At 64.5% G+C, this 56,605-nt stretch carries 51 protein-coding genes (1 of these 51 running past the window's edge); 18 read left to right on the top strand and 33 right to left on the bottom strand.

Annotated elements, in window-relative coordinates; all coding sequences use genetic code 11:
• On the top strand, positions 1 to 3,416 hold the 3' portion of the coding sequence (gene rpoB / locus ACK4R0_RS04850; protein ID WP_409671082.1) for a DNA-directed RNA polymerase subunit beta. 751 nt of this gene lie to the left of the window's left edge; only the last 3,416 of its 4,167 coding nucleotides appear in the window; its start codon lies off the left edge, out of view; it ends in the stop codon at positions 3,414 to 3,416.
• Between the two features lie 117 nt (positions 3,417 to 3,533).
• Positions 3,534 to 7,745, top strand: a complete 4,212-nt coding sequence (gene rpoC / locus ACK4R0_RS04845) for a DNA-directed RNA polymerase subunit beta' (RefSeq protein WP_409671079.1) — start codon at positions 3,534 to 3,536, stop codon at positions 7,743 to 7,745.
• A 444-nt stretch (positions 7,746 to 8,189) separates the two neighbouring features.
• Here rpoC and ACK4R0_RS04840 read toward each other — a convergent pair whose 3' ends face one another.
• The 4 genes from ACK4R0_RS04840 to ACK4R0_RS04825 form a co-directional block, all read right to left on the bottom strand.
• Positions 8,190 to 8,756 (bottom strand): DsrE family protein, encoded by a 567-nt coding sequence (locus ACK4R0_RS04840; RefSeq protein ID WP_409671076.1) that lies wholly within the window; start codon positions 8,754 to 8,756, stop codon positions 8,190 to 8,192.
• A 30-nt stretch (positions 8,757 to 8,786) separates the two neighbouring features.
• Positions 8,787 to 10,334 (bottom strand): hypothetical protein, encoded by a 1,548-nt coding sequence (locus ACK4R0_RS04835; protein WP_409671073.1) that lies wholly within the window; start codon positions 10,332 to 10,334, stop codon positions 8,787 to 8,789.
• 110 nt (positions 10,335 to 10,444) lie between these two features.
• Positions 10,445 to 11,044, bottom strand: a complete 600-nt coding sequence (gene wrbA, locus ACK4R0_RS04830; RefSeq protein ID WP_409671070.1) for an NAD(P)H:quinone oxidoreductase — start codon at positions 11,042 to 11,044, stop codon at positions 10,445 to 10,447.
• 80 nt (positions 11,045 to 11,124) lie between these two features.
• Positions 11,125 to 11,835, bottom strand: coding sequence for a pirin family protein (locus tag ACK4R0_RS04825; protein WP_409671067.1), 711 nt, complete (start codon positions 11,833 to 11,835; stop codon positions 11,125 to 11,127).
• Between the two features lie 119 nt (positions 11,836 to 11,954).
• Between ACK4R0_RS04825 and ACK4R0_RS04820 the strand changes: the two genes are divergently transcribed.
• From ACK4R0_RS04820 to ACK4R0_RS04810, 3 genes are all read left to right on the top strand, one after another.
• Complete coding sequence (locus ACK4R0_RS04820) at positions 11,955 to 12,857, top strand: LysR substrate-binding domain-containing protein (RefSeq protein WP_409671064.1); 903 nt, start codon at positions 11,955 to 11,957, stop codon at positions 12,855 to 12,857.
• Between the two features lie 272 nt (positions 12,858 to 13,129).
• On the top strand, positions 13,130 to 13,831 hold the full coding sequence (ctrA, locus tag ACK4R0_RS04815) for a response regulator transcription factor CtrA (protein WP_409671061.1): 702 nt from the start codon (positions 13,130 to 13,132) through the stop codon (positions 13,829 to 13,831).
• Between the two features lie 124 nt (positions 13,832 to 13,955).
• Positions 13,956 to 15,236, top strand: a complete 1,281-nt coding sequence (locus ACK4R0_RS04810) for an MFS transporter (RefSeq protein ID WP_409671058.1) — start codon at positions 13,956 to 13,958, stop codon at positions 15,234 to 15,236.
• A 3-nt stretch (positions 15,237 to 15,239) separates the two neighbouring features.
• Here ACK4R0_RS04810 and ACK4R0_RS04805 read toward each other — a convergent pair whose 3' ends face one another.
• From ACK4R0_RS04805 to ACK4R0_RS04790, 4 genes are all read right to left on the bottom strand, one after another.
• Complete coding sequence (locus ACK4R0_RS04805; protein WP_409671055.1) at positions 15,240 to 15,512, bottom strand: type II toxin-antitoxin system RelE/ParE family toxin; 273 nt, start codon at positions 15,510 to 15,512, stop codon at positions 15,240 to 15,242.
• Entirely contained in the window at positions 15,490 to 15,684 is a 195-nt protein-coding gene (locus ACK4R0_RS04800) for a stability determinant (protein WP_409671052.1), read from the bottom strand. The genes ACK4R0_RS04805 and ACK4R0_RS04800 overlap by 23 nt, the downstream gene beginning before the upstream one ends.
• Before the next feature lie 4 nt (positions 15,685 to 15,688).
• On the bottom strand, positions 15,689 to 16,249 hold the full coding sequence (gene rsmD, locus ACK4R0_RS04795) for a 16S rRNA (guanine(966)-N(2))-methyltransferase RsmD (RefSeq protein ID WP_409671049.1): 561 nt from the start codon (positions 16,247 to 16,249) through the stop codon (positions 15,689 to 15,691).
• A 198-nt stretch (positions 16,250 to 16,447) separates the two neighbouring features.
• Complete coding sequence (locus ACK4R0_RS04790; protein WP_409671046.1) at positions 16,448 to 17,260, bottom strand: pseudouridine synthase; 813 nt, start codon at positions 17,258 to 17,260, stop codon at positions 16,448 to 16,450.
• 99 nt (positions 17,261 to 17,359) lie between these two features.
• Between ACK4R0_RS04790 and ACK4R0_RS04785 the strand changes: the two genes are divergently transcribed.
• Positions 17,360 to 17,791, top strand: a complete 432-nt coding sequence (locus ACK4R0_RS04785) for a response regulator (protein WP_409671043.1) — start codon at positions 17,360 to 17,362, stop codon at positions 17,789 to 17,791.
• A 79-nt stretch (positions 17,792 to 17,870) separates the two neighbouring features.
• Positions 17,871 to 19,256 (top strand): AmpG family muropeptide MFS transporter, encoded by a 1,386-nt coding sequence (locus ACK4R0_RS04780; protein WP_409671040.1) that lies wholly within the window; start codon positions 17,871 to 17,873, stop codon positions 19,254 to 19,256.
• A 307-nt stretch (positions 19,257 to 19,563) separates the two neighbouring features.
• Here ACK4R0_RS04780 and ACK4R0_RS04775 read toward each other — a convergent pair whose 3' ends face one another.
• The 12 genes from ACK4R0_RS04775 to ACK4R0_RS04720 form a co-directional block, all read right to left on the bottom strand.
• Positions 19,564 to 20,892, bottom strand: coding sequence for a bifunctional folylpolyglutamate synthase/dihydrofolate synthase (locus ACK4R0_RS04775; protein ID WP_409671037.1), 1,329 nt, complete (start codon positions 20,890 to 20,892; stop codon positions 19,564 to 19,566).
• 124 nt (positions 20,893 to 21,016) lie between these two features.
• Positions 21,017 to 21,874, bottom strand: a complete 858-nt coding sequence (gene accD / locus ACK4R0_RS04770; protein WP_409671033.1) for an acetyl-CoA carboxylase, carboxyltransferase subunit beta — start codon at positions 21,872 to 21,874, stop codon at positions 21,017 to 21,019.
• Between the two features lie 11 nt (positions 21,875 to 21,885).
• Entirely contained in the window at positions 21,886 to 22,692 is an 807-nt protein-coding gene (gene trpA / locus ACK4R0_RS04765) for a tryptophan synthase subunit alpha (protein WP_409671030.1), read from the bottom strand.
• Positions 22,689 to 23,033, bottom strand: a complete 345-nt coding sequence (locus ACK4R0_RS04760) for an endonuclease domain-containing protein (RefSeq protein ID WP_409671027.1) — start codon at positions 23,031 to 23,033, stop codon at positions 22,689 to 22,691. Before ACK4R0_RS04760 ends, trpA begins: the two co-directional genes overlap by 4 nt.
• Positions 23,034 to 23,119: 86 nt before the next feature.
• Complete coding sequence (gene trpB / locus ACK4R0_RS04755; RefSeq protein ID WP_409671024.1) at positions 23,120 to 24,361, bottom strand: tryptophan synthase subunit beta; 1,242 nt, start codon at positions 24,359 to 24,361, stop codon at positions 23,120 to 23,122.
• Entirely contained in the window at positions 24,336 to 24,989 is a 654-nt protein-coding gene (locus ACK4R0_RS04750; protein WP_409671021.1) for a phosphoribosylanthranilate isomerase, read from the bottom strand. Before ACK4R0_RS04750 ends, trpB begins: the two co-directional genes overlap by 26 nt.
• Positions 24,990 to 25,157: 168 nt before the next feature.
• Entirely contained in the window at positions 25,158 to 25,832 is a 675-nt protein-coding gene (gene pyrF, locus ACK4R0_RS04745; protein ID WP_409671018.1) for an orotidine-5'-phosphate decarboxylase, read from the bottom strand.
• Positions 25,833 to 25,861: 29 nt separating this feature from the next.
• Positions 25,862 to 26,218: a hypothetical protein gene (locus ACK4R0_RS04740; protein ID WP_409671016.1), complete on the bottom strand. Its 357-nt coding sequence runs from the start codon at positions 26,216 to 26,218 to the stop codon at positions 25,862 to 25,864.
• Between the two features lie 101 nt (positions 26,219 to 26,319).
• A complete protein-coding gene (purB, locus tag ACK4R0_RS04735) occupies positions 26,320 to 27,630 on the bottom strand; it encodes an adenylosuccinate lyase (RefSeq protein ID WP_409671013.1) in 1,311 nt (436 codons plus the stop codon).
• A 118-nt stretch (positions 27,631 to 27,748) separates the two neighbouring features.
• The gene (locus ACK4R0_RS04730) at positions 27,749 to 29,302 is read right to left on the bottom strand and encodes a family 43 glycosylhydrolase (RefSeq protein WP_409671010.1); all 1,554 of its coding nucleotides are present in this window, start codon (positions 29,300 to 29,302) and stop codon (positions 27,749 to 27,751) included.
• Positions 29,303 to 29,379: 77 nt separating this feature from the next.
• Positions 29,380 to 30,381, bottom strand: coding sequence for an alpha/beta hydrolase (locus ACK4R0_RS04725; protein ID WP_409671007.1), 1,002 nt, complete (start codon positions 30,379 to 30,381; stop codon positions 29,380 to 29,382).
• Positions 30,382 to 30,437: 56 nt separating this feature from the next.
• Positions 30,438 to 33,332 carry a TonB-dependent receptor gene (locus ACK4R0_RS04720; RefSeq protein WP_409671004.1) on the bottom strand — a complete coding sequence of 965 codons (2,895 nt, stop codon included), beginning with the start codon at positions 33,330 to 33,332 and terminating at the stop codon, positions 30,438 to 30,440.
• A 240-nt stretch (positions 33,333 to 33,572) separates the two neighbouring features.
• Between ACK4R0_RS04720 and ACK4R0_RS04715 the strand changes: the two genes are divergently transcribed.
• The gene (locus tag ACK4R0_RS04715; protein WP_409671001.1) at positions 33,573 to 34,919 is read left to right on the top strand and encodes a polysaccharide lyase family 1 protein; all 1,347 of its coding nucleotides are present in this window, start codon (positions 33,573 to 33,575) and stop codon (positions 34,917 to 34,919) included.
• Entirely contained in the window at positions 34,916 to 35,347 is a 432-nt protein-coding gene (locus tag ACK4R0_RS04710; protein WP_409670998.1) for a cupin domain-containing protein, read from the top strand. Before ACK4R0_RS04715 ends, ACK4R0_RS04710 begins: the two co-directional genes overlap by 4 nt.
• Here ACK4R0_RS04710 and ACK4R0_RS04705 read toward each other — a convergent pair.
• The 5 genes from ACK4R0_RS04705 to ACK4R0_RS04685 form a co-directional block, all read right to left on the bottom strand.
• Positions 35,316 to 36,857, bottom strand: coding sequence for a carboxylesterase/lipase family protein (locus ACK4R0_RS04705; protein ID WP_409671618.1), 1,542 nt, complete (start codon positions 36,855 to 36,857; stop codon positions 35,316 to 35,318). The two genes, ACK4R0_RS04710 and ACK4R0_RS04705, sit on opposite strands and share 32 nt — an antisense overlap.
• Positions 36,844 to 37,854 carry a sugar kinase gene (locus ACK4R0_RS04700; RefSeq protein ID WP_409671615.1) on the bottom strand — a complete coding sequence of 337 codons (1,011 nt, stop codon included), beginning with the start codon at positions 37,852 to 37,854 and terminating at the stop codon, positions 36,844 to 36,846. The genes ACK4R0_RS04705 and ACK4R0_RS04700 overlap by 14 nt, the downstream gene beginning before the upstream one ends.
• 2 nt (positions 37,855 to 37,856) lie before the next feature.
• Positions 37,857 to 38,615: a 2-dehydro-3-deoxy-D-gluconate 5-dehydrogenase KduD gene (kduD, locus tag ACK4R0_RS04695; protein WP_409670995.1), complete on the bottom strand. Its 759-nt coding sequence runs from the start codon at positions 38,613 to 38,615 to the stop codon at positions 37,857 to 37,859.
• Between the two features lie 21 nt (positions 38,616 to 38,636).
• Positions 38,637 to 39,275 (bottom strand): RpiB/LacA/LacB family sugar-phosphate isomerase, encoded by a 639-nt coding sequence (locus ACK4R0_RS04690; RefSeq protein ID WP_409670992.1) that lies wholly within the window; start codon positions 39,273 to 39,275, stop codon positions 38,637 to 38,639.
• 122 nt (positions 39,276 to 39,397) lie between these two features.
• The gene (locus ACK4R0_RS04685) at positions 39,398 to 40,408 is read right to left on the bottom strand and encodes a LacI family DNA-binding transcriptional regulator (RefSeq protein ID WP_409670990.1); all 1,011 of its coding nucleotides are present in this window, start codon (positions 40,406 to 40,408) and stop codon (positions 39,398 to 39,400) included.
• A gap of 165 nt (positions 40,409 to 40,573) precedes the next feature.
• On the opposite strand from ACK4R0_RS04685, the gene ACK4R0_RS04680 reads away from it, so the two are divergent.
• From ACK4R0_RS04680 to ACK4R0_RS04665, 4 genes are all read left to right on the top strand, one after another.
• Entirely contained in the window at positions 40,574 to 42,073 is a 1,500-nt protein-coding gene (locus ACK4R0_RS04680) for a UxaA family hydrolase (protein WP_409671613.1), read from the top strand.
• Between the two features lie 85 nt (positions 42,074 to 42,158).
• Complete coding sequence (locus tag ACK4R0_RS04675) at positions 42,159 to 42,974, top strand: 2-keto-4-pentenoate hydratase (RefSeq protein ID WP_409670987.1); 816 nt, start codon at positions 42,159 to 42,161, stop codon at positions 42,972 to 42,974.
• Positions 42,975 to 43,046: 72 nt separating this feature from the next.
• The gene (locus ACK4R0_RS04670; RefSeq protein ID WP_409670984.1) at positions 43,047 to 44,357 is read left to right on the top strand and encodes an MFS transporter; all 1,311 of its coding nucleotides are present in this window, start codon (positions 43,047 to 43,049) and stop codon (positions 44,355 to 44,357) included.
• An 81-nt stretch (positions 44,358 to 44,438) separates the two neighbouring features.
• Entirely contained in the window at positions 44,439 to 44,825 is a 387-nt protein-coding gene (locus ACK4R0_RS04665; RefSeq protein ID WP_409670981.1) for a hypothetical protein, read from the top strand.
• Between the two features lie 247 nt (positions 44,826 to 45,072).
• Here ACK4R0_RS04665 and ACK4R0_RS04660 read toward each other — a convergent pair whose 3' ends face one another.
• From ACK4R0_RS04660 to ACK4R0_RS04635, 6 genes are all read right to left on the bottom strand, one after another.
• Positions 45,073 to 45,495: a hypothetical protein gene (locus ACK4R0_RS04660; RefSeq protein ID WP_409670978.1), complete on the bottom strand. Its 423-nt coding sequence runs from the start codon at positions 45,493 to 45,495 to the stop codon at positions 45,073 to 45,075.
• A 93-nt stretch (positions 45,496 to 45,588) separates the two neighbouring features.
• The gene (locus ACK4R0_RS04655) at positions 45,589 to 46,275 is read right to left on the bottom strand and encodes a Crp/Fnr family transcriptional regulator (protein ID WP_409670975.1); all 687 of its coding nucleotides are present in this window, start codon (positions 46,273 to 46,275) and stop codon (positions 45,589 to 45,591) included.
• Positions 46,276 to 46,396: 121 nt separating this feature from the next.
• Complete coding sequence (locus ACK4R0_RS04650) at positions 46,397 to 47,452, bottom strand: mechanosensitive ion channel family protein (protein WP_409670972.1); 1,056 nt, start codon at positions 47,450 to 47,452, stop codon at positions 46,397 to 46,399.
• Between the two features lie 71 nt (positions 47,453 to 47,523).
• Positions 47,524 to 48,318, bottom strand: coding sequence for a ZIP family metal transporter (locus ACK4R0_RS04645; RefSeq protein ID WP_409670969.1), 795 nt, complete (start codon positions 48,316 to 48,318; stop codon positions 47,524 to 47,526).
• 44 nt (positions 48,319 to 48,362) lie between these two features.
• The gene (locus ACK4R0_RS04640; protein ID WP_409670967.1) at positions 48,363 to 49,235 is read right to left on the bottom strand and encodes a manganese catalase family protein; all 873 of its coding nucleotides are present in this window, start codon (positions 49,233 to 49,235) and stop codon (positions 48,363 to 48,365) included.
• Between the two features lie 34 nt (positions 49,236 to 49,269).
• Complete coding sequence (locus ACK4R0_RS04635) at positions 49,270 to 49,491, bottom strand: hypothetical protein (RefSeq protein ID WP_409670964.1); 222 nt, start codon at positions 49,489 to 49,491, stop codon at positions 49,270 to 49,272.
• Between the two features lie 250 nt (positions 49,492 to 49,741).
• Between ACK4R0_RS04635 and ACK4R0_RS04630 the strand changes: the two genes are divergently transcribed.
• The 5 genes from ACK4R0_RS04630 to ACK4R0_RS04610 all read left to right on the top strand — a co-directional run bounded on the left by ACK4R0_RS04630 (position 49,742) and on the right by ACK4R0_RS04610 (position 53,824).
• Positions 49,742 to 50,377: a hypothetical protein gene (locus ACK4R0_RS04630; RefSeq protein ID WP_409670961.1), complete on the top strand. Its 636-nt coding sequence runs from the start codon at positions 49,742 to 49,744 to the stop codon at positions 50,375 to 50,377.
• An 80-nt stretch (positions 50,378 to 50,457) separates the two neighbouring features.
• Positions 50,458 to 50,601 carry a hypothetical protein gene (locus tag ACK4R0_RS04625; protein WP_409670959.1) on the top strand — a complete coding sequence of 48 codons (144 nt, stop codon included), beginning with the start codon at positions 50,458 to 50,460 and terminating at the stop codon, positions 50,599 to 50,601.
• Positions 50,591 to 51,076 carry a hypothetical protein gene (locus ACK4R0_RS04620; RefSeq protein ID WP_409670957.1) on the top strand — a complete coding sequence of 162 codons (486 nt, stop codon included), beginning with the start codon at positions 50,591 to 50,593 and terminating at the stop codon, positions 51,074 to 51,076. Before ACK4R0_RS04625 ends, ACK4R0_RS04620 begins: the two co-directional genes overlap by 11 nt.
• Positions 51,077 to 51,171: 95 nt before the next feature.
• Positions 51,172 to 53,430 (top strand): PAS domain S-box protein, encoded by a 2,259-nt coding sequence (locus ACK4R0_RS04615; protein WP_409670954.1) that lies wholly within the window; start codon positions 51,172 to 51,174, stop codon positions 53,428 to 53,430.
• 19 nt (positions 53,431 to 53,449) lie between these two features.
• Positions 53,450 to 53,824, top strand: a complete 375-nt coding sequence (locus tag ACK4R0_RS04610; RefSeq protein ID WP_409670952.1) for a response regulator — start codon at positions 53,450 to 53,452, stop codon at positions 53,822 to 53,824.
• Between the two features lie 15 nt (positions 53,825 to 53,839).
• On the opposite strand, the gene ACK4R0_RS04605 is transcribed toward ACK4R0_RS04610, so the two are convergent.
• Positions 53,840 to 54,574, bottom strand: a complete 735-nt coding sequence (locus ACK4R0_RS04605; RefSeq protein ID WP_409670949.1) for a 3'(2'),5'-bisphosphate nucleotidase CysQ — start codon at positions 54,572 to 54,574, stop codon at positions 53,840 to 53,842.
• On the bottom strand, positions 54,571 to 56,460 hold the full coding sequence (gene cysN, locus ACK4R0_RS04600; RefSeq protein WP_409671610.1) for a sulfate adenylyltransferase subunit CysN: 1,890 nt from the start codon (positions 56,458 to 56,460) through the stop codon (positions 54,571 to 54,573). Before cysN ends, ACK4R0_RS04605 begins: the two co-directional genes overlap by 4 nt.
• Between the last annotated feature and the right edge of the window lie 145 nt (positions 56,461 to 56,605).

The raw sequence follows: 56,605 nt of genomic DNA, 5'->3' as shown, positions 1-56,605 counted from the left end.
TTCCGTTCGTGCCCGAACAGTGGCGCGGTCTGAAGCCTGCTTTCGATATCGTCGATGCGTCGACGGGCGAAGTCGCGTTCAAGGCAGGCGACAAGATCACGCCCCGCGCCGCGACCAAGGCAGGCAAGGATGGCCTTGAAACACTGCTGATCCCGACCGAAGAAATCTTCGGCCGCTACAGCGCCTATGACCTGATCAACGAGAAGACCGGCGAAATCTATATCGAGGCAGGCGACGAAGTCACCGCCGAGAACCTGGAAAAGCTCGACAAGGCCGGGATCGATCAGCTGGTGCTGCTCGACATCGACCATGTCACGACCGGTCCGTGGATCCGCAACACGATGAAGGCCGACAAGGCCGACAACCGCGACATGGGTCTCGATGCGATCTATCGCGTCATGCGCCCCGGCGAGCCGCCGACGCGCGAAACCGCCGATGCGCTGTTCGAGGGGCTGTTCTTCGATCCCGAGCGTTATGACCTGTCGGCCGTGGGCCGCGTCAAGCTCAACATGCGTCTCGAGCTCGATTGCGAGGACACCGTCACCACGCTGCGCCGCGAGGACATCCTGGCGGTCGTCAAGACTTTGGTCGATCTCAAGGACGGCAAGGGCGATGTCGACGATATCGACAACCTTGGCAACCGCCGTGTGCGTTCGGTGGGCGAGCTGCTGGAAAACCAGTACCGCGTCGGCCTGCTGCGCATGGAGCGTGCGGTCAAGGAGCGGATGAGCTCGGTCGATGTCTCGACCGTGATGCCCAACGATCTGATCAACGCCAAGCCTGCGGTTGCCGCGGTGCGCGAATTCTTCGGCTCGTCGCAGCTGTCGCAGTTCATGGACCAGACCAACCCGCTGGCCGAAGTCACCCACAAGCGCCGCGTTTCGGCGTTGGGCCCAGGCGGTCTGACCCGCGAGCGCGCAGGCTTCGAAGTCCGCGACGTTCACCCGACCCATTATGGCCGTATCTGCCCGATTGAAACGCCCGAAGGCCCGAACATCGGTCTGATCAACTCGCTGGCATCGTTCAGCCGGGTCAACAAGTACGGCTTCATCGAAACCCCGTACCGCAAGGTGATCGATCACAAGGTGACCGATGACGTTGTGTACCTGTCGGCGATGGAAGAGGCCAAGCACACGATTGCGCAGGCCAATGCCGAGCTCGACGAGAACATGGGCTTTGTCGAGGACATCGTCTCGTCGCGTCAGGCAGGCGAATTCCTGATGGCGCCGCGCGACATCATCACGCTGATGGACGTCAGCCCCAAGCAGCTGGTCTCGGTCGCAGCATCGCTCATTCCGTTCCTGGAAAACGATGACGCCAACCGCGCGCTGATGGGATCGAACATGCAGCGTCAGGCCGTGCCCCTGGTACAGGCCGAAGCGCCGTTCGTCGGCACCGGCATGGAAGAGACCGTGGCGCGCGATTCGGGCGCTGCGATCGCTGCCAAGCGTGCTGGCATCGTCGATCAGGTCGATGCCACCCGCATCGTGATCCGTGCCACCGGCTCGGTGGATTCGGGCCGTTCGGGCGTCGACATCTACACGCTGCAGAAGTTCCAGCGTTCGAACCAGAACACCTGCATCAACCAGCGTCCGCTGGTGAAGGTGGGCGAGGTGATTTCCGAAGGCGACATCATCGCCGATGGTCCCTCGACCGATCTGGGCGAACTCGCGCTGGGCCGCAACGCGCTGGTCGCGTTCATGCCCTGGAACGGCTACAACTACGAAGATTCGATCCTGATCTCGGAGCGCATCGTCAAGGACGACGTGTTCACCTCGATCCATATCGAAGAGTTCGAAGTGATGGCCCGCGACACCAAGCTGGGTCCTGAAGACATCACCCGCGATATCCCGAACGTCGGCGAGGAAGCCCTGCGCAACCTCGACGAAGCGGGCATCGTCTATATCGGTGCGGAAGTGCATCCTGGCGACATCCTGGTCGGCAAGATCACGCCCAAGGGCGAAAGCCCGATGACCCCGGAAGAAAAGCTGCTGCGCGCGATCTTCGGCGAAAAGGCAAGCGATGTGCGTGACACCTCGCTGCGTCTGTCGCCGGGCGTATCGGGCACGGTGGTCGAGGTCCGCGTGTTCAACCGTCACGGTATCGACAAGGACGAGCGTGCCCTGGCAATCGAACGCGAGGAAATCGAGCGTCTGACCAAGGACCGCGAAGACGAGCGCGCCATTCTCAACCGCGCCACCTACAACCGCCTGCGCGAAATGCTGGTCGGCCAGGTTGCGGCGGCCGCGCCCAAGGGCGCCAAGAAGGGCGATGCGATCACCGAAGAGCTGCTCGAGGACGTCGAGAAGCATCTGTGGTGGAAGTTCGCGGTCGAGGACGATGCGGTCCAGTCCGATCTGGAAGCGGTCAAGGTCCAGTATGACGAAGCCGTCACGCGGATCACCGAGAAGTTCGACGATCGCCGCGAGAAGCTCGAGCGTGGCGACGAGCTGGCGCCTGGCGTGCTCAAGATGGTCAAGGTGTTCGTCGCGGTGAAGCGCAAGCTGCAGCCGGGCGACAAGATGGCCGGACGTCACGGCAACAAGGGCATCATCAGCCGCATCCTGCCGATCGAGGACATGCCCTTCCTCGAAGACGGCACGCATGTCGACTTCGTGCTCAACCCGCTGGGTGTGCCGAGCCGCATGAACGTCGGGCAGATCTTCGAAACCCATCTGGGCTGGGCCGCGCGCGGTCTGGGCCAGCAGGTGGCCAAGGCGCTCGACGACTGGCGCGAGGCCAATCCCGACCCCGAAGCGGGCAGCCCGCCCGATGCGGTGCGTGCCCAGCTGCATTATGCTTATGGTGACGAATATCACGACGAGATCGCCGGACGCAGCGATGAGGCCGTGGTCGAGCTGGCAGGACTGCTGCGCAACGGCGTGCCGATGGGCACCCCGGTGTTCGACGGTGCGCGCGAGGCGGACGTTTCGCGGATGCTGGAGCGGGCGGGTCTCGACCCCTCGGGCCAGGTCGATCTGTACGATGGCCGTACCGGCGACAAGTTTGACCGCAAGGTGACCGTGGGCTATATCTACATGCTCAAGCTGCACCACTTGGTCGACGACAAGATCCACGCGCGTTCGATCGGCCCCTACAGCCTCGTCACCCAGCAGCCGCTGGGCGGTAAGGCGCAGTTCGGCGGACAGCGCTTCGGGGAAATGGAGGTCTGGGCACTCCAGGCCTATGGCGCCGCCTATACGCTGCAGGAAATGCTGACGGTGAAGTCCGATGACGTGGTCGGCCGCACCAAGGTCTATGAGGCAATCGTCAAGGGTGACGACACGTTCGAGGCCGGTATCCCTGAAAGCTTCAACGTTCTGGTCAAGGAAATGCGCTCGCTGGGTCTCAACGTCGAGTTGAACTCGATCGACGCCCTGCCCGATCCGGACGAGATTGCGGAAGCCGCGGAGTAAGAACTACTCCCCTCCCCTTCAGGGGAGGGGCCGGGGGTGGGGCCGTAATTGGCTCCACCCGATCATTCCCCACCCCAACCCCTCCCCTAAAGGTGAGGGGCTCGGAAGGCGAAAAAAATGAACGAACTGACCAAATTCAACAATCCCGCCGTCAAGCCGGAAACCTTTGACGAGATCCAGATCGGCCTCGCTTCGCCCGAGCGCATCCGTTCGTGGTCGTTCGGCGAGATCAAGAAGCCCGAAACCATCAACTATCGCACGTTCAAGCCCGAGCGTGACGGCCTGTTCTGCGCGCGCATCTTCGGTCCGGTAAAGGATTACGAATGCCTGTGCGGCAAGTACAAGCGGATGAAGTACAAGGGCATCGTCTGCGAAAAGTGCGGCGTTGAAGTGACCGTGACCAAGGTGCGCCGCGAGCGCATGGGTCATATCGAGCTCGCCGCTCCGGTCGCGCACATCTGGTTCTTGAAGTCGCTGCCGTCGCGCATCGGCCTGCTGCTCGACATGCAGCTCAAGCAGCTCGAGCGCGTGCTGTATTTCGAAAGCTATGTCGTCATCGAGCCGGGCCTCACCAGCCTTGAGAAGTACCAGCTGCTGACCGAAGACGAGCTGCTCGACGCGCAGGACGAGTTCGGCGAAGACGCGTTCTCGGCCGGCATCGGTGCAGAAGCCGTGCGCCAGATGCTGATGGACCTCGACCTCGAAAGCGAGCGTGCCGATCTGCTGCAGGAGCTCGAGACCACCAAGTCCGAGCTCAAGCCCAAGAAGATCATCAAGCGGCTCAAGGTCGTGGAATCGTTCATCGATTCAGGCAACCGCCCCGAATGGATGATCCTCGAAGTCATCCCCGTGATCCCGCCCGAGCTGCGTCCTTTGGTGCCGCTCGACGGTGGCCGCTTTGCGACCTCCGACTTGAACGACCTGTATCGCCGCGTGATCAACCGCAACAACCGTCTCAAGCGGCTGATGGAACTGCGCGCGCCGGACATCATCGTGCGCAACGAAAAGCGCATGCTGCAGGAAGCCGTTGACGCACTGTTCGACAACGGCCGTCGCGGCCGGATCATCACCGGTGCCAACAAGCGTCCTTTGAAGTCGCTGTCCGACATGCTCAAGGGCAAGCAGGGCCGCTTCCGTCAGAACCTGCTCGGCAAGCGCGTCGACTATTCGGGCCGTTCGGTCATCGTGACCGGTCCCGAACTCAAGCTGCACCAGTGCGGCCTGCCCAAGAAGATGGCGCTCGAGCTGTTCAAGCCGTTCATCTACGCGCGTCTCGATGCCAAGGGTCTGTCGATGACCTTGAAGCAGGCCAAGAAGTGGGTCGAAAAGGAACGCAAGGAAGTCTGGGACATTCTCGACGAAGTCATTCGCGAGCACCCGGTCATGCTCAACCGCGCGCCGACGCTTCACCGTCTGGGCATCCAGGCGTTCGAACCCGTGCTGATCGAGGGCAAGGCGATCCAGCTGCACCCGCTCGTCTGCTCGGCGTTCAACGCCGACTTCGATGGTGACCAGATGGCCGTCCACGTGCCGCTTTCGCTGGAAGCCCAGCTCGAAGCGCGCGTGCTGATGATGTCGACCAACAACATCCTCTCGCCCGCCAACGGCAAGCCGATCATCGTTCCCTCGCAGGACATGGTGCTGGGTCTGTATTACCTCTCGATGGACCGCGAAGGCGAGCCCGGCGAGGGCATGCTGATGGCCGACATCGCCGAAGTGCATCAGGCGCTGGAAATCGGTGCGGTGACCTTGCACTCCAAGGTGATCGCGCGCGTTCCGCAGACCGACGAGCAGGGCAACCAGTATCTCAAGCGGTACAACACCACGCCTGGGCGCATGCTCATCGGCGAGTGCCTGCCCAAGAGCCACAAGGTGCCGTTCGATGTCGTCAACCGCCTTCTCACCAAGAAGGAAATCGGCGACGTCATCGATCAGGTCTATCGTCACACCGGCCAGAAGGACACCGTCCTGTTCGCCGATGCGATCATGGGCCTGGGCTTCCGTCACGCCTGCCGCGCCGGCATCTCGTTCGGCAAGGACGACATGATCATCCCTGATTCCAAGGTGCGTCTGGTCGATGAGACCCGCGCTCTGGTGGCTGACTATGAGCAGCAGTATCAGGATGGTCTGATCACCCAGCAGGAAAAGTACAACAAGGTGATCGACGCCTGGAGCCGTTGCGGCGATCAGGTGGCAAACGCCATGATGGAAGAGATCAAGGCGACGCCGAAGGACGAGAACGGCCGCGAAGCGCCGGTCAACTCGATCTACATGATGAGCCACTCGGGCGCGCGTGGTTCGCCAGCGCAGATGAAGCAGCTCGCCGGTATGCGCGGCCTGATGGCCAAGCCTTCTGGTGAGATCATCGAAACGCCGATCATCTCGAACTTCAAGGAAGGTCTGACCGTTCTTGAATACTTCAACTCGACCCACGGTGCTCGTAAGGGCCTGGCGGATACGGCGCTCAAGACGGCAAACTCGGGTTATCTGACCCGCCGTCTGGTCGACGTGTCGCAGGATTGCGTCATCGTGCAGGAAGATTGCGGTACCGAGCATGCGCTGGAAATGCGTGCGATCGTGCAGGGCGGTAGCGTCATCGCGTCGCTTGGCGAGCGTATCCTGGGCCGGACCCTGGCCGAGGATATCGTCGATACCAAGACCGGCGAGCTGGTGATTGCCAAGGATACCCTGCTCGACGAGGCCAACATCACCACGATCGAGGGCCTGGGTCTGCAGGCAGCGCGCATCCGTTCGCCGCTGATTTGCGAAGCGACCATGGGTGTTTGCGGCAAGTGCTATGGCCGTGACCTCGCCCGCGGTACCCCGGTCAACATCGGTGAAGCTGTCGGCGTTATCGCCGCGCAGTCGATCGGTGAGCCTGGCACCCAGCTGACGATGCGGACCTTCCACATCGGCGGTGCGGCGCAGCTCAACGAAACCTCGAACCTCGAAGCGGTGGCCGATGGCACGCTGCAGTACCGGGATATCCCGACGATCGTGAACAAGCGCGGACAGCGTCTGTCGCTCGCCCGCAACGGCGAAATCGCGATCGTCGACAAGGAAGGCCGCGAACGTGCGGTCCACCGTATCCCGTACGGCACCGTGCTGCTGGTCGACGACAATGGCGTCGTCAACCTGGGCGATCGTATCGCCGAGTGGGATCCGTTCACCATGCCGGTGATCACCGAAAAGGGCGGTATCGTGAAGTATCAGGATCTGATCGACGGCAAGACGCTGATCGAGCAGACCGATGATGCCACCGGTATCGCACAGCGCGTGGTCGTGGAATTCCGTGGATCGCTGAAAGCGAAGTCCAAGGAAGATCTGCGTCCCCGCCTGACCCTGCTCGACGACGATTCGGGTGAGGCTGCACGCTATATGCTGGCAGTCGGCGCGATGCTCTCGGTCGAGGAAGGCCAGAAGGTCGAAGCAGGCGATGTCCTCGCCCGTGTCAGCCGTGAAGCTGCCAAGACGCGTGACATCACCGGTGGTCTGCCGCGCGTTGCCGAGCTGTTCGAAGCACGCAAGCCCAAGGACAACGCGATCATCGCCAAGGTCTCAGGCCGCATCGAGTTCGTTCGTGACTACAAGGCCAAGCGCAAGATCGCGATCCACCCTGAAGAGGGTGAATCGGTCGAGTATCTGGTGCCCAAGTCCAAGGTCATCGACGTGCAGGAAGGCGATTTCGTCAAGAAGGGCGACAACCTGATCTCGGGCTCGCCCGACCCGCATGACATCCTTGAAGTGCTCGGCGTGGAGGCGCTGGCCGAATATCTGGTCAGCGAAATCCAGGAGGTCTATCGTCTGCAGGGCGTGAAGATCAACGACAAGCACATCGAGGTGATCGTCCGTCAGATGCTGCAGAAGGTGGAAATCACCGATGGCGGCGACACCACCCTGCTGCCGGGCGAACAGCTCGACCGCGAGGAAATGGACGAATACAACGCGCGTCTCGACTCGGGCAAGAAGTTCGCAGAAGGCAAGCCCGTGCTGCTCGGCATCACCAAGGCTTCGCTGCAGACGCGTTCGTTCATCTCGGCGGCGTCGTTCCAGGAAACCACCCGGGTGCTCACCCAGGCGGCGGTCGAAGGCAAGCGTGACTCGCTGATCGGCCTCAAGGAAAACGTCATCGTGGGTCGTCTGATCCCGGCAGGTACCGGTGCCGGCATGGCCCGCATGCGCATCGCCGCCAACAGCCGCGATGCAGCGCTCCGCGCCCAGCAGCGCGCGCTGCAGCGGGCGATGGCAGCTGCGAACGAGGTCGAGGCGGCACCCGCCCCGGCTCCGGTTGCAGCCGAGCCTGAAGCGGTGGATACCGACGCGGAATAAGGCCTGTCTCATCAAGCGCTCGCTCCCAGGCCCAGGCCGGGGAGCGAGCGCTCTGAAACACAAGAAACCCCGCCGGAAACGATTCCGGCGGGGTTTCTTGTGCTGGATTCAGCCGGTCAGTCGAACACCAAGGCCGAACACCGAGGCGCTCGCCTGCCGAAACCTGTCGGTCAGAGAATGCCGAAGACGAGCAGGGCGATGACCAGCAGTCCGGGGACGCCCAACAGCCAGAGAATGATGCCTTTTCCCATGATGATTCCTTCTTTGCATTGCGTCAGCGATCGGCAGGATCGCATGCCAGCTGGCATGAACGCGGTTAAGCCTGTCTCGGCAAGAACAGCGCGGGTGCCTGCGATTTGGGTGCTGCGGCGCGCTTGATCACTTACCCTTTGCGGCAGGGATTGGTTCCCTGATGATGCCGCAAGGCCGAAGGCGTAGGCTCAGTCAGAACGGGTTCAGCGTATAGCCCTGTTGCTGGAGCAGCGCGTGCGCGGTCATCGCCGACAGCGACATTTTCACCCCCGGTGCCAGATCGGCGCGGGTGATGCCCTGGCCTGCCGCGCTCTGACCGCACAGATGGATTTCCACCCCGTTCTCGATCAGCGCGGCGATGGCGGCAAGGTTGGCATTGGCCGCACCGTCATGCTTCTTGCCATAGGTCGCTGCATCGGTGAGATCAAACGACGCGGGGCCATGGACCACCACCGCCACGCGCACCGCGTCGCGCGGCACCCCGGCTTCGGCGTGCATGTTGATGAACCGCGCAGCGCTTTCGAGCGTGCGGTTGATGCTGCCGGGCTTGGCGGCATCGGCAACGTCGAAGGCGACGCTGAATGTCGCCGCTGCAGGCAGCGGCTCATGGCCCTCCACCGTCGCGACCGGACCGAACTGCTTGATCACCGTCCCGGCATGAAAGCCCGGGCGCGGCGCCTCCTGCGCATGCGCGATGCCGATGCTCATCGCCGCGGCAATTGCGGACGAGGCAAACCCAAATGATTTCAGACGCGACATGCAACACTCCTTCTGTTCGGGCGGAGGGTATCAGTTTGCAGCGTCGGTTGCATCCTCGGGCGGGGCGGACGACGCATCGCCTTCGAGCATCTTGCGGGCGAACTCGGCAAGGCCGGTGTCGTGCGGATGGTTGAGCAACGGCCCCAGCGTCTGGCGCGCCATTTCGCTGTCGCCGTTGCGGATATGGTGCCCGGCCAGCGTCACCCGCAGTCCGGTGTCATAAGGTGCCAGCATCAGCGCCTTCTGCAATCCCTGCACCGCGATTTCGGGCGGCTTCTTGTTCTCTGCGGCATAGGTCCGGTAGAAGAAGCTCAAGGGGATAGGGTTGTCGTTCTCGACCCGGTTGGCAGCGGCGACCGCAGCGCGCACCGCGGGCCACTGGCTGTCGCTGCTGTCATCCTCGGCCTGGCGGGCCAGCGCATACATCCTTTGGATCAGCGCATTGATCGCCTGGGGATCGCGGGCCAGCGCGCGGTCCGCCGCTGCCAGCGCCTCGGCATCGTTCCCGGCGTCGAACTCGGCTTCGGCCAGCGCGGTCTGGACAAACGGATCGTCGGGATAGTTCGCCGCAATCTTGCGCGCGTCTTCGGCCACGATGGCAGCCTGCTCCTCGTTGACCCCGCGTTTCGATCGCATCATCACGGGCATCACCGCAGCTTCGGCAGCACGCAGCGGCCGCACGCGGATCTCGGCGGTCCTGATGCGGCTGGCGCCCAGGTTGATATAGCTCATCTTGCGCGACATCATGTAGCGCTCAAGCTCCTTGTCGAGCACCGCCAGATCGCCGAACGCGGCGGCTGCAGCGGCATCCTCGCCTTCGCCGCCGTTGAGCCTGCCGAGATAGTCGTTGAGCTGGCCCGGGCGTTTGCCCGACAGCATCAGATAGTGGAACAGCAGCCAGCTGCGGCCGTAAAACGCGTCATAGCGCTTCGATGCATTCTCGCGATACTTGCGGGTGCTGAGCAGCGTTGCGAGCGGCACGTCCTGGGCATAGACCAGTTCGGCTGCGCGGTGGTTGGCGGGAAGTCCCAGCCCCACCGACCCGTCCTTCTCGAACTTGGCGGTGGAATAGAACTCGGCAAACCCTTCGGTAAACCACAGCGGCGCCGATCCGGAAAACACGCTGTACATGAAGTGGTGGGCGTATTCGTGGAGCAGCACCTGCTCGCCCTGGGTCACGCGTTCGCTCTGGCTGGAACCATCGACCCGCGGGATGAAGGCAACCGAACCACCGGCGCGCGACTGATAGAAACCCTGGATGAAGCGGTTGCCATCGCCCAGCAGCTTGCGCACCTGCCCGGCATCGCGCACCACGAACACGGTCAAGCGGTTGGAGGGCGAAGTCTCCTCTTCGGGCATCTTGTAAAGCGCCAGCATCGCCGAGCGATACCGCTCGAGCATGTCGGTGAAGGTGCGGACCTGCTTTTCGTTCTGGTCGGCATAGACCAGGAAATTGGGACTCGAGGCCTCGTGCCATTCGGCGAGCGCGGCGGTCGGCATCGCCAGGACCGCGACCAACGCTGCGATCGGCCCGGACGCCAGCCACGGTTTGCGCCATCGCCGGATAATCCACCCCATGGTCGTTGCTCCCCTAAATATCTGGCAACGCTATCTTTCATGCATTCCGCCCGCAACCCCCTTGAAATGGGGGTGCGGGCGGTGGTCGCTGAGCGGGGAGGAGAGGCGGGTTACGCGATCAGCTTGGCGGCGGTCTTTGCCACCTTGGCACCAAGGTAACGCGCGCCGTCGAGATCGATCGTGTGCGGCTGGCGCGATCCGTCGCCACCGGCGATCGTGCTGGCGCCATAAGGCGATCCGCCGATGATCTCTTCGTTGTTGAGCTGGCCCTGGAAGCCGTAATCCAGCCCGACGATGGTCAGGCCATGGTGCAGCAGGTTGGTGAGGATCGAGAAATGCGTCGTTTCCTGACCGCCGTGCTGGCTGGCGGTGGCAGTGAACGATGCGCCGACCTTGCCGACCAGCGCGCCCGATGCCCACAGACCGCCGGTGCGGTCCCAGAACGCGGCCATCTGGCTCGACATGCGGCCAAAGCGGGTGCCGGTGCCGACGATGATCGCGTCATAGTCGGCCAGTTCGTTGGGCTCGGCGACTTCGGCGGGCTGGTCGAGCTTGAAGCCGTTGGCCTCGGCGATCTCTTCAGGAACGGTTTCGGCGACGCGCTTGATGGTGACATCGGCACCTTCGCCGCGCGCGCCTTCGGCAACGGCCTGAGCCATCGCTTCGATGTGACCATAAGTGGAATAATAGAGCACCAAAACTTTTGCCATGGGATGTCTCCTTCGAGGGAATGCTAAAAAAAGGGTGTCCCGCCGCCGGGAGGGGGAAAGCGGCGGGACGGGGGAGGGGGTTAGTGGGCCCGGGTTTCCGCGATCAGAAACTCGGAAGGCTCGTTGGCCAAGACCGTGATCTCGGCTTCGCGGGTAATCGCGGCGGCATCGCGCGGCCCGATTTCGACCCCGTTCACCGTCACGCTGCCTGCCGACACTACCAAATACGCAGACACGCCGTCTGCGATCCGGTGGGTGATGCTGTCACCTGCTGCCAGCGTCGCGCCCGACAGCCGGGCATCGGCGCGGATCATCAGGGCTCCCGCTGCGATATCCTCGTCACGGCCGCTGGCCAGCACTTCGAGCTTGCCCGAACGGTCACCTCTGGGAAACTGCTTGGCGTCCCAACGCGGCTCGCCGCCCGGTGCATCGGGGACGATCCAGATCTGGAACAGCCGGGTTTCCTCGTTTTCCAGGTTGAACTCGCTGTGCGCCACGCCGGTGCCGGCGCTCATCACCTGGACATCGCCCGCTTCGGTGCGGCCTTTGTTGCCCAGGCTGTCGCGGTGGGTGATCGCGCCCGAGCGGACATAGGTGATGATTTCCATGTCGCGGTGCGGGTGGGTGGGAAAGCCGCTCTTGGGAGCGATCTCGTCATCGTTCCACACGCGCAGCGCGCCCCAGCCCATGCGGGCGGGATCATGATAGCCGCCGAACGAAAAATGGTGGCGGGCATTGAGCCAGCCGTGGTTGGCATGGCCCAGCGAAGTAAAGTCGCGTTTCTCGATCATGTTACTTGCTCCTTACAGGGGAGGCACCACAATCTTCGCCGGTGCCTTGGCTTGAGCTACAGATAGGCCGATGCTATCGTTTCCAAAATAGCCAGTTTGGAAAAGGATTGTTTCTAAAAATGCGACTTCCCGATTTCGAAGCCTGGGCCGTGTTCGCCGCTGTTGCCGACACCGGCAGCTTCACCGCAGCGGCAGAGGCGCTCAGCCTGTCCAAGGCCAAGGTCTCCAAGGCGGTATCGCGGCTGGAGGTCGAACTGGGGACGGTGCTGTTCCACCGAACCTCGCGCCGGCTTTCGCTTTCCGCCGCAGGGCGATCTTTGGTCGATCACGCGCGCCGCATCCGGCTGGACGGCGAGGCGGCGGTCGAGGCCGCGCGGGACGAGGCCTCGCTGCTCACCGGAACGGTGCGCATCGCGGTGCCGATGAGCTTTGGCCTGCGCGAGGTCGCGCCGCTGGTCGCCCGCTTCATGGCGCTGTATCCGGGGATCATCATCGACATGCACCTGTCCGACGCGCGGGTCGATCTGGTCGATGAGGGGTTCGACCTGGCGCTGCGCATCGCCACCCTGCCCGACAGCAGTCTGCGCGCTATCCGGCTGCGCCCGGTGCAACTCTACATGATCGCCTCGCCCGACTATTGCGCGCGCAACGGAACGCCGCTGACGCCCGCCGATCTGGAGCAGCACCGCGTGGTCTATTACGCCAATTCCGCGCAGCCGGGCTTGTGGTCGATGACCGGGCGCGATGGCAGCAGGGTGCAATGTCCGGTCAAGCCTGCGCTGATCGTCAACAACGCCGATGCCGCGATGCCCGCCGTGATTGGCGGGCTTTGCATTGCAGCGCTGCCCGATTTCTTCTGCGACGAGGAGGTCGCGGGCGGTCGGCTGGTCCGCCTGCTGCCCCACTGGCAGTTCGACGAGACCACGCTGAGCATCGTCACGCCGCCATCACCGCATCGACCCGCGCGCGTCGAGGCGCTGATCGCGTTTCTCCGCGACGCTCTGCAGCACAAGCAAAATTAACATTGGCTAATTTTCGTTACCAATTGGAAACCTTAACTGTTTAACCCTGTAAAAAGCGACGAACCGTTAAGGCTCCAAATCACGCCGAAATCCCGAGTCTTTCCCGTGCGTTCCGACGTGGCGGCAGTAATCCGCCGCGCGAACCTGGCCCGGTTTACCCAAAATTAACCTTTTGCCCCCAAACCTTTTATGGTTAATGTTTTCCATGTCGATCCGTTCTTGGGTCTAGATGACTGAACGGTGCCGATGGCACGGGCGAAAAGGGGCTGCACATGCGGGTGCTTTTGATCGAAGATGAACCGACCACGGCCAGGGCAATCGAGCTTATGCTCACCACCGAAGGTTTCAATGTCTACACCACCGATCTGGGCGAAGAGGGTCTGGATCTGGGCAAGCTGTATGATTACGACATCATCCTGCTCGACCTGAACCTTCCCGATATGCACGGCTATGACGTGCTGAAAAAGCTGCGCGTCGCCAAGGTGCAGACGCCGGTGCTGATCCTGTCGGGCATTTCGGAGATGGACAGCAAGGTCCGCTCGTTCGGCTTCGGTGCCGACGACTATGTCACCAAGCCGTTCCACCGCGAGGAATTGGTCGCGCGCATCCACGCCGTCGTGCGTCGTTCCAAGGGTCATTCGCAAAGTGTGATCCGCACCGGCAAGCTGGCGGTCAATCTCGATGCCAAGACCGTCGAAGTCGACAGCGCCCGCGTCCACCTGACCGGCAAGGAATATGCGATGCTCGAGCTATTGAGCCTGCGCAAGGGCACCACGCTGACCAAGGAAATGTTCCTCAACCACCTGTATGGCGGCATGGACGAACCCGAACTCAAGATCATCGACGTGTTCATCTGCAAGCTGCGCAAGAAGCTGGCGCTGGCCTGCGGCGGTGAAAACTATATCGAGACCGTCTGGGGCCGCGGCTATGTGTTGCGCGATCCGGAAGCCGATGGCGAAGTCATCGCTGCCTGAGGCGCGTTCACACCGACATTTGAAAAAGGGCGGCGGGCAACCAGCCGCCCTTTTTGTATCCGCTGTGCGCGCACGGCGGCGGCGGGTCTTGCCATCGGCGCGCGGCGCGCTAACGCTCCGATCGATGGCAACCACGACACCGCAGCATCCCTATCGCACCCATGCGCGGGTGCTCACTGCGTCGCTGGTCGGCACCGCGGTCGAGTTCTATGATTTCTATATCTACGCAACCGCCGCTGCGCTTGTCTTCGGCCCATTGTTCTTCCCGTCGGAAAGCGCCTCGGCGCAATTGCTGCTGAGCTATATGAGCTTCGGCCTCGCGTTCTTCGCACGGCCGGTCGGCGCGGTTGTCTTCGGGCATTTCGGCGATCGGATCGGACGCAAGTCGACGCTGGTCGCCTCGCTGATGCTGATGGGCGGCTCGACCCTGCTGATCGCCTTCCTGCCGACCTATCAGATGGTCGGATGGGTCGCGCCGTTGCTGCTGTGTATCCTTCGGTTCGGCCAGGGTTTCGGGCTTGGCGGCGAATGGGGCGGGGCGGCGCTGCTGGCGGTCGAGAACGCGCCGCCGGGCTGGGCCGCGCGGTTCGGCATGGCGCCGCAGCTCGGCGCACCGGTGGGTTTCATCGCCGCCAACGGGCTGTTCCTCATTCTGGGCCTGTCGCTGACCGATGCGCAGTTCGTCGCCTGGGGCTGGCGCGTGCCGTTTCTGGCGAGCGGCATATTGGTGGGGCTGGGGCTGTGGGTGCGGCTGAAGATCAGCGAGACCCCCGACTTTGCCGAGGTGCTGGCGCGCGACAAGCCCGCGCCGGTGCCGGTCGCCGAACTCTTCCGCAACCACCTGCGCGCGACCTTTGCCAGCACCTTCGCGGTCGTCGCGTGCTTTGCGATCTTCTATCTCTCGACCGCGTTTGCTTTGGGCTATGCCACCACCGCCCTGGGTCACAACCGCGTCGACTTCCTGCTGGTGCAACTGGGCGCGATCCTGTTCCTGGCGCTGGGGATCGTGCTGTCGGGCTATCGCTCGGATGCCACCAGCAGCGGGCGCGTGCTGATGATCGGCTGCGCGGCAACGGTGGGCGTCGGCCTGCTGTTCGGGCCATTGCTGGGATCGGGCTCGCTCTGGCTGGCCTGGATCGCGCTGTCGATCGCGCTGCTGGTGATGGGCTTCGTCTACGGCCCGCTGGGCGCGTGGCTGCCGAAGCAGTTTCCGGCACGCGTGCGCTATACCGGTGCATCGGTGGCGTTCAATGGCGGCGGCATCATCGGCGGCGCACTCGCCCCGATCGCGGCGCAGGCGCTGGCGGACCGGAGCGGCGCGGATGCGGTGGGGCTGTATCTGGCGGCGGCAGGCTTGCTGAGCTTTGCGGGGCTGTGGGCGCAGCGGGGACGGGCTGCGGGTTAGGCGTCAGGGATATTGCTGGCGGGCGTGCAGCACAGCAGTGATGACAATCGCGTCCTGCTCAATACTGTAAATCAGCAGATAGTTGGGATGGACGATCGCCTCCCGTGTGCCTGGGACACGACCTAGGCGATGCATCAGGGGAAATTCCAGTAACTGCTTCGCGCAACGATCAAACAGATTCTTAAGCCGTTCTGCCGCATCCGGATTTCTGTCGGCTATGTAGCCGATAATGTCGTCATGGTCGGCCAGGGCATCAATTGTCCAGATCAGCCGCACGCTGCCGGGCCTTTGATATGATATCTGCAGCGCGAGCCATCACCTCTTCATGCGGGATCCGGGGTGCGGTCGATCGCAGCGAGCGCTCCACTTTGGCGCGAAACCACGCGTCATAGGCTGCCTCTTCCTCGGACGAGGCGAATTCGGATTCGATCGGCGAGTATTTGACCATGGCTTCAGTCTATCACATCGCCCGTCCGCCGCAATAACGTCAGCTTGGCCTTGCCGACCACGCGTTCGGCATCGATCTCGAAGCCCGATACCTCGAGCTTTTCCGACTTTCCGGTTTCCACGCTGATCCAGGTCGAAGGCGCAAACCAGCCCAGCCGTGCCAGCTTGTCGAGCGCCACCGCGCCCGCGCCGGTCGCATAAGGCGGGTCGATCAGCACGACGTCGAAGGGCTTGAGCGCCGGGCCCAATGTCAGCGCCGAGCTAGGGCGGACTTCGGCGCGGTCTTCGGCCTCAAGCGCCCGGATGTTGGCGCGCAATACCTCGATCGCGGCGCGGTCCTGCTCGACGAACACGCATTTGGCAGCGCCGCGCGACAGCGCCTCGATCCCTAGCGCGCCCGAACCTGCAAACAGGTCGAGCACGCTCAGCTCCTCGAACGACCCCAATCGGCTGGTCAGCATCGAGAACAGGGTCTCGCGGGTGCGGTCTGCGGTGGGGCGGGTGGTGTCGCCTGCCGGGGTCTTCAGCTTGCGGCCCCGCCATTCGCCCGCGATGATGCGCAGCATCTTAAACCTTCTCCCCTGTGGGGGAGAAGGATACGCAGCCTTGCCAAGCGTTAGCGCGGCTAGGCGAAGTTGGATGAGGGGCAGGGGCGGTGGCGTGGCTCTGAAACCGCTGCCCCCTCTCCCAGCTTCGACTAGGTAGCAAGCTGCCAAGTCTGCGCAACCCTCTCCCTCGGAGGGGAGAGGGGAAGTTGTCTTCCATCATTTCAACGTGTTCCTGAAGGTGATCAGATCGTGGCGGCGGACCTCGTCGAGCGCGCCGGGCTCGAGCCCTTCGAGCAGGAACGGGCCGTATCGGGTGCGGATCAGGCGCGAGACCTTGAGGCCGAGATGCTCGAGCACGCGGCGCACCTCGCGGTTCTTGCCCTCGGTCAGCGTCATCTCGATCCAGCCGTTGCGCCCGGTGCGGCGCTCCAGATTGGCGTCGATCTTGCCATAGCGGATGCCCTCGATGGTGATCCCGTGGATCAGGTCCTCAAGCTGGCTCTGGCTGACCTCGCCAAAGGCGCGCGCGCGATACGTGCGCTCGACCCCGGTGGCGGGCAGCTCCATCTGGCGCTTGAGTTCGCCGTCGTTGGTCATCAGCAGCAGGCCCTCGGTGTTGAGGTCGAGCCGCCCGACAGGCATCATCCGCGGCGCATTGGGGGCGACGCGGGCGAGGTGATCGTAGATCGTCTCGCGCCCGGTGAAATCGCGCGCTGCGGTCAACAGGCCGGCGGGCTTGTGGAAGCGCCAGAGCTTGGCAGGTGCCGGTTCGCTCACCGCCTTGCCGTCCACCGTGATCCCGTGCAGGCTGGTCAATACCGTCGCAGGCGTGGTGATCGGCACGCCATCGCGCGCCACCCGGCCGCCCTCGATCATCCGCTCGATCTCGCGCCGGCTGGCGATTCCGGCGCGTGCCAGCAGCTTGGCGATACGCTGGCCCTCGCCCAGCGCGGACGTCTTGCGCGCCGCGGGTTCGGGCGGGGTTTCGCTCTGTTCAAGCGGGTCGAATTTCGGTTTCCTGGGGGGCATGGCCGCTGCTATAACGAGGAAGGCGCCGCGCGGGAACGCAAGAATTGATTGCTGCGTATTTCCTCCTGACGCTTATCTCCGTACCGGGAAAGTCCTTGCATGCTGTTTTCGCGCTTTACCCGATCGATCCAGACCATATTGATCGTCGAGGACGAACCTCTCGTGGCTTTCGACAACGAGCTGCGCGTGGTCGATGCAGGCTACCGCGTGGCCGCCACGGTGGACACCGAGGCCGAAGCGATCGCGGTGCTCGAGCGCGAGGCGATCGATCTGGTGCTGGCCGATATCAACCTGTCGCGCGGCGGCAGCGGGATCGAGGTGGCAAGGGTTGCCAGCGGGCGCAACATCCCGGTGCTGTACGCGACCGGCGCCTGCCCCAACCAGGCCCAGCAATACGCCATCGGATGCCTGATCAAGCCGTATAGCGCGGTCGAGCTGGTCAAGGCGATCGAAGCCGTCGATCGTCTGATCCGCGGCAAGACCCCCAAGACGATGCCCAAGGCGCTCAACCTCTATTCGCCTGCGGGCTGACACGCCTTCGCAATATCCCTCTGGCGTAAACCGGCGATGTCGCTAGGTTCCGGGCCTGGGACACGGGAAGGGATGATTTGTGGAACAGACGTTGATTTTTATCGCCATCATCGCTGCGGTGGTGGCCACAGGTTTCGTCGTTCCTGCGTTTCGCCCCTACGTCAGGCCCATGCCATTCGTTGCATTTCTGCTCGGCATTTCGAGCGGTTTTCCATTGACGCTGTTGCTGGCGACAATGACGTTCTGGCTGTCGCGCGTCGGCATCGACAAATCGACGATCGGCTTCGCGATCGGGCTGACCACGCCGTACACGCTCAAATTCCTCTGGGCGCCGCTGGTAGACAAATTGCCGCTGCCATTTCTGACACGGTGGTTTGGACAGCGCAGGGCGTGGCTTTTCCTGATCCAGGCACTGCTGTTTGCCGCCCTTTGGCAATTGGGCGCGAGCGATCCTGCCAATGGGCTCGGCTGGTTTGCGGTCTGTGCGATCATGGTCGCATTCCTTTCGGCAACTCAGGACATTGTCATCGACGCCTACCGCATCGAAATCCTCTCCGACGAGGAATTGCCGCATGGCACCGCGATGAACCAGTTCGGCTATCGCACGGGTAACCTTCTGGCAGGCGCCGGAACGATCTATCTCGCATCGGCCGAAGGCGCGGGTCTCGGCTGGGCTGCGGCATATGGCTTTACCGCTTTTTGCGTCGTGCCTGCGGCCATCGCCGCGCTGTTTGCGGGACCGGGCCAATACGTCGAAAGGCATGCCATCGCAGCGGGTCAGTCGTTCGGCAACTGGCTGGGCGAGACGGTGCTCAATCCGTTTCGCGAGTTCCTCACGCGGAACGGAGCGGTGCTGATCCTTGCCTTCGTGCTCATATACAAGGTCGGCGACGCGATGGGGCAGATCATGCTGGCCCCGATGATTGTCGAGTTGGGATTCAGCGACACCGAATATGTCACGGTAAACAAATTCGTCGGCTTTGCAGCGCTTATCGCCGGTTCTGCTGTCGGAGCCCCCTTTATCGCCTGGCTGGGAATGGGGCGCGCGCTGTTCGTTTCGGGATTGCTGATGATGTTCTCGAATGTCCTGTTTGCAGTTCTGGCCGCAACAGGTCATTCCAATGTCATGCTGGCCATCGCGGTCGGGACCGAGAATTTCACCAGCGGGATCGGCCTGACGGTCTTCGTGACCTATCTGTCAGGCCTGTCCAACCTTGCCTACACCGCAACGCAGTTTGCACTGCTGTCGTCCTTCGCCGCCGTCGGACGGACGTGGCTGTCGGCTCCTTCGGGCTATCTTGCTGAAAATGTCGGATGGGTAAATTTCTGGCTATGCACCGTCGTGATCGCAGTCCCGGGCATGGTGCTGTTGTGGATCCTCTGGAAAAGAGGGTTCGTGGTGGAATCGGTGCGGCAGACGCCGGTCACGGAGCCAGCAGCTGCACCTGCACCTGCCGGGCCGTAACGTTACGGCTGTAAGGGCAATCCGGGCGCGTACAAGGTAGCTGAGGTCTCGCTCCCATCCCGTCTGTCCCGAGCGAAGTCGAGGGACGTACGCGCAACCGTGTGCGAATGCGTCCCTCGACTTCCCGGCCATGCCGGGAAGTTTATCCTGAGCGGCTGGCTCGCCAGCCAGCCGAAGGGCTCGGGAACGCGGAGAGGTGGGGCTATCGGAACGATGAGCCCGTTCTCCGGCGAACGCCGGAGCCCAGGGGGCAGATGGCACTGCAGTCGCCCTGGATTCCGGCTTTCGCCGGAAAACGGGTGCGGAGTTAATCCGGCGCCTGCCCGTTGGCCTTGAGCACCTCGCCCGCCAGATAGAGCGAGCCTGCGATCAGCACCGGCATCGGCTCGCGCTCCGATAGCCCGGCCACCGCAGCCTCCACATCCGCCATCGCCTCGACCTCGATCCCCGACGTCAGGCACGCCTGGAACGCATCGGCATCATGCCATTCATGCCCCGGTACCGGCAGCGCGGTGACGCTGGCCAGATAGGGTTCAAGCGGGCCGAGCAAGGCGCCGGGCTGCTTGTTCGACAGCATGCCGATGATCAGGTGCACCTTGCCGCCCATGGCTGCGACATGCCGTGCGAGCGCTGCGCCTGCATCGGGATTGTGCCCGCCATCGAGCCACACCGCCTCGCCCGTGCCCAGCAGGGCGGTCAGCGGGCCATCGCCCAGCCGCTGCAGCCGCGCGGGCCAGTCGGCCCAGCCCATCGCGGCGGACAGCGCGCTGTCCGGGATGGCGACCGCGCTCTGGTGGCGGATCATCGCGACGGCCAGCGCGGCGTTGTCGGCCTGGTGCTCGCCGGGCAGGCGCGGCACCGGCAGGATGAGCCGTCCGTCGACATCGCGATAATGCAGCCGACCCTGATACAGCGCCGCGTCCCAATCCTCGCCGCGCACTTTCACGAACGCCCCGGCGCGCATCGCCTGGCCCGCGATCGCGCCCATCATCCCGGTGGCATAGCGCTGGATCACCAGCGGCACGTCCGCCTTGGCGATGCCGGATTTCTCGAAGGCGATCCGCTCCATCGGCAGGTCCGGGGTGCCCTCTTCGGGGGCGAGCAGAAAGGCTTCGTGGTCGATGCCGAGCGCGGCAATGCCGCACACCGCAGGGCGCGGCAGAACGTTGGTCGCATCGAGCCTGCCGCCGAGGCCGACCTCGATCACGCAGGCATCGGCGGGCGTCTCGGCAAAGGCGAGGAAGGCGGCGGCGGTTGTCACCTCGAAGAAACTCGCGCCGGTGCCCTCGGCAATGTCGAGCACCCGCGCCAGATAGGCGGCGAGCATATCGTCGTCGATCAGCCGCCCGGCGATGCGGATGCGTTCGTTGAAGCGCACCAGATGCGGGCTGGTATACACATGGCAAGTCTGCCCCGACGCCTCGATCGCGGCGCGCAGGAACGCGCAGGTCGATCCCTTGCCGTTGGTGCCCGCGACATGGAACACCGGCGGCAGGCGGTGATGCGGATCGCCCAGCCGCGCGAGCAGCGCGGTGATCCGCTCGAGCCCCAGCACGTCGCGCCCGGGCGACAATGCGGTGAGGCGGTCGAGCTGGGTCTGGACGCCGGGGTCGGACGAGACGGCGTGGTCTGCCATCAAGCCTTCTCCCCTTCAGGGGAGAGGGAAGAGCCGCGAAGCGGCGAAGGGAGAGGGGAACATGAATTGAGGTCGGGCGACGTCCCCTCTCCCCAGCCCTCTCCCCTGAAGGGGAGAGGGAGTTTCACGCAGCCGCCTTCGCCGCCATCAGGAAATCGATCACGCTGCCCAGCCGATCGCGCAGGTCCTTGCGCTCGACCACCATGTCGAGCATCCCGTGCTCGAGCAGATATTCGGAGCGCTGGAAGCCCTCGGGCAGTTTCTCGCGGATCGTCTGCTCGATCACCCGCTGCCCGGCAAAGCCGATCAACGCGTTGGGCTCGGCCATCTGGACATCGCCCAGCATCGCATAGCTGGCGGTCACGCCGCCGGTGGTGGGGTCGGTCAGCACGACGATGTAGGGCAGCCCCGCTGCGTGCAGCCGCGTGATCGCAACCGTGCTGCGCGGCATCTGCATCAGCGACAATATGCCTTCCTGCATCCGCGCGCCGCCGGCGGCGGTGAAGATGACATAAGGGCATTTCTCGGCAATCGCGCGTTCGGTCCCGGCGATGAACGCCGCGCCGACGGCCATGCCCATCGATCCGCCCATGAACGCGAAATCCTGCACCCCGACCACGGCCTTGCTGCCCTTGAGCCGGCCCAAAGCGTTAGTCAGCGCATCGTTGCCGACATTGGCGGCGCGCGCGGCCTTGAGCCGGTCGACGTACTTCTTGCTGTCGCGGAACTTGAGCGGGTCTTCTGTGACCGTCGGCGAGGGCAGTTCTTCCCACAATTGGTCGTCGAACAGCATGCCGAAGCGCCGCTGCGCCCCGATGCGTTCGTGATGGTTGCACTTCGGGCAGACCGATAGATTGTCCTCGAACTCCTTGGCGAACACCATTTCGCCGCAGGCCTTGCACTTGTGCCACAGATTGTCCGGGCTTTCGTCCTGGCGGGCGATGAAGGGGATGGCGTTGCGGACTCGGCTGAACCAGTTCATGGGCGTGCTCCTCAGACGGCTGCGGTGTGGCGCGCGGTGGCGATGGCATGGCTGAGCGTGCGGACGTAGTCGCGCACCGGGCCTGCGGCATCCGCGCCGTGCTGGCTGACAATCTCGACGATCGCGCTGCCCACGACAACCCCATCAGCAACGCGCCCGATCGCGGCGGCCTGCTCGGGGGTGCGCACGCCAAAGCCCACCGCGATCGGCAGGTCGGTCGAGGCCTTTAGCCGCGCGACCGCTTCCTCGATGCTCGCCTGCACCGCCTGCTGCTTGCCGGTGATCCCTGCGACCGAGACGTAGTACAGAAACCCGCCTGCGCCTTCGAGCACCGCGGGCAGCCGTGCGGCATCGGTGGTGGGCGTCGCGAGCCGGATCGGGGCGATACCCTTGGCGCGAAGAGCCGGGCCGAGCGCGGCGTCTTCCTCGACCGGAATGTCGACGCAGATCACGCCATCGACGCCAGCTTGCGCGCACGCATCGGCGAACCATTCGGGACCGCGCCGGGTCATCGGGTTGGCATAGCCCATCAGCACCAGCGGCACGTTCGGATGGCGCCTGCGGAAACCGGTGGCGATCTGCAGGATGTCTGCGGTCTTGGTGCCCGCCGCCAGCGAGCGCAGGTTCGCCGCCTGGATCGCGGGGCCATCGGCCATCGGATCGGTGAACGGCATGCCCAATTCGATCACATCCGCGCCGCCTTCGACCAAAGCGTCGAGGATGGCGGGGGTGGAGGCGGCGTCAGGATCGCCAGCGGTGACGAAGCAGACAAGCGCCGCGCGGTCAGCGGGGAAGGCGGAAGAGAGGCGCGCGCTCATTGAGCCCTCTCCCCTTCAGGGGAGAGGGTTGGGAGAGGGGCCTGCACAGCCGCTTCAATAACCATCAACACACCTTCCATACCGGTCATAACATCATAGTTCGTAAAGCGAAGCACCCGATATCCTTGGCTTTCAAGATACCGTGTCCGTTGTGCATCATAGGCATCGCGCCCGTCATGCGTATCGCCGTCCACTTCAATCACCAGCATCGGAGTTCGCGATGCGAAGTCAGCGATGTAATTGCCTATGACCTTTTGTCGTCTGAACTTCACGCCTGAAAACCGCTTTGCGCGGAGTTCCAGCCATAATCTGATTTCGGGTTCGGTGGCTTCAACGCGCATCGCCTTTGCGCGTTTGGTGAGACGTTCGGGTCGCACTTCATCCCCCTCTCCCAACCCTCTCCCCTGAAGGGGAGAGGGCTATATGCTCACATCTCCACCCCGAGCTTCTCGGCCACCGTGAAGATATCCTTGTCGCCACGTCCGCACAGGTTCGCGAGGATGATCGCATCGCGGTCCATGGTCGGCGCGACCTTCGTCACCGCTGCAATCGCATGCGCAGGCTCGAGCGCTGGGATGATGCCTTCGGTGCGGCAGAGCAGCTGGAAGCCGTCGAGCGCCTCGTCATCGGTGATCGCAGTGTATTCGACCCGGCCCATGTCCTTGAGCCAGGCGTGTTCGGGGCCGATGCCGGGATAATCCAGCCCTGCGCTGATCGAATGGCCCTCGGTGATCTGGCCGTCCTCGTCCTGCAGCAGATAGGTCTTGTTGCCGTGGAGGATACCGGGGAAGCCGCCCAGCAGGCTGGCGGCGTGCTCGTTGCCGTCGAGGCCGTATCCTGCGGCTTCGACCCCCAGCATCTTCACGTCGTCATCGAGAAAGGGATGGAACAGGCCAAGCGCGTTCGATCCGCCGCCGATCGCCGCGACCAGCAGGTCGGGCAGGCGGTTGATGCGGCTGAGCATCTGCGCGCGCGCTTCCTTGCCGATCACGCTCTGGAAATCGCGGACCAGTTCAGGATACGGGTGCGGGCCGGCGGCGGTGCCGATGATGTAGAAGGTGTCGTGGACGTTGGCGACCCAGTCGCGCAGCCCCTCGTTCATCGCGTCCTTGAGCGTCGCTGCGCCGCTGGTCACGGGGATGACCTCGGCGCCGAGCAGCTTCATCCGGAACACATTGGGCTGCTGCCGCGCGACATCGGTCGCGCCCATATAGATCACGCAGGGCAGCCCGAAGCGCGCGCAGACGGTGGCGGTGGCGACGCCGTGCTGGCCCGCGCCGGTCTCGGCGATGATCCGGGTCTTGCCCATCCGCATCGCGAGCAGGATCTGGCCGATGCAGTTGTTGATCTTGTGCGCGCCGGTATGGTTGAGCTCGTCGCGCTTGAACCAGATTTGCGCGCCTTTATCCGGAGCAGCGCCCTTGCGCAGTTCCTCGGTCAACCGCTCGGCATAATAGAGCGGGCTGGGACGCCCGACATAATGTTCGAGCAGATCATCGAACTGCGCCTTGAACGCGGGGTCGGCCTGGGCTGCGCGATAGTGTTTCTCGAGATCGAGCACCAAAGGCATCAGGGTTTCTGCAACATAGCGCCCGCCGAACTGGCCGAAATGGCCCTGTGCGTCGGGTTGATTGCGATAGCTGTTAAGCTGGGGTGCTGCGTTGGTCATGGTTGGCAACCGCTTGGCAAAAGCGGGCGATCTTGTCCATATCTTTGACTCCCGGCGCGCTCTCCACGCCCGAGGAGACATCGACCAGAGGCGCATGCGTCGCCGCCAGCGCTTCTTCGACATTGTCGGGGTCCAGACCTCCCGCCAGCCCCCAGGGCAGCAGGTGCTGGTGGCCAGTCAGCAGCGACCAATCGACGACCGTTCCGTTGCCGCCGGGGAGCGCCTGCGCGGGCGCATCGAACAGCAGGCGGTCGGCGATGCCGTCGAAGCGGCGCGCATTGTCGAGCGTTTCGGCGCTGCGCAGACCCAGTGCCTTCCACACCTCGACCGCCATGTGCTGCTTCACGATGGCCAGCCATTCAGGCTTTTCCGAGCCGTGGAACTGGATCACGTCGGGGCGTACGGCGCGGTACGCTTTCTGCGTCAGCTCGGGTGAGGCGTTGACCAGCAACAGCACGACCTTGAGGCTGGCGGGCGTACGGCGGCGCAGGTCCGCTGCCTGCTCGAGCGACACGTGGCGCGGGCTCTTCTCGAAGTGGACGAGCCCGATATGGCTCGCGCCGTTGGCGGCGGCGGCATCGATGGCGGCTTCGGTGGACAGGCCGCAGATCTTGATCAGGGTGGTCATGCTTCTTCCGTTTTTTCGTTTCTCGTCATTCCCGCGAAAGCGGGAATCCCGCTTTGATCCAACGCCGCCACAGAAGCGGGACCCCCGCGTTCGCGGGGGTGACGAATTTTCGTTTACCGCACAATATCAATTTGCCGGAGAATGGGTGAGGTCAAAAGGAACCAGCCCTCACAACGTCGCCATGATCTCTCGCGCGGCGTTGTCGGGCTCGGCCGCGCGGGCGATCGGGCGGCCGATGACCAGCACCGAGGCACCGGCATCGCGCGCCTGGCGAGGGGTCACCGCGCGCTTCTGGTCGCCTGCAGTAGCGCTGGCGGGGCGAACGCCGGGCACCACGAAGAACCCGTCGCGCCACTGGTGGCGCACCGCGCCGACCTCCTGGCCCGAACACACGATGCCGTCGAGCCCGGCCTGATGCGCCAAATCCGCCAGCCGCAGCACGCTGTCGTGCGCGCTGCCGGCCATGCCGATCTGGCCCATGTCATCATCATCCAGGCTGGTCAGCATCGTGACCGCGACCACCTTGGTGTTGGCGCCAGCGGCGGCCTTGGCGTCTTCCATCATCGCACGGCCGCCTGCGGCGTGGACGGTGACGATCGCCGGTTCGAGCACATGGATCGCCTGCATCGCGGCGGCGACGGTGTTGGGAATGTCGTGCAGCTTCAGGTCGAGGAAGATCGGCAGGCCAAACTTGGCGATCTCGTGGACGCCGTGATGGCCATGCGCGCAGAAGAATTCCAGGCCCAATTTCACCCCGCCGACATGCGCGCGGACCGATTGCACCAGCGCCCCGGCGCGTGCCAGATCGGGCAGATCGACAGCAAGATAGATGGGATTGGACATGATCTGCGCGGGACCCCCTGTTGATGGTATCATACCGAGCGCAGCGCGCTCTCGGGCTCTTGTTCGTTCGTCATTATCGCAGGCGGTGGCGGTGGCGCGGCCTGCACCGGTACCGCGGCAGGGGCTGCGGATGCCGCTGCCGCCGCTCGCATCTGGTTGGCCTCGAGCGTCGCGATCCGCCGCTTCATCCGCCAGCTCGCGGTGCGGTGATACGCCCAGAGCGGCAGGAACCCTGCAAGGAACGTCAGCGCCAGCAGCACCGGCAGCTTGGTCACCAGCTGCAGCCCGCCCCACAGGTCGACGGTGACGGCCTGCCAGTTGTTGTAGGCGAACACGACGAACACCACGGCAAGCATGATGATCACCAGCGTCTTCAGGAACTGCATGACCGCGGTGTCTCCTTAAAGTCTGCCCGCGTCCCGGCGGTCAGCCAGAGCATAGGAGCATAATCCCCGATTGGCCAGACGCTTGGGTTTTGGTGCCCGGATCAGCCGAACACCCGCGCGAAAATCGTGTCGACATGCTTGAAATGGTAATCGAGGTTGAACTTCTCCTCGATTTCCGCAGGCGAGAGCGCGGCGGTGACTTCGGCATCGGCCTTGAGCAGTTCGAGCAGCGACAGCGCGCCATCCGATTCCCACACCTGCATCGCGTTGCGCTGGACAAGGCGATAGGCGTCCTCGCGGCTGACCCCGGCCTGGGTGAGCGCCAGCAGCACCCGCTGCGAGTGGACAAGCCCGCCCATCTTGTCGAGATTCTTCTGCATCCGCGCAGGATAGACGAGCAGCTTGTCGATTACCCCGGTCAGCCGCGCGAGCGCGAAGTCGAGCGTGATCGTCGCATCGGGGCCGAAGAAGCGCTCGACCGAACTGTGCGAGATATCGCGCTCGTGCCACAGAGCGACGTTCTCCATCGCCGGGATGGCGGCGGCGCGGACGACGCGGGCAAGCCCGGTGAGGTTCTCGGTCAGCACCGGGTTGCGCTTGTGCGGCATTGCCGATGAGCCCTTCTGGCCGGGGGAGAAATACTCCTCGGCCTCAAGCACTTCGGTGCGCTGCAGATGGCGCACTTCGGTCGCCAGCCGCTCGACCGACGATGCGATGACGCCCAGCGTGGCAAAGTACATTGCATGGCGATCGCGCGGGATGACCTGGGTCGAGACCGGCTCGAGCGCGAGGCCCAGTTTCTTGGCGACATGCGCCTCGACGCGCGGATCGATGTTGGCGAAGGTGCCGATCGCGCCCGAAATCGCGCAGGTGGCGATCTCGGCGCGGGCCGCCTTGAGGCGGGCGCGGCAGCGGTCGAACTCGGCATAGGCCTGCGCGAGCTTGAGCCCGAAGGTGGTCGGCTCGCCATGGATGCCGTGGCTGCGGCCGATGGTGGGGGTGTATTTGTGTTCCATCGCGCGGCGCTCGATCGCCTCGAGCAGCGCGTCGAGATCGGCCATCAGGATGTCGCTGGCGCGCGCCAACTGCACCGCAAGGCAGGTGTCGAGCACGTCCGAGCTGGTCATGCCCTGGTGCATGAACCGCGCCTCGTCGCCGACCTGCTCGGCCACCCAGGTCAGGAAGGCGATAACATCGTGCTTGGTCACCGCCTCGATCGCGTCGATCGCCGCGACATCGATCACCGGGTTGGTTGCCCACCATGCCCACAGCGCCTTGGCGGCGGACTTGGGCACCACGCCCAGCTCGGCCAGCGCGTCGGTGGCGTGCGCCTCGATCTCGAACCAGATGCGGAACTTCGCCTCGGGCTCCCAGATGGCGGTCATGGCGGGGCGGGAATAACGGGGGACCATAAGCTGTCCTTGCAACTGGAGCGTGGGGCAATCAGGGCACCCTTGCGCCCCGGCGGTTTCGCCCGCGCAGCTAGCAGCAAGCGGGCGGCTGTTCAACCACGGGCCGCCGCGCTTACCGCTATTCGTCGGCGAGCGCGGTGAAGGTAAAGTTGCGGAACTTTGCCTCGCCCGGCCCGGCCGCGTACAGCCCGGGACGCAGCATCAGGAAGCCGCCGCGCACATTGTGGTGATAGCCTGAGACTTCCATGCCGCGATCGAACTTGACCCAGGTCTTGCCGCCATCGCCCGAGGTGTGGAAGCTGACGATATGACGGCGGTTGGTGACGCGCAGGCGCATTGCGGACCCATGCGGATTGACGGGGCGCGCCCGCTCGATGCCGTACTGGTGGGTCACGAAGCGCTCGGCATCGAAGCCCAGGCCAGCGTACAATTTGTCGTCATAGAACAATACCAGCCCGGCAGTGCCGCCCGGGGCCAGCTCGATATCGCATTCGAACCGGTAGGAGGTGTCGCCTGCGGTCAGCAGCAACGGCGATCCGGTCGAAGGCGCGAGCCCCTTGCCACGCAGGAACAAGGTGTTGTCCTGAACGCGGGCCCGCGCCGCCTCGTCGGGGGCGGGGCGGAAGAACGACCATTTGGTGCCGAGCTGCAGCATCGCGAAGTCATCGCTCAGCGCCATGCCGTGGGGCAGCGCCTTGCCCCCCTTGGGCTTGGCAAGCGGTTGCGACAGATCGCCGCCGGTCATCTTGAACCAGCCATCGGCGGTCCATTCGACAGGATCGAGCAGACATTGCCGCCCCAGCGTCCAGAAGCCGTTCTCATAGCCGTGATACAGGCTCCACCACGATCCATCGGGCGCCTCGACCAGGCTGGCATGGCCGCGCGACCACCAGGCTTCGCGGATGTCGGTGGTGCGCACGAGGGGATTGCCGGGATGCTGCTCCCACGGGCCGTGGATCGATCGCGAGCGGGCAGCGATCACCATATGCCCCGTGGGAGGGCCCGCCGTACCGCCCACGGCGGTCAGCATGTAGAAATAGTCCCCGATGCGGTGGATCTTGGGGCCTTCGGGGGCAAAGCCCTCGACATCCCATTCGGTCGGATAGCGCCAGGGGTCGTAGACATGCTCGACCTGTCCCACGACGCGCATCCCGTCGTCGGACAGCCGCACCCGGTCGCCGCCCGACAGGAACAGCCAGCGCGAGCCATCTTCGCCCACCGCATGGCATGGGTCGATATGGCTGTGCAGCCCCAGCGGCACGGGGTCACTCCACGGGCCGTCGATATCGTCTGCCCAGATCACGAAGATGTCGTTCTTGGGGCTGGCCTTGACCGGGATGTAGATAAAGTAGCGCCCTTGATGTTTCTCCAGGCTGACCGCCCAGACCGATCCGATGTTGCGTGTCAGCGCTGGCTTGCGCGGCTGCCAGTTCACCAGATCGCGCGAATGCCAGATCAGCAGGCCGGGATAGGATTCGAAGCTCGAAAAGGTGAGGTAATAATCCTCGCCATCCTTGAGGATCGCAGGGTCGGGCCGGTCGCCCGACAGCACCGGGTTGAAGAAGCGGCCATCGCCCAGATCGGCGATGCGCTGCTTGTCGAGGCCCCGGCGCCATTTCGGGGAAGGTGCCTTCGAGGAAGGCTCTGGCGCCGGGGAGGCGCTTGCAGGCACAGGATATGCAAGCCCCAAGGTGGCAAGGGAAGCAGAAGCAATCGCACTGCGGCGGCTGAGCAGGGGCTGGCGGACTTTCACAGCGCCAGCCCGGTGGTGCGTGCCCACGCGCGCCAAAGCTCGGGCCAGGCTTCGACTGGCTTGCCGATCGCCTTGCGCAAGCCAAAGCCGTGCCCGCCATGCTCGAACAGATGCGTCTCGACACGGATACCCTTCGCCCTGAGCGCAGCGCGCAGCAGCAGGGTGTTGTTGACCGGCACCGCGTCGTCATCCTCGGCATGGAGCAGGAAGAACGGCGGCGCGTCGGCGGGCACGTTGCGGTGTGGCGAATGCGCGGCCTCGATCGCGGGGCTCGCATTCTTGCCGACCAGCAGCTCGCGCGATCCGGCGTGCGCATCGGGCGCGGTCATCGCAATGACCGGATAGATCGGCGCGGCGCTGTGCGGCTTGGCCGAAAGCGCGTCGGCGGCATCGACTGGCGCGTAGACCTTGGCATCGAACCGCGTGGCAAGGTCAGCGCACAGGTGCCCGCCGGCGGAAAAGCCCATCGCCGAGACGCGCTCGGGATCGACCGCGAAATCGCCCGACCGCGCGCGGATCAGCCGCATCGCGCGCTGCGCATCGGCGAGCGCCACATCGGGCCCCGCCGCCCAGCCTTCGCCCGGCAAGCGGTAGAACAAGACGAACGCGGTAAAGCCGCGCGCTGCCAGCCAGCGGCCCATCTCATAGCCTTCCTTGTCGACCACCACCCAGCGATAGCCGCCGCCCGGGGTGATCAGCACCGCTGCGCCATTGGGGCGGTCGGGCTGGAAGACGGCCATGCGCGGCGTGGTGATGCCATAGACCGCGCGGTCGGTGACCAGCCGGTCGGTCGAGCGTTCCTGCACCCTTTCGGTCAGCGACCTGGCTGGCATTCCTGGCGCGCCGCCTGGCCACAGATCGATGGTTTCGGAAGGCTGCGGCAGGCCAGGCGGGAGCGGCCCGTCCGGAACCTGCGGCACGGCGGTCTGCGCCCATGCACTGTGCGTCAGCCCCAAAGCCAGAGGAGCCGCCATAAGGGATCGGCGATCGATCGTCATGGCGGCTCCTCCGGTCAGTTCAGCATGAACAGCGTAAATTCGCTGCCCGGTTATGATCAGTATTTGAAGCGCGCACCCAGGAAGAAGTTGCGGCCGAAATGGTTGTTCTCGTAATTCCGGTTCGCATCGAAATCGGTGAAGCGATAACGATAGGTGTCGAGCAGGTTGTTGCCTTCGAGCGAGATTTCCGCCCACTCGGTCAGCTTGTAGCGGATGGAAGCATCGACGTTCCACTGTGAACCATAGCCTTCCAGCACGTTGCCGGTGCCGCTGGCGCCCTCGTGATAGCGGCTGCGATAGGTGGCCATGACACGGGCCGAGAAATCGCCATCGTCATAATAGAAGGTGCCGTTGAATGCCCGCTTCGAAACGTTGGCCAGCGCCGCCGACCGGGTGACGTTGACCAATGCGCCGCCGGGGACGATCGCCGGACCCTGCAACGTGAAATCGGCGTTGCTGTCGATGAAGGTCGCATTGGCGAGAATGCCGAAATGCGAGATGAACCCTTCGGCAAAGATGCTGAACGGGATCTGCGCGGCCAGTTCGACGCCCTTCAGCTTGGCTCCGGTGCCGTTCACCGTGGTGGTCAGCGTCCAGATCGGCTGGGTCAGCAGCGCCGGGTTGAGCGCGGCGGGCGAGGAGGGGTTGAGCACCGAGACCGGCAGCCCGGTCTGGGCAAAGGTCGCCTCGGTGATTGCCGCCGACTGGGTGAAGCTGTCGACGTTCTTGATGAAGCCCGCGATCGACAGCAGCGCCTGCGGCGCGAAATACCATTCCACCGCCACGTCGTAATTCGTCGCCCGGAACGGTTCGAGGAACGGATTGCCGCTGTTGACGCGGAAGTTGAAGCCGTCGGCCGAACCGCCCGGGGTGAGCGAGCCCAGAGTTGGACGGGTGATCACTTCGGCCGCAGCCAGGCGCACGATCAGGTTCTGCGTGGGATACAGCGCCACATTGGCGGCGGGCAGCCAGTCGTCATAGCTGCGCTCGACGGTCGCTTCGACGCCGCTGACCAGGCCGTAAGACGATTGCTCGGTCTTCACATAGCGGATGCCGGCGTTGAGCGCGTATTCCAGGCCGAGCAGCTCGCCCTTGGCATCGAACTGCAGATAGCCGCCCTTGGTGGTTTCCTGCACGCCGCGGTTGTTGCCCGCATCAAGCGCCAGCGGTCGTTCGTAGAGCTTGGTAAACGCGGTCGCTGCATCGAGATTGGGGACCAGCCATGCGTTGGTGTTGCCAGCAGGCTGACCGGCCTTGCCCAGGTTGAACAGTTCGGACAGCTGCGGGGTCGCCTGGAAGCCGTAAACCGCGCTGGGGCCGAACACGCTCGATGCCGAGCAGGTGATGGTTCCCAGCACCCGGTCAAGCCCGCCATTGCCGCACACCGCAGTATCACGTGTAAACGCCTGGGTGTCGAAGTTGAACCGCCGCCAGACGACACCTGCCTTGATGGTGAAGTCCTCGGTGACGTCCCATTCGGTGCGAAGCTGCCCGGTCTTGAACCGGTTTTCGATCTGAGAGGGGCGGTCGCGGATTTCGGCGAGCTGGAACACCGCAGGATCGGTGACGCTGGTGCCGAAGGTCAGCTTCGGCCGCTTCATGTCGGTATAGTCGTAGCTATAGCCTTGTGCGTCGCGGTCGTCGAACACGATGGTGGTTTCAACCGGGATATCGGCATTGGACTTGGAAAGGCCGCCGACCAGTGTGAACCGGAAGTTGTCCGTCACGTCCTGATCCCAGGTGCCGCCGATCTGATAGAATTCGGTCGTGCTCTTGCGCAGATAATGCTCGGTGCGCACCCATGCGTCGTTGAGCGTCGCCGAGATCATGTTGTTGTTGGCGTCGTACACAGGATTGACGACGTCGATCGACCGCTCGTTGGAGCGCAGCAGCACTTCGCCCCAGCGTTCGCGGCGATCGCTGTTGAAATTGGAATACAGCCCGTCGATCGAGAACTTGGTGGCGTCGCTGGGCGCGAACTGAACCGATGCGGTGACCCCCAGACGTTCCCGGTCGTGCTTGACTTCGCCGTAGCGCGGAATGCGCGGATGGAAGGCCAGCGCGGCCTGATCGCAGGCCGCGTTGCGGCCATTCACATAGACGCCACCGGCATTGCGCACAGCGGTCGTATTCGTGGCGCTCTGCTGGAAGCACGGGGTGCCGTTGACCGAGTCAAACCGCGCCTGCGCCCAGCGCACAGTGTTGTTGCCCAGTTCCAGCACCTGCGTCTTCTGGTACGCGGCCGACACCGACACCCCGAAGGTGCCAGAGTCATTGCGCCAGCTCAGCAGTCCGGCGAGGCGCGGGCCGACATATTCCGACAGGTCGTTATAGCTTGCCACGGCCGATCCGACCGCCGTCAATCCGGCCTTGGCGGCCAGTGGGTTGCCGGTGTTGAGATCGACCACCGCGCCCAGCGAACCTTCGTCCAGGCTGGCCTCGGCAGTCTTGTGGACCACGATCGAGCTGAACAGCTCGGAGGCGAACACGTTGAAATCGAAGGCGCGGTCGCGGTTGGCCGAAGCGCCATCGGTGGAGGTGGCAACGGTTTCAAGGCCGTTGACGCGGACGCGGGTGAACTGGCTGGAAAGACCACGCACCGTGATCGAGCGGCCTTCGCCTGCGTCGCGGGTGATCGAGATGCCGGGGATGCGCTGCAGCGATTCCGCGAGGTTCTGGTCGGGAAACTTGGCGATGTCCTCGGCGACGATCGCATCGACTGAACCGACCGTGGTACGCTTGAGGTTGATCGCAGCTTCGAGCGACTGGCGAAAGCCGGTGACGACGATTTCATCGGCGGAGACGGATTCCGGTGTGGCGACCTGCTCGTCGGCGGTCGCGGTGGCGTCCTGTGCCTGCGCCGATCCTGCCGCGCCCAATGCGCAACCTGCCAGCAACATTCCCTTGAACAACGAAACGCGGCTGACCCGCAGCGAAACCTGATTGCGCATGATATTCCCCTCCAATTGCCCATTTCGGGCCTATTGCTACCGGTGTCAAAGGGGAAGACGCAGCCGCGTCACTCCATCTCAGGCACCACTGCTCCCAACTTCCGATGCCTTGACCGATGGGCATCGAGATTCCTTCCAGCCCAGCCGTCGTCGTTCCGACGGATCACGGTAACCGGTGTCATTATGTATTGCCCTCTCGCCGGGCCTCTGTCAATAACCATGGCAACGGGAGAGAACAACATGCTTGCAAGCCTTGGAAAAACCCTGTGCATCACTGTGTTTGCACTGACCGCACTCAGCCCCGCGCTGGCCGAGCCGCACCCCGCCGACCCCACGCAAGGGGGCGCAGGCGGGCGAATCATCAAGGTGACGACATTGGCCAAATCGGGCCCGGGATCGTTTGCCGAAGCGCTCGCCACCAAGGGTCCGCGCATCATCGTGTTCGAGGTCGGCGGGGTGATCGATCTCGATCGCAGTTCGATCGACATCACCGAGCCTTTCGTCACCATCGCGGGGCAGACCGCGCCTTCTCCCGGCATTACGCTGATCAAGGGCGGGATCGATGTGAAGACGCACGATGTCGTGGTTTCGCACCTGCGCGTGATGACCGGAGCGGACGGTCAGGCGCGGATGTCGGGCTGGGAGGCCGACGCCTTCTCGACCGTCGCGGCGCGCAACATCGTCGTCGAACATTGCAGCTTCCTGTGGGGGGTGGACGAGAACATGTCCGCGTCGGGTCCGCGTTTTGCCGGTAACACGGTCGCGGAATGGCGCGCCGGGACCAGCCACCATATCGTCTTCCGCGACAATCTGGCAGCAGAGGGTCTTGCGGTTTCGAGCCACCCCAAGGGCGAGCATTCCAAAGGATCGCTGATCCACGACAATGCCACCCACATCACCTTCTACCGCAACGTCTGGGCGCACCATGTCGAGCGCTCGCCATTGGTCAAGGGCGGCGCACAGGTCGCGATGATCAACAACCTGATCTTCAACCCCCAGCACCGCGCGGTGCACTATAATCTGATGAATCTCGAATGGCTGGGGCAGGAATACGTCACCGGTGAGATCACCGCGGTCGGCAATGTCATGCGCGGCGGCAACGACACCAAAGAGGGGCTGCCGTTCCTGATGCTGGGGGGCGACGGCGACCTTGCCTATTACGGCAAGGACAACCGCGCGGTCGACCGGCACGGCAATCCGCTGCCGCAGTTCGGGCGCTATGGCGAGACCCGCGCCAAGCTGATCACCGCCAGGGCGCCGCTCGCCGACCTGTCGCAATACCGCATCCTGCCGTCGGGCGAGGTCGAGACGTCTCTGCTGCAGACCGCAGGCGCGCGCCCCTGGGACCGGGCGCCCGATGACATCCGCGTATTGTTCTTCGTCGCCGAAGGGCGCGGCGACATCATCGACGACGAAAGCGAGGTTGGCGGTTACCCATCGCCGGTGGCGACCTTCGCGCCGTTCAACGAGGCCGACTGGGATATCGCCACGATGACGCCGAGGTCGGGCCGCTATCCGGGGCAGAAGGGCGCGCCGCAGGAAGCGCTCTCGGCCCGTGACCGCGAAATGCGGCAACCTCAGCCATGAGCCTGCTGCTCTCGCTGGTGCTGGCCGCCGCTCCGCCGATGGCGGTGATCGACGAGGCGGACACCGTGCGCCGCGAGCCGCCGCCGCATGGTGCGATTGGCATGAGCACCGCATGGCGGATCAGCGATCATGCGCCGCAGCCGCGCCGGATGGAGTTTCGCCGCCGCACGCTCGATGTCGGGTCCGCGATCGGCGAGCACTCGATTGCGCATGACGAGGTCTATTACGTGCTCGATGGCGAGGGCGAGGTGGTCTCCGACGGCCAGCGCGCGACGCTGAAGCCCGGGATGACCGCGTATCTGTATGACGGCGCGGTGGTCGGCATCTGGCAGAAAGGCGACAAGCCGCTTGCGCTGATCATCGCCTATCCGGTGTCAGAGCCTAGGCAAGCGCCGGTCAGCTCCCCGGCTGGACGTAAGGAGCCCTAGCCCACAGTTCGCGTTCCCAACGCCGGGGATCGTTTTCCACCATCGCCGTGCCGTCGCCCACGACCAGTGTCGCGCGCCCGGGCAGCGTGTAGGGCGACCAACTCGCGAGCCCCGGCGTGCCGGTCTTGGCCAGACCCGCAAACGCCTGCATCATCACGTCACGGGTCGTGCGTGCACCCGCATCGGTGCCGCTCATGCTGCCGGGGGCATCGAGCGTGCCGAAGACATAAGGGATATCGTCAGTGTGCGCCGCGCCGCGCAAGCGGTCGATCGGCGAGGGGCGGTCGAGCTGGTAGACCCAGGTCGCCTTCGCGCCTGCCTTTGCCCGTTCGTCCGCCTCGATCACCTGACCCGGCCACGACCGGCCCGCTGTGGTCGCGGAATAGAAGATCCGTTCGGGCGTCCAGTCGGGATATTGCGTGCGGTACTGCGCCACCACCCAGCTAACATCGAGGTCGATCTTGATTTCGGGCGTTATCCGCGCGGCGAGGTTGTCCCAGCTGAGGCCTTGCAGCTTTGGGCCCTTGGGGTCGATGAACGCGCGCGTCTCCTCGCGCGTGTTGCCCAGGATCATCGGGATGTGATTCGATTGCGGCGCGGCATCGGGCCAGAACGGATGGCGCGGCAGGTTGGTCATGTCGAGCACCGGGCCGAAATAGACCGGCCCGCCCATGATCGGATCGGGAGCGGTGAGCGCTTCGACGATGCGTTCGGATGGGACGGTCAGCAGACTTTCGGCATCGCCCGGCTGCAACCCCAGCGCCGCGATCAGCGCCTGCGTCCGTTTCCAGGCATTGCCCGGACCGCTAGCGGTCACCTGCTGGCCGCTCATCGTCGCCGCGCTGTGAAACAGGCCATCGGCTGCGGGCATCGCCATCAGCGTCGCGATCTTCGCGCCGCCGCCCGACTGGCCGAACACCATCACGCGTGCCGGATCACCGCCAAAGCCTGCGATATTGTCGCGCACCCATTGAAGTGCGAGGATCAGGTCGAGCTGGCCAAGGTTGCCGCTATCGGCAAAACGCTCCCCCAAGGGTTTGAGCCAGGCATAGCCGAGCGCATTGAGCCGGTGGTTGACGGTCACAACGACCATGTCGCCCGCCGCCGCGAGCCTTTGCCCGTGCGTCAGCGGATCGGTGACGGTGCCGTTGGAGTAGGCGCCGCCGTGGAAATAGACCATCACCGCGCGCTTGGCGTTCGCATTTGCCTCGGGCGTCCAGACGTTGAGGAACAGGCAATCCTCGGACTGCGGCAGGTCGGGGTTGCCCCGCTGCGGCGCGATCGGGGCGAAGTCCTGTGCCTTGATCGCGCCATCGGCCACCACCGGCAGCGCGCGCGCGAACCGCTGGGCGCGGCCATAGCGGATGCCCTTGAAGGCCAGCACACCCTGTTCGCGCAAGCCGGTAAAGCGCCCTACCCTGGGGTCGGGGGCCTTCGCCAGCGCCGGAGTGCCAATCAGCGCCGCACCAGCGCCCAGCAGCGAACGCCGGGAAAGCTCAGCGCCGGACATCGCCACCGGCGGACGAGAATGCCGCCAGCTCGGCCGCGCCGATCAGGCACATGTCGCCGGGCAGCGAATGCTTGAGCGCGGCGAGCGCCAGCCCGGTTTCGGCCATCGCCTGGGCATCGCCGCCTTGCAGATACTGGTGCAGCACGCCTGTGGCAAAGGCATCGCCGGTGCCGATCCGGTCGATGATGCCGGTGACGTCGATTTCGGCGGTCTGGTGCTTGGACTCACGGGTATCGACCCGCGCCGCGATGCGATGGTGATCGCTGCTGACCACATGGCGCGCGGTCGAGGCGACCAGTTCGAGATTGGGGAAGGCCGCGAACGCCGCATCCACCGCCTCGCGCCGCCGCTCGGCGCCATCGCCCGAAAAGGTCTTGCCCAGCAGCAGCGAGATATCGCGGTGGTTGCCGATCAGCACGCTTGCAGCGCCGACCAGATCGGTGAGGATGGCGCGCGGGTCGCTGTCCCAGGCGTCCCACAAAAGCGCGCGGTAATTGCCGTCGAAGCAGATCGGCACGCCCGCCGCCTGCGCCGCAGCAACCGCAGCGCGGGCGAGCGCGACACCGTTCGGCCCCAATGCCGGGGTGATCCCCGACATATGCAGCAAGGCCGCGCCTTCGAGCGCGCCATCGAAATCGAAGGCATCCGCGTCGCACTGCGCAAATGCCGACCCTGCGCGATCATAAGTGATCGAGGAAGGACGCAGCCCGGCGCCCGGCTCGAGGAAATACAGCCCCATCCGCCCCGCACCGCGCGCGACGAAGCGCGTATCGACACCCGCCGCGCCAAGCTCGGCGCGCGCCTTGTCGCCCAGCGGGCTGTCCGGCAGCAGTGTCACCATCCGCGTTGCCTGGCCCAGCGAGGCGAGCCCGGCGGCGACATTGGCCTCCGCACCGCCGACCGCCATCTCGAGCGCCTGCGCCTGCACGATCATCCGCACGCCGGGTGGCGAGAGACGCAGCAGCATCTCGCCAAAGCAGACGATCGGTCCGGTCATGCTCATCGCGCGAGCCAGCCGCCATCGACCGCGAGCACATGGCCGGTCACGTAATCGGATGCGGGCGATGCCAGGAACAAGGCCGCGCCCGCAATATCCTGCGGTCGGCCCCAGCGGCCTGCGGGGATGCGCTCCATGATCTGGCGGTTGCGGGTCTCGTCCGCCTGCAGCGCGGCGGTGTTGTTGGTGGCGATATAGCCCGGCGCGATCGCGTTGACCTGCACGCCCCTGGGCGCGAGTTCGTTGGCCATCGCCTTGGTCACCCCGCCGACGCCCGATTTGGCCGCAGCATAGCTCGGCACCCGCACCCCGCCCTGGAAGGTCAGCAGCGAGGCGATGTTGATGATCTTGCCCGATCCGCGTTTCGCCATGTGCCGGGCCGCAGCCTGGCTGAGGAAGAACAGGGTCTTGAGGTTGGTGTCGATCACCGCATCCCAGTCCTCCTCGCCGAACTCGAGCAGATCGGCGCGGCGGATGATGCCGGCGTTGTTGACCAGGATATCGATGCTGCCGAGCCCGGCCAGTGCCTCATCGATGACCCGGCCCACCGGCTCGATCGAGCCGAAGTCGGCGGTGATGTTGACCGCCTTGCGTCCGGCCGCGTGAATCGCCGCCAGCGTTTCGGTCGGCTCGGAACGGCCCGCCACCGCGACATCGACGCCAGCTTCAGCGAGCGCGACCGCGATCGCCTGGCCGATTCCGGTGTTCGCGCCGGTGACGAGCGCGGTCCTGCCCGCAAGATCGAAGGGGCTGGTAGTCATGGTCCGTGTCCCCCTCAGGCCTCAGCCCGTGATGCCCTTCAGATACGCCGCCATCTCCTGGTCGGTCGCGTTGGCGTAGAAGTACTCGGCAAAGCGCTCGCCTGCAATCGCTGCCTTGAGCAAACCCTGATCGACGGTCTTGAGCACGGTCAGCATGTCATGGCAGGTCGCAGCCTTGAGGTCTTTCAGGATCCCGCGGTTGGTGCGCATGATCTCGGCGCGCTCCTTGGGATAGCCCAGCCCGCGCTCGCCATCGAACAATTTGCCGTAGACATCGCGCAGGTTGAGCTCTGCCGCCCAGCCGAAACCCTTGGCATAGGGCATCGAGATGGCGTTGCCATCGTTGATCTGGCCGAACAGGAACGCGTCGGTCGGATCGATGACCAGGCCGCAGAAAACGCCAGGCATGGCGTTGCAGGCGAGCATCGATCCCATTCCGGTGCCGCAGCCGGTGACGACGAAATCGGCGGCACCCGAGTTGAGCAGGATGCCGGTGAGCAGGCCGTTCATGACATAGGTCAGCGACGCCTTGTCCTCGGCGGTGTACATTCCGTAGTTGAACACCTGGTGGCCCAGCGGCTCGGCGACTTCGGTCAGCGCTTCGTGGATGATGGCGTTCTTGGCAGCCTGGCTGTTCTCGGTGATCAGGGCGATCTTCATATCAATCCTCTCGTTCATGGCGCGGGTTCGCGCCGGGGCTGGAGCCCGTTGCTGAATTCACGGTAACCGGTGTCATACTGACGCGCAACCCCATAAACAGGTTCGGCGGCGGTGGGTGGCTCTCATGCGACCGAGGCGCGCTCGATCAGGTCGGAGAGGAAATGCGAGGGGTGCTTGCGCGCCTCGGCCGGGTCGATCAGCTTGATCGCCGCTGCCTTGGCCATCGCCTGGATCGGCCAGCGCACGGTGGTCAGCGGCGGCCAGATGTGCGCGGCGATCGCGGTGTCATCGAAGCCGATGATCGACAGATCCTCGGGCACCGACAGCCCTTGGCTGCGCGCCGCGTGCAGCACGCCTGCGGCCATCTCGTCGTTGCTGGCGAAGATCGCGGTCGGGCGCGGCGAGGCGGCGAGCAATTTTTCGCCCGCGGCAATTCCGGTTTCGAAGGTATAGCTGCCCTCGGCCATAATCGCGGGGTCGAGCGCGAGTCCGGCGGTTGCCAACGCATCGCTATAGCCCAGCGCGCGCTCGGCGGCGGAGCGGAAGCCCTCGGGGCCAGCGACGAAGCCGATGCGGCTATGTCCGCGCCCGACCAGATAGGCGACCGCCTTGGCCACCGCCTCGCGGTCGTTCGAGGCGACCATGTGCGCGTCGTCGTCGAGCCGGACAGAACCCATGCGGACATAGGTCACGCCCAGTTGCTCGCACAAGGCGGCGAGCGCGTCATTCTCGGAAATCGGTGGCAGCAGCATCACGCCGAACAGGCGTTGCTGCTCCAGAAAGTTGCGCACATCCTCCAGCATCGTCGGCGAGCGGCGGTTGACCGGGCGGACGACCAAGGCGAACTCGGTGTCGCGGATCGCCGACAATATGCCTTCCTGCACCCCCAGCACCATCTGCGCGTTGGGGTTGTCGTGGATCAGCCCGATCAGGAAGTTGCGCCGCAGTGCCAGTGCGCGCGCCTGCGGGTTGGGGACATAGCCAAGCTCGGCGATCACCGCCTCGACCTTTTCGCGCGTCGCGTCGTTGAGCAAAAGCGAACGGTTGATCACCCGGCTGACGGTCTTTTTGGAAACGCCGGCGATGCGGGCGACGTCATTGATGGTGGGCTTGCCCTCCTTCGCCTTGATCACGCCTGTTCCGCCTCATCTTTTACTACACCGGTGTCAGTGCGGCTTTCTCCTAGCCGCAGCGGGCCGGTCATGGCAATGCCGCGCGCATTGACACCGGTTACCATGGCGCTATCCATAGGCGAAACCATAATGGGGAGAATCGCGCTGCAAGGTCCAACCGCCCGGATGCCCGATGCGCTGCAGGTGCACGCCGCCGACAGCGTCGCGGTGGCATTGCGCCCGCTTGATGCTGGCGAAACTGTCGTCCTGAGCGGGGAACACATCACCTTGGGCCAGTCGGTGGAGCAAGGGCACAAGCTGGCAATCCGCGCGCATGGCCAAGGCGATGCGATCGTGAAATACGGCCTGCCGATCGGCCGGGCGACCCAAAAGATCGCCCCCGGCGATCATGTCCACAGCCACAATCTGGTCACCGCTCTGGCGGGCGAACTGGCCTATGGCGCGCATCGCAGCGATGGTCCGGCGACCATGGTGAATTCTGGCGGTCCGCTGTGGCAAGGCTATCGGCGCAGCGACGGCCGCGCCGCGACGCGCAACGACATCTGGATCTTGCCCACCGTCGGCTGTGTCGGCCTGACCGCCGAGCAGGTCGCGCGCGCCGCCGAGACGCGCCACGCAGAAGCGATCGCCCAGGGCCGGATCGATGGCGTGTTCGCTTTCTCTCACCCGCATGGCTGTTCGCAACTGGGCGATGACCTGGGCGGGACGCGGGCGTTGCTGGCGGGTCTTGCCGCCAACCCCAATGCGGCAGGCGTGCTGCTGATCGGGCTGGGGTGCGAATCGAACCAGCTTGATGCCCTGCTCGCCGCGATCCCGGAATCTGCGCGCACCAAGGTGCGCACGCTGTCGTCGCAGGGCGTGGGTGACGAGATGGCTGCCGCAGCGGCTTTGGTCGACGAACTCGTCGCAGACGCATCGACCGCCCGGCGCGAGCCGCTGCCGCTGTCCGCGCTGGTCGTGGGCCTCAAATGCGGCGGATCGGACGGATTTTCCGGCCTCACCGCCAACCCGCTGCTGGGCCGGTTCAGCGAGACGCTGGCCGCGTGTGGCGGCACCCCGGTGCTGACCGAAATCCCCGAGATCTTCGGAGCCGAACAGGCGCTGCTCGACCGCGCGGTGGATACCGCGACGTTCGAGGCCGCCGCCGCGCTCGTCAACCGGTTCAAGCGCTATTATCTCGACCAGGGGCTGCCGGTGTCGGAAAATCCATCGCCTGGCAACATCGCCGGCGGCATCACCACGCTTGAGGAGAAGTCCGCCGGTGCGGTGCAGAAGGCGGGAACCGCGCCACTGACATCGGTGCTCGATTATGGCGAGCAGGCGACGCTGCCCGGCCTCGCGTTGCTCGAATCGCCGGGCAACGATGCGGTGTCCTCGACCGCTCTGGCCGCTGCGGGGGCGACCTTGGTGCTGTTCACCACCGGCCGGGGAACGCCGCTCGGCTTCCCGGTGCCGACGGTCAAGGTCGCTTCGAATCGCGCGCTGAGCGTGGCCAAGCCGCACTGGATCGATTTCGATGCCTCGCGCGCGCTCGATGAGGGTCAAGAGGCCGCCGATGCGGCGTTTCTCGAAGCGCTGATCGGTTTTGCCAGCGGACAGAAAACCGCCGCCGAAAACGCCGGGCAGCGCGCCATCGCGATCTGGAAGAAGGGCGTGACGCTGTAGCCGGACAGGCCAAGGAAACGCCGCCACTTGCGAATGACACCGGTTTCCTTTACGCAGCCGGTCAACAGAAGGACTAAGAATTGGGATGGGGAAACAGTTGACCGTGAACACGCAGGCCGATGATGTCGCCATGGCCTTTGTCAGCGCCCGCCGCGAGGCGCGCGCGCTGGACAGCTATCCCGGCACGAAGCCGCAGGAGCTGCAGGCAGCCTACACGATCCAGGATCGCGCCATTCAGATCGACGGGCGGAAAGTGGTCGGCTGGAAGGTGGGGCGGATCAATCCGCCGCTCGATGGCACGCTCGGTTCCAACCGGCTTTCAGGCCCGATCTTCGCCGATTCGGTGATCGATGCCGCTGGCGGCGAGGTCCCCGACATGCCGGTGTTCGTTGGCGGATTTGCCGCTGGCGAGGCCGAGATGCTGCTGCATGTCGCGCCCGGGTTCAACGGCGCCGTCCCCACCGACGATGCGGGCACCAAGCTGCTGCTCGACGATATCCGGCTGGGAATCGAGATCGCAAGCTCGCCATATCCCGGCATCAACACCGATGGCCCGCCGGTCACCGTGTCCGATTTTGGCAACAACGCCGGGCTGGTGCAGGGTCCTGCGCTCGAAGGCTGGCGCGATCTCGATCTGTGCGCGATTCCCGTGCGCAGCGAGATCGACGGGCAGACCGTTGGCGCGGCGACCGCAGCCGACATGCTCGATGGCCCTTATGGCGCGGTGCGCTTTTTGCTGACCAACCTGATCGCGCGCGGCATGGATGTGTCGCAGGGGCTGTGGGTTTCCACAGGAGCGATCACCGGGGTGCATGAAATCGGCATCGGGCAATCGTTCCGCGCGGTGTTCGAGGGCTGCGGCGATGTCCGCTGCCGGGTGGTTGCGGCGACTCCCCGCTAACGCGGCACGCCGGTTTGGGAATGGAAGGGGCGGACCGGTAAAAGCCTGGCCGCGACCGATTGGAGAGTGAACATGGTCGAAGCCACAACCGCCGCAGGCCCCAAAACCGGCAGCCCGCCGGTGCTGGATGCCGCCGCCGCCAATGCAGGCCGCTATCGCTGGGTGATCGTTGCGCTGCTGTTTGCGGCGACCGCGGTCAATTACATCGACCGCCAGATGATCGGGGTGCTCAAGCCCACCCTGGTCGCGGAATTCGGCTGGACCGAAAGCGATTTCGCCAATATCGTGTTCTGGTTCCAGGTCGCCTATGCGATCGGCTATGTCGGCTTCGGGCGCATCGTGGATGTGGTCGGGGCGCGGCTGGGCTATTCGATCGCGATCATCATCTGGACGATCGGCCATATGGCGCACGGCTTTGCCACCGGGGTCGCCAGCTTTGCCGCCGCACGCTTTGGCCTGGGCATCGGCGAGAGCGGCAACTTCCCCGCCGGCATCCGTGCGGTTACCGACTGGTTCCCGCAGCGCGAGCGCGCCTTTGCCATCGGCCTGTTCAACGCCGGCGCCAATGTCGGCGCGATCATCACGCCCTTGCTGGTGCCGGTGCTGGTGCTCTATTTCGGCTGGCGCTCGGCGTTCTTCATCACCGGCATCTTCGGCGTCGTCTGGCTCGCCGCCTGGTGGTTCATCTATCGCCACCCGTCCGAGCACAAGCGCGTCTCGCCCGGCGAGCTAGCCTGGATCCAGCAGGATCCCGCCGATCCGGTCGAGCAGATCGGCTGGAGCCGCCTGCTCAGCGTTCGCGAAACCTGGGCCTATGCTTTGGGCAAGTTCCTGATCGATCCGATCTGGTGGTTCTTCCTGTTCTGGCTGCCGGGCTATCTGTTCGAGCGGTACGACATGGATCTCAAGACCTTCGGCCTGCCGCTGGCTGCGATCTACCTGATCTCGGACTTCGGTTCGATCTTTGGTGGATGGATGTCCTCGCGGCTGATCAAGGCCGGGCGCACCCCCAATTTCGCACGCAAATCGACGATGCTGCTGTGCGCGCTCGCCGTCACGCCGATCTGGTTTGCGCAGGATATCGACAGCGTTTGGGGTGCGGTGCTGATCATCGGGCTTGCCACGGCAGCGCACCAGGCTTTCTCCGCCAATCTCTACACCCTGCCATCGGATGTTTTCCCGCGTGGCGCGGTGGGATCGGTGATCGGCATCGGCGGCACCGTCGGAGCGCTGGGCGGCATGGGGATGGCGCTGTTCACCGGCTATATCCTCGACAGCACCGGCAGTTATGAGATCCTGTTCGCGATTTGCGCCAGCGCCTATCTGCTGGCGTTGCTGGTGGTGCATCTGCTCAGCCCCAAATTGGCGCCAGCCAGCGTCTGAGCGATAGGCGCGCAGCAACGTCCGTCGGGCTTTCGCGTATGTGCGGCAGGAACTCCCCGTCGCACATCAAGGACGCATGACATGGCAGACACGCAAAAGCCCACCGACCAGACGCCCACCGACCAGAAGGGGGACGGCGCGCAGATCGATAGCCCCGCGCACATCAACCAGTCGCAGCAGGATGCGCCCAGCGCGAACGACGTCGCCGAAGAGGCGATGCACCGCGCCAGCGACCGCAGCGAGGACAGCGAAAAGGGTGGATCGTCGGGCATCTCGGTGACGCCGCAGGACGAGCCGGATCTGGTCGATCGGATGGATCAGATGGTGAGTTCGGGCCATATCGACCTTGGCGCCTTCGATGGCGAGCGCAACGACGATGACGAGGAAAGCCCGCTGGGTACGCTCGATCCGGACGAGAACGACAGCCCCGGAGAGGCCGACATCACCAGCTTCGGCAACCACGGCTGAACAGAGCTTCATCGATCGGGGCCTTGGTGATCGGGCGGAGGGGCGGGTCATTCCGCCCCTTTGCACATATTGAGGTCGCTGCCGGCAGTGTCGTCGCCAGATGGCGGCCCACACGGCAAAAAATTACCCCGGACCAGAACGGGAGCAAACGTCTGGTCCGGGGATAGGGTACCTGGACAGCGCCCGCTGGGCGCCGGTCCGAGGTTATCAGGCTGGCGGCGTCGAATGAACGCGCCGCCGTCCGTGCTTATTGCGGTGGTGTGTTGCGATCCGGGGTGGTTCCGGTGCGGTTGCCCGTGCCGGTATCGGTGGTCGCGCCAGTGCCCGTTCCGGTACCGCTGGTGCCCATGTTGGAACCGGTGGCGGTGCCCGGCGATCCCATCGTGTTGCCCATGGTGCCATCGGGGCCCATCGTGCCACCGGGGCCCATGGTGCCATCGGGGCCCATCGTGCCACCGGGGCCCATCGTACCGTCGGGGCCCATCGTGCCGACAGCGCCGTTGCCGTTGGTGGTCGGCATCTCGTCCGGCGCCATCATGGTGCCGTCATCGGTGGTCATCGTGTCGTTCTGCAACTCGGTGTCGGTCATGGTCGTGCCATCGGGCTCGCTGCTGCAGGCGGCAGTGGCGATAAGGGCCGGCAGGGTCAGCAGAATAGGTAAACGCTTCATAATTCTTTCTCCTTCAATCGGGTACTGGATCGACGCCAACGAGCAGTATTCGTTCCAACCGGTCATCGCTTTGGCGCGCAAACTTGACCCATGCTAAGAAATTGCTTCGTCCAGATAGCCTCCGGTATAGGCGCAGGTCGATGCGAGATGGCTGAAATCGGGAATCCGCAACCTTCGGCGCTGCAGGTCGAGCAGCTTGATGTCTTTCATCGATCGCAAGGTCCTGCAGACATGGACTGCGGACATTCCGGTGAAGTCGGCAAGGTGCTGCTGCGACAGCGGGAAGGCGCACTCGACGTCGCAGGTCTTGTCCTTGCGCCGGATCCGCAGGTAAAGTTCGCAGAACAGCTGCGCCAGCCGCTCGGCCGCCGGCCGTCGTCCCAACGTCGCCAGCCACGCCGCCTGCGCTTCGAGCCGCAACAGCGAGTCCACCGCGACGCAATGGGCGAAGTCCGCGTTATTGCCCAGTTGCTCCTCGATCACGCTGCGATCGATCGAGATCGCCTTGATCGCCGTCAGCGCGCTGACCGTCTGGCCTGCCGATGTGGAGACCAGCCATCCCAGATCGCAAAGGTCTCCGGGCAGGTAGAAATGCGAGATATGGCGGCGGCCATCGGGCAGCTGGCTGTAGCGGGCAGCCCAGCCCTCCTGCAGCAGCAGGATCGCATCGGGCCGCTCGCCGCGCTGCACGATATGGTCATGGCGCTTGAGGCTGACCTCGGTGCCCGATCGGCGTATAAGCCCGGTAATGGCCTTGAGGTTGTGTGATCGCGTCGGCATGCGCATTCCTTTTCTGTTGCCGCCCGCCATAAATGTTCGACCGCTGCCGCACTTTAACGCAGATTGGTGCAGCGGGAAAAAGCTCGGCGGAGCACCGAGAGCCTGGCTGCGGCGGGCAATTTCAGTCGCGGGCCATCGGCTCCAGCATCAGGCGATCGCGCTTGAGCGATCCAGGCGAATTCCGGGCGATATGGCGCAGCACCGCTTCGCGCACATCGCACCGCATTTCGAAGAGGTCGGAACCGTTGCGCCCGCTCATCAGGACGCGAAGTTCCAGAACCTGGGCGGTCATGTCGGTGACCTGCAGCACTGCGACCCGCTGGTCCCATAACTTGTGACTGCGCACCTGCTCGATCGCAACGCTGCGAATGTCTTCGACATCGGCGGCGTGGTCGACATACAGCATCACCGTGCCCAGCAGATGGCTGGTCTCGCGTGTCCAGTTCTCGATCGTGTCGTCGAGCAATTTCGATACCGGGATGACCAGCCGCCGGTCGTCCCAGATCTTGAGCACGACATAGGTCAGCGTGATCTCTTCGACGCGGCCCCATTCACCATTGTAGACCACGACATCGTCGATGCGGACAGGCTCGGTAAAGGCAAGCTGGATGCCGGCGACCAGGTTCTTGAGAAGCGGCTGTGCGGCAACGCCGAAGGCAAGGCCTGCAATACCGGCCGAGGCCACCAGCGCGACGCCGATCTCGCGGACGGCGGGGATCTTGAGCAAAAGCAGGCCAACGCTGACCAGGATCACCACGATCGTCGCGATCCGGGCCAGGATGTCGGCCCGCGTCCGTCTGCGCCGCGCCGTCAGATTATCGAGCGCGGCGAGATCAGAAAGCGCGTTGATATAGCCGTGCACGAAGCGGATGATGGCGATGACCAGCCAACCCCAGAGCATCGGCAGGATGATCCGCACAGCGCCGACAATCAGATCGACATAATATGGCTCTTCGGCAGCGACAACGTCCGACGACAGCAAGGCAAAGCTGATCATGATCCAGCGCAGCGGATGATAGATGCACGCGATCAGCGCATCATCCTGGGCGGTATGCGTTCGCTGGGCGATCCGTTTCAGGACGAACACCAAAGCCAGATGCGCCAGCAACGCGCCAGCGACCAGCGCGCCGATCACGATCGGCGTGCGCGCCATCATCCAGACATCGGCAATGTTCATTATCCTACTCTACGTCTGGTCACCGATCATCGATCCATCGGCCGGCAGGCTGCCGATGGATCGATGGACGGTCAGCCCAGCGTCACATCCAGAAACATCATCACAGCAAGACCCGCCATCAGCGCAGGCGTCGCCGAGCCATGCTCGATCCTGCGGCTGGCCTGCGGGATGATGTCGGCCATCACCACGAACAGCATCGCGCCTGCCGAAAAGCCGAGCGCCCAGGGCAGCATCGCCATCGATGTCTGGACGATGGCGACGCCGATCAGCCCGCCCACCGGCTCGATCAATCCGGTCGCGAGCGCGGCCAGCATGCACCGCATCGGGCTCCACCCCAGGGTCGAAAGCGCGGCGGCAACGGCCATGCCTTCGGGAATGTTCTGGATGCCGATCCCCAATGTGGTCGCCCAACCCAGTTGCAGGTCGCCCGACATGAAGCTGACCGCGACAGCGGTGCCTTCGGGGATGTTGTGCAGCGTCACCGCGATGACGAACAGCGCGATGCGGTGCTGTTCGCCGCTCAGCGCCTTTATCGTTCTTTTGCCCTCGAAGCCTGGCCTGCCTGCGGTCGCCAGCTCGATCAGCCGTCCAAGCTGTGCCATCGCCATCGCCCCCAGCAGCACCGCCCCGATCACCATGGCTGCGGCCACCGGGCGCGACGACCCGGTCATCTGGGCGCGTTCGATCCCAGGGATGATCAGCGAGAAGAACGCAGCGGCAATCATCACGCCTGCGGCAAAGCCCATCAGCAGGTTGTGCCGCCGCTCGCTCGGCGGTCCGCCGAACGCCACCATCGCCCCGCCCAGACCGGTCATGCAACCGGCGGCCAGGCTGGCAGCCACGCCAATAGCTGCCAGCTCAAGCATCGCGCACGCGCGGCCGGACGGGGACCATGGTCATGGTGTCGGGATCAGGACTGGAGCGAGCCCAGGTCGGCGCCGGTCAGCGGGTCCTTCGACGGATCGGACGATGTCCGCGACGCCATCGCCTTGACCGCGGTCATTTCAGCGTCGGACAGCTGGACCTTGGCGTTGCCATCGCCCCCGTCAAGCGGGCCTGCGGCAACCACATCATCGATGCGTTCCCACTCCTCGCCGCTGTTCCACGGTCCGTCGGCATCACCCATGCCGGTCGAGCTGTTGACGTAAAGCGAATCGAACTGGGGAACACCCTGAAGCTTGCCCGGCGGGAAGTTGTCCTCGATCGAGTACAGCGCCTTTTCGAACGATTTCTGGTGCGCGATCTCGCGGGTCATCAGGAAGCCGAGAGCGTCCTTGATGCCTGGATCGTCGGTCACCGCGATCAACCTTTCATAGACGATCTTGGCGCGCGATTCGGCAGCGATGTTGGACCTGAGGTCGCAGGTCGGGTCACCACGCGAATCGACATAGGCCGCGGTCCAGGGCACGCCCGACGAGTTGGTGAGCGCAGGTCCGCCACCATAGAGGATGCCCTGGGTATGGCTGTTGCCGCCCGCGGTCAGCGACCGGTAAAGCTCGGCTTCTTCCAGTGCGGCTTCGGCCAGCTGGCCCTTGGCCCCCTTGTTGAGCATCGCGACGATCGATCCGATGATCTCAAGATGGCTCAGCTCTTCGGTGGCGATGTCGAGCAGCATGTCCTTGCGACCGGCGTCATCTTCCGCCAGCCCCTGGGTGAAATAGCGCATCGCCGCGGCTAGCTCGCCATCGGGTCCGCCGAACTGCTCGAGCAGCAGCGAGGCCAGCACCGGGTTGGGCTCGGCGACGCGCACGGTGTATTGCAGCGCCTTGTTGTGGGTAAACATACGGTAATTCCTCGTCGTTCCGCCGATCGGCGTTTCAGGTGCGGGGGTAGACGTTAGCGGTTGTCGCCGTGGCGGTCGGAGCCGTGGTGGCGGTCGCGACATCATTGTCCCGGTGGACGGGGGTGCCGTCCTGGTAGCGCAGGCGCGGCATGGTGTTGCCACGCGGGGCGGGCATTGCGAGGCTGATCAAGGCGCCGATCACGGGAACACCCATGATCCACAGCGGCAACAGTGCAATTCCGAACAGGCTTGTCATATGCTTCACTCCTCGTGAGCCGGGATCAACGAATCCGGGCGGGGAGGTGCAAGGCTGGGCCTTTCGGAACGGCGGCCCAATAACATGGGTGACCATTCGGGGTTCTTTCGCCGGAAGCGGCGAGCGTTCACCTATGTAAGGCCGGGCTGGCGGGCGGTGGGTTAAGGTGTCTTCACGCTTGTTCCGGAGCCATTGCGAAGCACCGACGCCTTGTGGCGCCGCCGGATAAGGTGGCTGATCATCAGCCGATATGTCCGTTCAGGAGGACGATCCGGATCGTTTCAAGCCCGTCATGACCCAGAGCAACACCCAGAGCAACACCGCGCGATTTGAATTTCGATGCTGGCCCGTCGCGACCTCGCGCGCACCGCCGCTGCAGGACCTGCTCGGGCCGGCGGCGCCCGAGCGGCGCACCGACCTGTACGTCGTGCTGCCGCGGCGTACCGATCTGCTGTGCAAGTTGCGCGATGGCGAACGTTTGCAGATCAAGACGCTAGCCGCGCGCGACGGCCGTCTGGAATGCTGGACCATGCCGCTCGATTCGGCATTTCCGCTGGACCAAGCCACGCGGCAGCTGTGCAGCGAGCTGCTCGGTGCGCCTCCGGATCAGATCGCGGCCGCCAGCAGTGCTGCGTTCGTGCAGCGCATGCAGCAGGCTGGTGTGGCTATCATGCCCATGCGCAAGACGCGGCGGCAGGCGATGGTGGATGGCGTGAAGCTCGAATCGACGCTGGCGCGGGCGCAAGGCAGACTGCGCTGGACGGTCGCGCTGGAAGGCCGCGACGCACCGGCCCTGGCGACATGCATCGGCATGCTCGGCCTGTCGGGATTGCCCAACGAATCCTACGCCGTGTGGCTGGCAGACCTCCTGCGGCAAAGCCGCTGACCGCGCGGGACGCGGCGGAAATCTGGGGAATGCCAACACATGTGATGATCGCAGTGTTCGGGCAGACTTAAAACGTGACCATGAACCAAGACCATCTTGCGCCCGCCGCGCTGCGCCAGCGACGCGTTCCGGGCGCCACCAACATGCTGTCGGTCGTCACGATGGGCATTGCTGCTGTCCGTGTGGGGACGGCGCTGAGCGCCTGCGACCACTATGGCATCTGACGATTCCAGGACCCGATCGCGGCAGCAACTGCTGATCGTCGCGCTGCAGGATCTGTGGCAGGCGCGACGCGTGGTCCGCGACCGCATGGCATCGATAGAAGACGCGACGGTCGATCCCGAAACACGGGCGGTGCTGCGCGATATCCGCGTTTCGGCCAGTGCCGAGCAGGACATTTTGGTCGATCTGGCTTGCGATGCCGGCGACACGCCCAATTTGTGGGCGGTGGGCATCCTTGACGATGCCTGCCGCGATGTCGCGACGACGCAGCAAGGCGCGGTCCGCGACATCGCGCTGATCGGAGCAATCCGCAAGCTGCTCGCCGCCGATATCGTGTCGATCGAGACAGCGCTGCAGTTGGGACTGCCGCACGGGAGTACCGAGCGATACCGGCTTGCCAAGCTGCAGACCGATGCTGGCGACCGCGACCGGTACCTGCTGGCGCGGCTCAAGGCGCTGACCCGAGAGAGCGCATAAAGCCTTGCCTCGCCGGAACCTCCCCGCGTTTCGATACGTCCCTCAAGCGAGCAACCAGATCGTCCGCACACGCCCCAGCATGAAACCAGAAAAGCATGGCCAGCCAATCCCAGAACAACCGATATCAGCAAGCGCTCTCCCAGTTCGGCGATTTCGTTCTCGATTCTGATGATCTCGACGCAATTCTGAACGAGGCTTGCCGCCTCATCGCCCAGGGGCTCGATGTCGATCTGGCCAAGGTGATCGAGATCGACCGTGAGAGTGACACCGGGCTGGTCCGGGCAGGCGTGGGTTGGCGCCCGGGCGTGGTGGGCAGGGAGCGGGTCGATCTGTCGGAGAAATCGTCCGAAGCGTTCGCGATCGAGATTTCCGAGCCGGTGATCACCCAGGACATCGCCAGTGAAGACCGGTTCGAGTTTCCGCAGTTCCTGCTCGATCATGGCGTCGCCGCGCTGGTCAATGTGCCGATATTCCTGTCTGGGCGCATTCCCTACGGACTGCTGCAAGTCGATTCCCGCAAGCCGCGCGCGTTTGGCGAGCCGGATATCCAGTTCCTCAAGACCTATGCCATGATCCTGGGCCCGGCGATCGACCGGCTGAGGACGGCTGCCGCGCTCAAGACTTCGGACAAACGTCTGCAACTGCTCGATAACGCGCGTGCCTATGTGATGCTGATCAGCGATGCCGACGACACGATCACCGGATGGCTTGGCGGATCGGAAGAGATACTGGGCTGGTCGTCGGACGAAGCCATCGGCCAGTCCGCCCACATGATCTTTACCGACGAGGACCGCGCCGCGAACGTGCCAACAATGGAATTGGCGCGCGCGCGCGAGCAAGGCGCTGCGGCCGATGTCCGCTGGCATCAGCGGCGCGATGGCTCGCGCGTCTTTCTCGACGGCCAGACGATCGCCGTCAGGGACAGCGAAGGCAGGCTCGAAGGCTATCTCAAGATCGCCCAGGACGTGACCGAAAGGGTGCAGACCGAGGCGGCGTTGAAGGAAAGCGAGGAGCGGTTGCGCCAGTTCGGCGAGGCCTCGCAGGACATATTGTGGATGCGCGACGCGCACACCTTGCGGTGGCGGTACCTGACGCCTGCGTTTGAAGAGATTTACGGCCTTGCCCGCAGCGAGGCGCTCGAAGGCGACAACTTCCGCAACTGGATCGACCTGATCGTCGAGGAAGATCGGCCAAGAGTGCTCAAGGCCATCAACCGCGTGCTGGGCGGAGAGCACGTGACATTCGACTATCGTATCCGGCGGCCCGCAGACGGATCGTTTCGCTGGCTGCGCGACACCGATTTTCCGATCACCAACGCCGATGGCGCCATTACGCTGATCGGCGGCGTCGGCCACGACCTGACCGAGTTGCGCGAGACGGAATTGCGGCTCCAGGTACTGATGGAGGGTATTCCCCAGCTGGTCTGGCGCGCCGATGCGCAAGGCGGCTGGACCTGGTCCAGCCCGCAATGGACCGATTATACCGGTTTTTCAGAGGCCGACAGCATCGGCGACGGCTGGCTGGAGGCGTTCTATCCTGATGACTGCGAAGCCGTCCGCAAGGCGTGGCGCGATGCGCCGCAGTCGGGCAAGTTCGAGGTCGAGGCGCGGATCTGCAACGCTGCCGACAAGGAATATCGCTGGTTCCAGACCCGTGCCGCCCCGGTGCGCAACGAAAGCGGGGCGATTATCGAATGGCTCGGCACTTCCACCGACATTCACGAGATCCGCGACCTCCAGAGCCGGCAGCAGGTGCTGGTCGCAGAGCTCCAGCACCGCACCCGCAACCTGATGGCGGTGGTGATGTCGACATCGGAAAAGACGATACGCGCGAGCAGCACGCTGGGAGAGTTCCGCGAGCGCTTCGGCAGGCGCCTGGAAGCCTTGTCGAGGGTGCAGGCGCTGCTTTCGCGGCTGGCCGAGGACGAGCGCGTTACATTCGATGAATTGATAGCGGCCGAGCTCGAGGCGCTCGACGGCGCATCGGACCAGGTCAGCCTGATGGGCCCGAAGGGCGTGCGGCTGCGATCATCGACCGTCCAGACACTGGCGATGGCGCTGCACGAACTGGCCACCAATGCGATCAAATACGGGGCGCTGGGCCAGCCGACGGCCAAGCTGGAAGTCCGCTGGTCACTCGAACGCATCGGGGTCGATGGTACCCCCTGGCTTCATATCGACTGGCGCGAAACCGGGGTGACCATGCCGACCCAATCGCCGGCGCCAAAGACCGGCGGCCATGGGCGCGAGCTGATCGAACGTGCTTTGCCCTATCAGCTCGATGCCAAGACCAGCTTCGTGCTTCAGCCGGACGGAGTGCATTGCACCATCCTGCTTCCGGTATCGACGAACTGATGCAGCAAGGATCACGATCATGACCTCATCCCCTTTGAACACATGCCGGATTCTGGTGGTGGAGGACGAGTATCTTCTCGCCGACGAACTGCACATGGAGCTGGAGAGGGTCGGCGCAACCGTCGTCGGCCCTGCGGCGGGGCTTTCCGAGGCGCTCGCGCTGATCAACGCGACACCGGATATCAACGGTGTTGTGCTCGACGCGAACCTCAAGGGCGAAATGGTGTTTCCGGCAGCCGAACTGTTGCAGGACCGCGATATCCCGATCCTGTTCGTCAGCGGCTATGATGCGATGGTGATCCCGCCGCGCTTCAAAGAAACGCCCCGCTGCGAAAAACCGATCGGGGTCCGCCGCATCATCGATGCGCTGGCGCGGGCGATGGATCGCCGCTGAATCGGGAAGGGGCGTCTATCCGATCAGCTCCAGCACCCTTTGCGTCCATTCGGGGCGGCAGATCAGCAGATCGGGCATGTATGTGTCGGCCTGGTTGTAGCGCAATGCGCTGCCATCGGCGCGGCTGACATGGAGGCCGTGCGCGGCGGCGACCGCGACGGGGGCGCAGCTGTCCCATTCGTACTGGCCGCCGGTGTGCAGGTAGATATCGGCTTCGCCGCGGACGATCGCCATCGCCTTGGCGCCTGCGCTGCCCATCGCGATCAGTTCCGCACCGATCTGTTCGGCAACCCGGAGCGCCTCGGCTGCGGGGCGGGTGCGGCTGACCACCATGCGGGGGGTGGCGGGAGCGGCAGGCAGCAGCTGCGGTCGGTCGGAGCGCAAGACGACACCCAGCCCGGGCAGCGCGACCGCGCCGATGGTCGCCACGCCGTCGATGGCGAGCGCGACATGCACCGCCCAGTCGGCGCGCTCCTCGCCATATTCGCGAGTACCGTCGACCGGGTCGACGATCCACACGCGCGATTTGGCGAGCCGGTCTGCGTTGTCCTTTTCTTCCTCGGAAAGCAGCCCGTCCTCGGGCCGCTGCGCGCGCAGGGCGTGGCACAGGAACTGGTTGGCGGTCTGATCGCCAGCCACGCCCAGCGCCTTGCCCGTGAACATGCCGGAAGCGCGGACGTCCATCAGCAGCCTTCCGGCGGCTTCGGCGAGATGCGCGGCCAGCTCCGCGTCGGTCAGCGCCTGGTTCATTTCAGCGGCAGAATCTGGCGGACGATGTATTCGGCAGCCGCTTGCGGGGTCATCTCGACGGTGTTGACGCAGATCTCGGGCGCGATCGGCGCCTCATAGGGGCTGTCGATCCCGGTGAAGTTCTTGAGCTGGCCTGCGCGCGCCTTCTTGTACAGCCCCTTGACGTCGCGCGCCTCGGCGACCTCGAGCGGGGTATCGACGAAGATCTCGATGAACTCGCCCTCTGGCAGCATCGAGCGCACCATGTCGCGTTCGGCGCGGAACGGGCTGATGAACGCGGTCAGCACAATGAGCCCGGCATCGGCCATCAATTTGGCGACCTCGCCGACGCGGCGGATGTTCTCGATCCGGTCGGCCTCGGTAAAGCCCAGGTCCTTGTTCAGCCCGTGCCGGACGTTGTCGCCATCGAGCAGGAAGGTGTGGCGGTTCATCAGGTTGAGCGACTTTTCGACCTCGTTGGCGATGGTCGATTTGCCCGATCCCGAAAGCCCGGTGAACCACAGCACGCGGGGCTTCTGGTTCTTGAGCGCGGCGTGTTCGTCGCGGCCGATGTCGGTCGCCTGCCAGTGGACGTTCTGCGCGCGGCGCAGCGAGAAGTGCAGCATCCCTGCACCGACGGTGCGGTTGGTGATCTTGTCGATCAGGATGAACCCGCCGAGCGAGCGGCTTTGCGCATAAGGCTCGAACACGATCGGCTTGTCGGTGGCGAGTTCGGCGACGCCGATCTCGTTGAGCTCCAGCGTCTTGGCCGCCAGCTGCGAGCCAAGACCGGCGGGATCGTTGACGTTGACGGTGTATTTGGGCTTCTGCACCGTTGCCGAGACGGTCTGCGTACCCAGCTTGAGCCAATAGGGGCGGCCGACGCGCATCGCATCGTCATCCATCCACACGATCGTGGCTTCGAACTGGTCGGAGACCTCGGGCGGCGCATCGGCGGCGGCGATGACGTTGCCGCGCGAGCAATCGATCTCATCCGCAAAGCAGACGGTCACCGATTGGCCGCACACGGCCGCATCGAGATCACCATCCAGCGTAACCACGCGGGTGACCGTCGAGGTCTTTCCCGAGGGCAGCACCCGCACCGCATCGCCGGGGCGGACGGTGCCGGTCGAGATCAGCCCCGAAAAGCCCCGGAAGTCGAGATTGGGCCGGTTGACCCATTGCACCGGCATCCGCAGCGGCTTGTCCTGATCGAGCGTGGTGTCGATCGCCACGGTCTCGAGATGCTCGATCAGCGGCTTGCCGCCATACCACGGCGTATTGGCGCTGTGGGTGGTGATGTTGTCGCCCTTGAAGCCGCTGATTGGCATCGCGACGAAATTCTCGATCCCGATCTCGGCGGCAAAGGCGGCGTAATCGGCGACGATCGCGTCGTAGCGCGCCTGGTCGTAGTCGATCAGGTCCATCTTGTTGACCGCGAGCACGATGTTCTTGATGCCGATCAGGTTGCACAGATAGCTGTGCCGCCGCGTCTGGACGAGCACGCCCTTGCGCGCATCGATCAGGATCACGGCAAGGTCGGCGGTCGATGCGCCGGTGAACATATTGCGGGTGTACTGCTCGTGCCCCGGGCAGTCGGCGACGATGAACTTGCGCTTTTCGGTGGCGAAGAAGCGATAGGCGACATCGATGGTGATGCCCTGCTCGCGCTCGGCGGCGAGGCCATCGACCAGCAATGCGAAATCGATCTCCTGCCCTTGCGTGCCCACGCGCTTCGAATCCGCCTGCAGCGCCTCGAGCTGGTCCTCGAAGATCATCTTGCTGTCGTACAACAGCCGCCCGATCAGCGTCGACTTGCCGTCATCCACCGACCCGCAGGTGATGAACCTGAGCAGGCTCTTGTGCTGGTGGATCTGCAGATAGCTGTCGATATCCTCGGCGATCAGCGCGTCGGTGACATAAGCCCTCTCCCCTTTAGGGGAGAGGGTTGGGAGAGGGGGCTGGCCGGGTTGTGCCGAGGCGCCGTGGGGGGGGCCGCCCCCCCCCCCGCCCCCCCACCACGGGGGGGAGGGCCGAGTGAGTAGTGAACAA

This window comes from Blastomonas sp. (assembly GCF_046294995.1).
In the GTDB taxonomy this organism is placed as follows: Bacteria; Pseudomonadota; Alphaproteobacteria; order Sphingomonadales; family Sphingomonadaceae; genus Blastomonas.
This window is presented reverse-complemented; position numbering and strand designations above follow the sequence as displayed.

Bases quoted from the DNA above. Each gene is read 5' to 3' on its own strand.
- rpoC (WP_409671079.1), top strand. From the start codon at position 3,534: ATGAACGAACTGACCAAATTCAACAATCCCGCCGTCAAGCCGGAAACC.
- ACK4R0_RS04840 (WP_409671076.1), bottom strand. From the start codon at position 8,756: ATGTCGCGTCTGAAATCATTTGGGTTTGCCTCGTCCGCAATTGCCGCG.
- ACK4R0_RS04835 (WP_409671073.1), bottom strand. From the start codon at position 10,334: ATGGGGTGGATTATCCGGCGATGGCGCAAACCGTGGCTGGCGTCCGGG.
- wrbA (WP_409671070.1), bottom strand. From the start codon at position 11,044: ATGGCAAAAGTTTTGGTGCTCTATTATTCCACTTATGGTCACATCGAA.
- ACK4R0_RS04825 (WP_409671067.1), bottom strand. From the start codon at position 11,835: ATGATCGAGAAACGCGACTTTACTTCGCTGGGCCATGCCAACCACGGC.
- ACK4R0_RS04820 (WP_409671064.1), top strand. From the start codon at position 11,955: ATGCGACTTCCCGATTTCGAAGCCTGGGCCGTGTTCGCCGCTGTTGCC.
- ctrA (WP_409671061.1), top strand. From the start codon at position 13,130: ATGCGGGTGCTTTTGATCGAAGATGAACCGACCACGGCCAGGGCAATC.
- ACK4R0_RS04810 (WP_409671058.1), top strand. From the start codon at position 13,956: ATGGCAACCACGACACCGCAGCATCCCTATCGCACCCATGCGCGGGTG.
- ACK4R0_RS04800 (WP_409671052.1), bottom strand. From the start codon at position 15,684: ATGGTCAAATACTCGCCGATCGAATCCGAATTCGCCTCGTCCGAGGAA.
- rsmD (WP_409671049.1), bottom strand. From the start codon at position 16,249: ATGCTGCGCATCATCGCGGGCGAATGGCGGGGCCGCAAGCTGAAGACC.
- ACK4R0_RS04790 (WP_409671046.1), bottom strand. From the start codon at position 17,260: ATGCCCCCCAGGAAACCGAAATTCGACCCGCTTGAACAGAGCGAAACC.
- ACK4R0_RS04785 (WP_409671043.1), top strand. From the start codon at position 17,360: ATGCTGTTTTCGCGCTTTACCCGATCGATCCAGACCATATTGATCGTC.
- ACK4R0_RS04775 (WP_409671037.1), bottom strand. From the start codon at position 20,892: ATGGCAGACCACGCCGTCTCGTCCGACCCCGGCGTCCAGACCCAGCTC.
- accD (WP_409671033.1), bottom strand. From the start codon at position 21,874: ATGAACTGGTTCAGCCGAGTCCGCAACGCCATCCCCTTCATCGCCCGC.
- trpA (WP_409671030.1), bottom strand. From the start codon at position 22,692: ATGAGCGCGCGCCTCTCTTCCGCCTTCCCCGCTGACCGCGCGGCGCTT.
- ACK4R0_RS04760 (WP_409671027.1), bottom strand. From the start codon at position 23,033: ATGCGCGTTGAAGCCACCGAACCCGAAATCAGATTATGGCTGGAACTC.
- trpB (WP_409671024.1), bottom strand. From the start codon at position 24,361: ATGACCAACGCAGCACCCCAGCTTAACAGCTATCGCAATCAACCCGAC.
- ACK4R0_RS04750 (WP_409671021.1), bottom strand. From the start codon at position 24,989: ATGACCACCCTGATCAAGATCTGCGGCCTGTCCACCGAAGCCGCCATC.
- pyrF (WP_409671018.1), bottom strand. From the start codon at position 25,832: ATGTCCAATCCCATCTATCTTGCTGTCGATCTGCCCGATCTGGCACGC.
- ACK4R0_RS04740 (WP_409671016.1), bottom strand. From the start codon at position 26,218: ATGCAGTTCCTGAAGACGCTGGTGATCATCATGCTTGCCGTGGTGTTC.
- purB (WP_409671013.1), bottom strand. From the start codon at position 27,630: ATGGTCCCCCGTTATTCCCGCCCCGCCATGACCGCCATCTGGGAGCCC.
- ACK4R0_RS04725 (WP_409671007.1), bottom strand. From the start codon at position 30,381: ATGACGATCGATCGCCGATCCCTTATGGCGGCTCCTCTGGCTTTGGGG.
- ACK4R0_RS04720 (WP_409671004.1), bottom strand. From the start codon at position 33,332: ATGCGCAATCAGGTTTCGCTGCGGGTCAGCCGCGTTTCGTTGTTCAAG.
- ACK4R0_RS04715 (WP_409671001.1), top strand. From the start codon at position 33,573: ATGCTTGCAAGCCTTGGAAAAACCCTGTGCATCACTGTGTTTGCACTG.
- ACK4R0_RS04710 (WP_409670998.1), top strand. From the start codon at position 34,916: ATGAGCCTGCTGCTCTCGCTGGTGCTGGCCGCCGCTCCGCCGATGGCG.
- ACK4R0_RS04705 (WP_409671618.1), bottom strand. From the start codon at position 36,857: ATGTCCGGCGCTGAGCTTTCCCGGCGTTCGCTGCTGGGCGCTGGTGCG.
- ACK4R0_RS04700 (WP_409671615.1), bottom strand. From the start codon at position 37,854: ATGACCGGACCGATCGTCTGCTTTGGCGAGATGCTGCTGCGTCTCTCG.
- kduD (WP_409670995.1), bottom strand. From the start codon at position 38,615: ATGACTACCAGCCCCTTCGATCTTGCGGGCAGGACCGCGCTCGTCACC.
- ACK4R0_RS04690 (WP_409670992.1), bottom strand. From the start codon at position 39,275: ATGAAGATCGCCCTGATCACCGAGAACAGCCAGGCTGCCAAGAACGCC.
- ACK4R0_RS04680 (WP_409671613.1), top strand. From the start codon at position 40,574: ATGCCCGATGCGCTGCAGGTGCACGCCGCCGACAGCGTCGCGGTGGCA.
- ACK4R0_RS04675 (WP_409670987.1), top strand. From the start codon at position 42,159: ATGGGGAAACAGTTGACCGTGAACACGCAGGCCGATGATGTCGCCATG.
- ACK4R0_RS04670 (WP_409670984.1), top strand. From the start codon at position 43,047: ATGGTCGAAGCCACAACCGCCGCAGGCCCCAAAACCGGCAGCCCGCCG.
- ACK4R0_RS04665 (WP_409670981.1), top strand. From the start codon at position 44,439: ATGGCAGACACGCAAAAGCCCACCGACCAGACGCCCACCGACCAGAAG.
- ACK4R0_RS04660 (WP_409670978.1), bottom strand. From the start codon at position 45,495: ATGAAGCGTTTACCTATTCTGCTGACCCTGCCGGCCCTTATCGCCACT.
- ACK4R0_RS04655 (WP_409670975.1), bottom strand. From the start codon at position 46,275: ATGCCGACGCGATCACACAACCTCAAGGCCATTACCGGGCTTATACGC.
- ACK4R0_RS04650 (WP_409670972.1), bottom strand. From the start codon at position 47,452: ATGAACATTGCCGATGTCTGGATGATGGCGCGCACGCCGATCGTGATC.
- ACK4R0_RS04645 (WP_409670969.1), bottom strand. From the start codon at position 48,318: ATGCTTGAGCTGGCAGCTATTGGCGTGGCTGCCAGCCTGGCCGCCGGT.
- ACK4R0_RS04640 (WP_409670967.1), bottom strand. From the start codon at position 49,235: ATGTTTACCCACAACAAGGCGCTGCAATACACCGTGCGCGTCGCCGAG.
- ACK4R0_RS04635 (WP_409670964.1), bottom strand. From the start codon at position 49,491: ATGACAAGCCTGTTCGGAATTGCACTGTTGCCGCTGTGGATCATGGGT.
- ACK4R0_RS04630 (WP_409670961.1), top strand. From the start codon at position 49,742: ATGTCCGTTCAGGAGGACGATCCGGATCGTTTCAAGCCCGTCATGACC.
- ACK4R0_RS04625 (WP_409670959.1), top strand. From the start codon at position 50,458: ATGAACCAAGACCATCTTGCGCCCGCCGCGCTGCGCCAGCGACGCGTT.
- ACK4R0_RS04620 (WP_409670957.1), top strand. From the start codon at position 50,591: ATGGCATCTGACGATTCCAGGACCCGATCGCGGCAGCAACTGCTGATC.
- ACK4R0_RS04615 (WP_409670954.1), top strand. From the start codon at position 51,172: ATGGCCAGCCAATCCCAGAACAACCGATATCAGCAAGCGCTCTCCCAG.
- ACK4R0_RS04610 (WP_409670952.1), top strand. From the start codon at position 53,450: ATGACCTCATCCCCTTTGAACACATGCCGGATTCTGGTGGTGGAGGAC.
- ACK4R0_RS04605 (WP_409670949.1), bottom strand. From the start codon at position 54,574: ATGAACCAGGCGCTGACCGACGCGGAGCTGGCCGCGCATCTCGCCGAA.